We start from the raw sequence: 53,309 nt of genomic DNA on the forward strand, positions 1-53,309 counted from the left end.
GGCGGGCCGGCGGGAACGTCTTCCGTGTGGTGGCCGAAGTACCGGTGAGCATGAGAGAGGTCACCGCATGACCGGCGTCGTACGCCTGCTGCTCGCCGACGACGAGCACCTCATCCGGGGCGCTCTCGCCGCACTGCTCGCGCTGGAGGACGACCTGGTGATCGTCGCCGAGGCGGCGAGCGGGCCGGAGGCGCTGGCCATGGCGCGGGCGCACCGGCCGGACGTGGCCGTGCTCGATCTGCAGATGCCGGGCGCCGACGGTGTGAAGGTCGCCACATCCCTGCGGTCCGAACTGCCGGACTGCCGGGTGCTGATCGTCACCAGCCACGGGCGGCCCGGGCACCTCAAGCGGGCGCTCGCGGCGGGGGTGCGCGGGTTCGTCCCGAAGACGGTGAGCGCGCAGCGGCTCGCGGAGATCATCCGCACGGTGCACGCCGGGAACCGTTACGTCGACCCCGAGTTGGCCGCCGACGCCATCGCCTCCGGCGACTCCCCGCTGACCGCGCGGGAGGCCGAGGTGCTGGAACTCGCCGCCGACGGGGCGCCCGTCGCGGAGATCGCCGAGCGGGCCGCGCTGTCGCAGGGGACCGTACGCAACTATCTGTCGTCGGCCGTCTCGAAACTCGGGGCGGAGAACCGGCACGCGGCGGTGCGGCTCGCACGGGAGCGAGGTTGGGTATAGTTGGCGTCGCGCCACGGCGCACTGCGGACGTAGCTCAGTTGGTAGAGCGCAACCTTGCCAAGGTTGAGGTCGCGAGTTCGAGCCTCGTCGTCCGCTCCACGGAAGAAGGCCCCGGTCCTCGAGGACCGGGGCCTTCTTCGTGTCGTTTAGCTCCAGGGCGTGCCCGTCAGACGCTCGTACGCCTCCACGTACTTGGCGCGCGTCGCCTCCACGATCTCCTGGGGGAGCTCCGGCGGCGGCTGCTCGCTCCTGCGGTCCCAGCCGGAGGCCGCCGAGGTCAGCCAGTCCCGCACGAACTGCTTGTCGTACGACGGCTGCGGGCGGCCCGGCGACCACTGGTCGGCCGGCCAGAAGCGGGAGGAGTCCGGGGTGAGGACCTCGTCGGCGAGGACGAGGCTCTCGCCCTCGAAGCCGAACTCGAACTTGGTGTCCGCGAGGACGATGCCGCGGTCGCGGGCGATGTCGCGGGCCCGGGTGTAGACGGCGAGGGTCGCCTGCCGCAGCTGGGCGGCGGTGTCGGCGCCGACCTGGCGGGCGACCTCCTCGTAGGAGACGTTCTCGTCGTGCTCGCCGACCGCGGCCTTGGTGGCCGGGGTGAAGATCGGCGCGGGGAGCTCGCTGCCGTCGACCAGGCCCTCGGGCAGGGCGAGGCCGCAGACCGTGCGGGAGGCGTCGTACTCGACCAGGCCGGAGCCGGTGAGGTAGCCGCGGGCCACGCACTCGACCGGGACCATCTGGAGCGACTTGCAGACGGTGGTGCGGCCCGCCCAGTCCTCGGGGGCGCCGGCCGGCAGCTCGGTGCTCAGGACGTGGTTGGGCGCCAGGTCGGCGAGCTGGTCGAACCACCACAGGGAGAGCTGGGTGAGGATGCGGCCCTTGTCCGGGATCTCGGTGGGCAGCACCCAGTCGTACGCGGACATGCGGTCACTGGCGACCATCACGAGGTCGCCGGCCTCGTTCTGGTACAGCTCGCGCACCTTGCCGGTGTGCAGGTGCACCAGGCCCGGAACCTGAATCGGCTCGGGCTTTTCTACGAATCCGGACACGGTTCCTCCCCGTGGTTCTGTCTAGTGGCTCGATTCTCCCTTATGCCGGAGATCGGTCTGGGCGCGGGGTGGCTGGGATCGGGGCGGTGACGTGGGCCTACGGGCTCAGTCACGTTTGCAGATGCGGTCCAGCAGGTTCGCGGTGGCGCGCTGGACGCGCGCGTCGACGTGGCCCGGGCGGTCCAGGGACGGGGACCAGGCGAACGTCCCGGAGGCGAAGACCAGGGCGCCGGAGGGCGCTCGGTACAGCGACGTCTCCTGGTGGCGCGGGACGCCCTCGGCGTCCGTGTACGGCGAGTGGGCGAGCAGGATGCGCTCCTCGTGCTCGGGCAGTGGGGCGCGCGGGAAGTAACGGTCCGCCTCGCCCGCGACCAGGCCCTCGATCCGGTCGCCCTCGCGGGCGCCGGTCGCCTCCCACAGCCAGTGCCCGGCGTTGCGGACGATCAGGGGGTGCGGCTCGGGGACCCGGCCCGCGTACTGGATGCCGATCAACTGCTGCTCGGGGCGGTCGACTTCGCGCCACAGGACGGGCTTGCCGGGGCCCCTGCGCTTGCGGCAGGTCAGCAGGCGGTCGGGGACGCCGGACGGGGACGGGCCCAACTCGACCTGCCAGTACATGGCGTTGGCGGACAGGAAGACGAGCGAGGTGCCGTGTTCGCGGGCGAGCTCCACGGTGCGTCGCATGTTCACCGACCAGTACTCGTCGTGGCCGGGGAACACCAGGCCGCGGTAGCGCGTGGGGTCCACGTGACCGCCGTGCAGGTCGCGGGCGTCGGCGTAGGCGATGTCGTAGCCGTAGCGCTCGGCCCAGCGGATGAAGTCGTAGGCGTGGCCCACGTGGAGGGGGAGGCCGGCGCCGGCGTACGGGCGGTCGAAGGAGACCGTCGTCGCCGCCTCGGACTCGCCCAGGAGGCGGCCCTGCCGGTCCCAGGCGTGGTAGAGGCTCGCGCCCGTGCGGCCGTCCTCCGGGTAGAGGTTGTAGGCCTGCCAGGTGACGTCGGGCAGCAGCAGGAGCAGGTCCGCGGGGTGGTCGTCGCGGACCGTGAAGGGGATGTGGGAGCGGTAGCCGTCGGCGGTGGTCAGGACGGCGACATACGCTCCGATGCTCCAGTACGACGGGATCTGCAGCCGCCAGGACAGCCACCAGTGGTGGCAGGAGACCGTACGGTCCGCCGTGAGCGGCGGGGGCTGGACGATGCCGGACAGGCGCGGGCTGGTGGTGATCTTCGAGGCGCCGTCGCCGCCGTAGTGGCCGATGCGGTAGACGTCGACGCCGAACTCCTGCGGCGGGTCGACCGTGATGTGGAAGTCGACGGCCTCACCCGGAGCGACCGCGCCGGTGGAGATGAAGCCCTTGATCTGGCGGCGGACGTCGTCCGCGGAGCGCGGGCCGCCGCCGGCCCGCGGGGAGGGGACACGGGGGGTGTACGGGGCGTCGGGCGCGGACGGCTGGGGCGGGTCCACGTACCAGGGAACCATCTGGCCGGTGTCGTCGAAGTACGTCTCACTGCCGCGCAGCCAGGGGAGGGGGCCCTGGCCGAAGGGGTCGGTCACCGCGTGCGCGAGCGCCCCGGATTCCCAGCGACGGATCTGCTCCGGCCCCATGGTCGCTCCCCTCCCTGGATCCCCCGTGGTCGCGTGTCGTGTGCCTGTCGCGTGCGGGTCGTGTGCCGCAAGCCTTTGCCATGTGCCCGATCGGTCCAAGCACATCACATTGCGCACCCATGCGGTCACTATTCGTTGCGAATTGGCCGAAAGTGGAACGCGGCCTTCCGTTACGGTCACACCAGCCGGACGGGCTTCTCGGGCCGTATGCCGGACTCCCGCAGCCAGGACCGCAGGGGTGCCGGATCTCCGTCCTCCACGAGGCTGAGGACGCGGGAGGCCAGATCCGTGGCGCGTTCGCCGTTGACGAGGAGCGACGGGCCGTCGAGCCAGTCGAGGCCGGGGGCGGCGTCCGCGGTGTCCATGGCGGCGCAGCAGACCATCGCCGTGACGTGGTCGGTCAGCAACTCGCGGGAGCTGCGGGGTGGTTGGAGCGGGAAGAGGGGGAAGGTCCCGTCGTCCCAGATGGCGGGGGCCTCCGGCGGTTCGGCAGGGGCGGGCGTCTTCTCGCGAGCCAGCTCTGCGGTGAGGCCCGCGGCGAGGGGGGCGAAGTGGGGGTTCCTGGGCGCGGGTTCGTCTTCCTCGGGTTCGTCGTCCTTGGCTTCGCCGTCGTCCGGACTGCCGGCGGCTACAGGTTCATGCGGCGCGTGCGGGTCGCGCGGTGCGGACGGGCCCTGCGTGGACAGGTGGTCCAGGATGCGGGAGAGGGTCGGGCCGTCGGGGGTGCGGCTCACGCCCACGGTGTCCAGGACCCGGTGGAGGCGGGCGGCGTCGGTGCGCCATTTGCGGTCCACGATCTCGTCCGGGTACTCGTCCCAGTTCACCGGGGACCAGTCGGGGCCGGGGGCGGCGGGGCCGCCGTGGAAGAGGCGGGCGGCGAGGAGGGAGGCCGCCTCGTCCACCGTGCCGGGCTCCTCGAGCAGGTCGCAGGCGGGGCGCTCGCCGAGGCGGGAGGTGAAGCCCTCGGCCAGGCGGTCCCGGCGGGAGAGTTCCGTGAGCGCGGCCACGACGCCGGCGTCCAGCCGGGCGGGCCACCGGCCCATCCGCCAGGCGGGCAGCGCGACGCGGGTGAGCAGACGGTCCCAGCCCGCGTAGGCCAGCCCCACCTGTTCCTGCGCGACGATCCTGAGGCCGTAGTCCACAGCCTGGGCACGCTCGGAGGCGGCGGCCGCGACGCCCCGCTCCATCAGGGTCGCGTGCTCCTGGCAGCTGTACAGCAGCAGCCGGGCCACCCGGCCGACGCCCGCGCACACCAGGCGGGTCATGGGGCAGCGGCCGGGTGTCGAGGCGACGGCCACCGCGGCGTCCAGGCCCCGCACGAAGCGGCGGGCCGCGGCTATGTCCGGGTGCGCGGAGGGGCCCGTACCGGCGACGACCGGGGCGAGGACCGCGCGCAGCTCGCCGACGCGCATCCACCACAGGAAGGGCGAGCCGATGACCAGGACCGGGGCGGCGGTGCCGCGGCGGCGCGGGGTGTGCGCGCCCGCGAGCTCGTCGTGGCGGTTCTCGGACGGGGGCGGGCCGTGGGCCGGGTGCGTGCGGTCCTCCAGCCAGCTGTCGCAGTCCGGGGTGAGCGCTATGGCGGAGGGCGCGGGAACGTCGAGCCGGTCGGCGAGGTCGCGCACCATCCGGTACAGGTCCGGGGCGGACTCCTCGGCGATCGCGACCGTCGGGCTCACGGCCGGGCGGGCACGGGCGACGATCAGGGCTATCGCGCAGGCCGCGAGCAGCACGAGCACGGCGACGGGCGTCACCACCCAGCGGGCCACGTGCCAGGCGGGCCCCACCAGATGGCCCGTGGACGCGCCGGCCAGCAGCACCACGGCGAGAGCCGCGGGCAGCAGGGCGACGGCAAGCGCCCGGCTGCGGATGCGCAGCACGGCGAGAGCCCTGGAGCGCGCTGCCTGCGCACCCGCCTCCACACCCATTCCGCTACCGGTCACGACCGGACCTCACCCCCTCCCCCGCTGTACTGGATCCCCTGCAGTCCTGGCGTTGCTCACTCCCCCACTGTGGCACCCGCCCCTGACATCGCAATGCCGGTGGGCCAAGTGCCGGACTGCTTGCGCCGCACCATAGTTGGGGGTCCGGGCCCCGTCAGCCGGTTGGACCACCGGTCACTCGATGGAATGGCTTTGGTCAGAGGTGGGTGACGGACAGCAAAGATCAGGCCCGCGTTCTTGACTTGAATTCGAACTCGGGCCCCCGAGGACCGGGACGGCAGCAGGCCCCTGATCCCAAGACGGATCAGGGGCCTGCGCGGTTCAGCGGGCGGGGTGCCGTCAGGCGCCCGCCGCCTTCGCGGCGATGTCCGTACGGTGCTGGGATCCGTCGAGCCGGACGCGGGAGACGGCCTTGTAGGCACGGTCGCGGGCCTCGGTGAGGTCCTTGCCGGTCGCCGTGACGGACAGCACGCGGCCGCCCGCGCTGACGACCGCGTCACGGTCGCGCCTGGTGCCGGCGTGCAGCACGTACGCGTGCGGGGCGTCCTCGGCGGCCACCTCGTCGAGGCCGGTGATCGGGTCCCCGGTGCGCGGAGTGGCGGGGTAGTTGTGCGAGGCGACGACCACGGTGACCGCGGCGTCGTCGCTCCAGCGCAGGGGCTCCAGGTCGGCCAGGGTGCCGTTCGCGGCGGCGAGCAGGACGCCGGCCAGCGGGGTCTTCAGGCGGGCGAGGACCACCTGGGTCTCGGGGTCGCCGAAGCGGGCGTTGAACTCGATGACCCGTACACCGCGCGAGGTGATCGCGAGACCGGCGTAGAGCAGGCCGGAGAACGGGGTGCCCCGGCGGCGCATCTCGTCGACGGTCGGCTGCAGGACGGTCTGCAGGACCTCCTCGACCAGCTTCGGGTCGGCCCACGGAAGCGGGGAGTACGCGCCCATGCCGCCGGTGTTGGGGCCCTCGTCGCCGTCCAGGGCACGCTTGAAGTCCTGGGCGGGCTGGAGCGGGACCACGGTCTGGCCGTCGGTGATGGCGAAGAGCGAGACCTCGGGGCCGTCGAGGAACTCCTCGATGACCACGCGGTCGCAGGAGTTGGCGTGCGCCTTCGCCGCCTCGATGTCGTCGGTGACGACGACGCCCTTGCCGGCGGCGAGACCGTCGTCCTTGACCACGTAGGGGGCTCCGAAGGCGTCGAGGGCCGCGTCGACCTCGTCCGGGGTCGTGCAGACGTAGGAGCGTGCGGTGGGGACCCCCGCTCCCGCCATGACGTCCTTCGCGAAGGCCTTGGATCCCTCGATCTGCGCGGCCTCCTTGGCGGGGCCGAACACGGGGATGCCCTGCTCGCGCACGGCGTCGGCGACCCCGGCGACGAGCGGGGCCTCCGGGCCCACCACCACCAGGTCGGCGCCGAGCCCGGTGGCCAGCGCGGCGACGGCGGCGCCGTCCATGGCGTCGACCTGGTGCAGCTCGGCGAGCTCGGCGATGCCGGCGTTGCCGGGGGCGCAGTGCAGCGCGCTGACGTCGGGGTCGAGGGACAGGGAGCGGCACAGGGCGTGTTCGCGGGCGCCGTTACCGATGACGAGGACCTTCACGGGGGTCAGCCTAGCTGGCGTTCCCGCCGAGAACCGGGGGGTGGGTCGGCTGTACGTTCCTCCAAGCGGTGCCCGGCGGCGGGCACCGCTTGCCGTGCGGAGCCCCTGTGCTCGCCCTGCTCGGATCGCCCTACTCGTTCGTGAACTCCTCGACCACCGTGGCCCCCAGCTCCCGCACGATCAGCTCGTGACCGGAGAGGGCCGACTCGTTGAGGTCGGGGTCGTCGTCCTCGGGGATGTCGTCCTCGATGGAGACCGGCGGGGGTTCCGGGGCCGCCGGACGCGGGGCGGAAGCGGGCGCGGCCGGCGCCGGGGACGGTGACGCCGGTGCGGGGGAGGAGGCGGGCGACGGGGCGGCGGGGCGCTGCGCGGGCGCACCGCCGTAGCCACCTGACGTGCCGCCGTCGTAGCCGCCGTTGGCAGGGGCGGACGGCGCGGGGACGGAGCCGCCGGACGGGTCGACGAGGGCCTCGATCTTCCACTGCACGTTGAACTGCTCGGACAGGCACTGGCGCAGTACGTCCTCGCTGCCGCTGCTCGCGAAGTTGTCGCGGGCACCGGCGTTGACGAAGGCGAGCTGGAGGGTCGTGCCGTCGAAGCCGGCCACCTGGGCGTTCTGGCTGAGCAGGATCCAGGTGAAGCGGCGGCGGTTCTTGACCGCCTCCAGGATGTTCGGCCAGAGCATGCGGGGGTCCAGGCCGCCGCTCGGAGGCGGGGCGGACGCGGGCGCGGGCGCCGCCGCCCGGGGGGCGGGCGTCGCGGGCGCGGGCGCGGCGGCAGCGGGCCGGGCGGTGCCCGCGGGGGCCGCCGTGGGCCAGCCGCCGGGACGCCGGCCGCCGCCGGCCGGGGCGGCGGTGGGCCAGGCGCCGGGGGCGGACGGCGCGGGTGCGGGCGCGGAGGACGGCGGGGAGGCAGGCGGGGCCGCGGGCGCGGGCGCCGTCACCGGCGGAGCGGCGGGCTCGGCGGGTGCGGGGGCGGATGCGGCGGGTGCGGTGGCCGCGGGCGGTTCGCCGGTCCGCGTGGCCGTGCCGGGGGCGGGTGCGGCGGGCATCGGCGGACCGCCGGCCGGTGCCCCCGCGGTCCGTACCGCCGCGCGGGCCGCGGCGGGCCCGCCGCCCGGCGGGACCGGCTCGGCGGCCGGGCCGGGAGCGGGCACCGCCGCCCCGTGACCCTCGGGTCCGGGCACGTATCCCATCGCGGGCGCGGCGGCGCCGGAGAAGTTCACGCCCCGCTCCAGGCGGTCGAGGCGGGCCATCACGGCACGCTCGTCGCCGTAGGCGGCGGGCAGCAGGACGCGGGCGCAGATCAGCTCGAGCTGGAGGCGGGGCGAGTTGGCGCCGCGCATCTCGGTCAGGCCCTCGTTGACCAGGTCGGCGGCGCGGCTGAGCTCGGCGGCACCGAAGGTGCCCGCCTGGGCCTGCATGCGCTCGATGACGTCGGCGGGGGCGTCGATGAGCCCCTTCTCCGCGGCGTCCGGCACGGCGGCGAGGATCACCAGGTCACGCAGCCGCTCCAACAGGTCGGTGACGAAGCGGCGCGGGTCGTTGCCGCCCTCGATGATGCGGTCGACGACCTCGAAGGCGGCGGCGCCGTCCCCGGTCGCGAAGGCCTCGACGACGGAGTCGAGCAGCGAGCCGTCGGTGTAGCCGAGGAGGGAGGTGGCCATGGCATACGTCACACCGGCCTCCCCCGCGCCGGCGAGCAGCTGGTCCATGACGGACATGGAGTCACGCACGGAGCCCGCGCCGGCGCGGACGACGAGGGGCAGCACACCGTCCTCGACCGGGATGTCCTCCCGCCCGCACACCTCTCCCAGGTAGTCCCGCAGGGTCCCGGGCGGGACCAGCCGGAACGGGTAGTGGTGCGTACGCGATCGGATCGTCCCGATGACCTTCTCGGGCTCGGTGGTCGCGAAGATGAACTTGAGGTGCTCCGGCGGCTCCTCGACGACCTTCAGCAGCGCGTTGAAGCCGGCCGACGTGACCATGTGGGCCTCGTCGATGATGTAGATCTTGTAGCGGCTGGCGGCGGGGCCGAAGAAGGCCTTCTCGCGCAGCTCACGGGCGTCGTCCACACCGCCGTGCGAGGCCGCGTCGATCTCGATGACGTCGATGGAACCCGGCCCGTTCCTGGCCAGGTCCTGGCAGGACCGGCACTCGCCGCAGGGGGTCGGCGTCGGGCCCTTCTCGCAGTTCAGGCAGCGCGCCAGGATCCGGGCAGAGGTCGTCTTGCCGCAGCCGCGCGGACCGCTGAACAGGTACGCGTGGTTGACCCGGTTGTTCCGCAGCGCCTGCTGCAGCGGGTCGGTTACATGCTCCTGCCCGATGACCTCGGCGAACGACTCCGGGCGATAGCGGCGGTACAACGCGAGAGACGACACGCATACGAGGTTATAGGCGCGCACTGACATCCAGCCCCGGCCGAACCTGCCCCGGGAACGCAGACGCCCCCCACGCACCCGCCAGAGCCGACCTACCCTTGCTGCCTTCCGGCCCTGGGGGAGTTCAGTCAGATAGCGCCGCGTGAGGGGCTCCGCACAGAGTACCTGATCGCGGCAGGTCGGAACGAGTTCGCTAGCACTCCTCTCGGTCATGTAATGTTTCCGGCGGAGGATTCGCCTAGAGGCCTAGGGCGCACGCTTGGAAAGCGTGTTGGGGGCAACCCCTCACGAGTTCGAATCTCGTATCCTCCGCCAGTGCCTCACCGGGCACGATGTCGAAGGGCCCCACCGTTCGCGGTGGGGCCCTTCGTCGTGCGTGGTCTCAGTTTTGGTCTCATTCGACGCCGGACGGCCCCCACAGCTTCTCGCCGACCTGATCCGCGACCTTCCGGAGCATGAGCCCTGTCACATGCATGTAGCGCGCCCGCATCCGTGCGGCGCCGCCCGGCTCCCATCCCATGATCGCGTCCACGATGACGTCCGGGACGCCGAGCACGAGAAGCACCGTGGCCGCAGTGTGGCGAGCGTCATGCAGGCGCCCATCCCGCACACCCGCGTCCCGGAGAAGCCTCTTCCACACGTGATAGTCGGTGTTCGGGCTCAGCGGGCCACCGGTCGGCGAGGTGAAGACGTAGCCCTTGTCTTCCCAGTCGGCTCCGGCCACCGCCCGTTCCCGGTCCTGCTCGTCCTTGTGTTTGCGGAGCAGCTTGATCAGCGGGTCCGGCAGGCCGACCGTCCGGCGGCCGGAGCGTGACTTGGTGCTCTTGTGCTCGCGCCGGATCTGCTTGCGCTGGGGGCAGTACCCCGGCTTCCTGCCGCACGAGTCGTTCTCACAGCCATGCCGGTATCGCGGCCGAAGCCGGTTTCGCCGGATGCGCAGGTACCCGGCGTCCAGGTCCATGTCATCCCACTGGAGCGCGAGTGCTTCCCCCTGCCGGAGGCCGAGCGCGAGGGCCACGACCCAGCGTGCGCTGTTGCGGAGCTTGGAAGCCTCCAGGAGCAGGCTCTGTACCTCCTCGATGGTGTACGGCTCGACCTCCTGCTCCTCAATTCGGGGAGCCCGGGCGATCTCGGCGACGTTGCGGGAGACGTGCCCGCGCCGCCTGGCCTCGGCAAGCGCCACCCGCACAGTGCGGTGCACGTGATGGGCCGTGCCTGCCTTGCTGCCCTCCTGCTGCATCCTGGCGTAGAAAGCCTCCAGGTGCTCCGGCTCCAGGCGGTCGAGGCGGTGAGCGCCGATGCCCGGGACGAGGTGCACTCGGACGTCCACCTCGTATCCCGCGTACGTGTTCTCAGCGGCGTACTTCTTGGCGATCTCGTACACCCAGTGCTCCAGCCAGCTCCTGAGAGTCCAGCTCTCCCCGGGCTTGGGAAGGTTTCCCGCGTCCCGCTTCCGCTCGATCTCACGAACGGCTTTGACGACTTCAGCCTTGGTCTTGCGGCCGACATGCCGCCTGTCTGGCGTGCCATCTGGCCGGACGCCAACGGTTACGCGGCCGTGCCAGCGGCCATCTGCCCCCTTGTAGATCGAGGCAGCCCCGTTCGGCTCACGGCTTCGCTTTGCCATCACGCATCCCCCATCGGGGAAGCGGACCCGCCGCGCAAGCGGGCCACGTAGGTGGCGAGAGCGTCGACGGGGACGCGCCTCAGTGTGCCGATCTTGATCGACTCCAGTTCGGCCGAGGCAATGAGCCCGAAGCACGTTGTCCGGCCGATACGCAGACGGCGGGCCGCTTCCTCGACTGTGAGGAGAAGGAGCGTCGGGTCATCGGTCGGCGGGGCGAGTACGGCTCCAGCTATGGTCACTTCTCCTCCTCAGGATTCAGACCGAGCAAGATCAAAACGTCACGGGCCGGCACGAGCTTGGAGCCGCCACAGACGGGGCACGGGAAGCGCGGTTCAGTCGAGTGGCGGCCATCGCCGCCGCACTCCAGACAAGCCGTCCACTCGTTGGCCACGAAGGCCGCCCAGCAAGCGGCACAGTCCGCACAAGGCAGTTCGCGGCACACCGGGCAGTCCGATCCCTGCACCCGGTAAAGGCGTTCACGCATGGTCGGCTCCCCCTAGGCTGGCCAGTTCCTCGCGGGCGGTTTCACGGTTGAGCTGGAGGTCGCGGGCGATCGAAGCGGCGAGGGCGGATTCGCCGGGGGTGTGACCGTGTCCGGCGTACTGCCAGTCGGCGAGGACGAGGACGGTGTCCGGCTCGACGTCGTCGAGGCCGAGGGATTCGCGTTCCTGGGCGGCGCGGTAGTCGGCGCGTGCCCGGCGGAGCTCCCCGAGGGTGGTGGAGTAGCGGCGGGACTTGGAGGAGAAGTGGCCGCGGAAGCCGAGCATGTGCGCCCAGGCCCACAGCCGCCGGTCCGGGTACAGCCTGTCGAGATCGCGGCATGCGGTGATCAGACGGCGGGCGTGGTCGGGGACGCCGTGACGGTCGAGTTCGGCGAGTTCACCGATGCGGCGGTCAAGCGTGCCGGTGTTCTCCGCCGCTTTGGTGGCGTACTTGGCGACGTAGGAGGCGACCGCCTGCTCGGTCAGGTCGGAGCCATCCCCGAATGCCTTCACGGGGCGCACGTCGAGCTGCTTGCCCCAGCGGAAGGTCCGGGCCGGTTGGTCGGCGGAGGCCGGGACGCTGACGCTGGTGTACGAGTGCGCGGTGGCGGCGCGGATGGCGTCGGTGAGTAGGCCGGTACTGGCCCAAGAGGGCGGCGCGGAGTCCGGGCCGTCCGGACCGTCGAGACGGATCACCGCGTGGAAGTGGACGGCGCCGCGCTTCTGGAACTCGGCGACCTTGCCGTAGGAGACGCGGCAGAGTTCTTTCAGTTCTCGTTGGGCGAGTCCGGCGCGGGCGGCGATCTCGCGGCGGAGCCGGTTGGCGAAGCGCACCCACAGCTCGCCCGCGTGGTTGTTGAACAGCACGGCGCCCGCGTAGTCGTAGGTCGCCGTGTCGAGCGCGGTGCCGAGGTCGGGATCGTCCTCGTGGTGGCGTGCCCCACAGCGGCAGGCGCCACGGTCGGGCCGGTTGTGGACCGGGCCGAACGACGGGGCCGTGAAGGTGGCGAACACCCGGGGGTGATCCCGGACGGTGGCCGGGATGCCCTTGCCCTCGTCTCCGGCAAGTCCAGCGCGCATCAGGTGGTAGGTGTCTCCGGCGTAGGTCCAGGCGCAGGCCGGGCAGCGGGAGGCTCGTCGGTTGCCGCAGGCGACCCGGAGACGTCCGCCAGGCTCACCGTCGGTGCTGTAGTGGTGCAGCAGTTCCCCGGTGGTCTTGTCCTTGCGCAGGACCCAGCCGGTCAGGTGGATGGGGTCGGCGCAGCCCCCGGTGCGGCGGATCTGGTCCTGCCAGCGGTCGAAGCCGTCAGACCCGGCCACCCGCAGCGCGTCGCCGAGGGTGATCGGGTTCAGGCCCGCGAAGGTCGCGGTGTCGGTCATGCGCGGCCCCCGGTGAGCTGAACGATGGGGGCGAGAACGGTGCCGTGACCGTCGCAGACCGGGCAGTCGACGGTGAGCGTGTGCAGGTGTCCGCAGGCGTCACGGCCGCCGGACGATATCGCGGCGGAGGCGAAGCCGTCGCAGTTTGGGCAGATCCGCACGCTGATGGTGGTGGCCGGGGTCGGGCCGGTCATGATGGAGGTTCCTTCCGGTTGAAAGATCGGGGAGGGACGGCGCCCGGAGCGGACGAGACTTGGCGGTTGACGCCGCTCCGGGGGCCGGTCAGCGTCGCTTGGCCTCGGAGGCCAGCAGGGAGCGCAGGACGACCGCGACCACGGCCACGGACATGCCGGTGATGGCGACCGCGAGAAGCAGCGAGACGAGTACGGCGCCGACGACCAGGACCACGGCCGTGCCGCCACCGACGAGGGCGAGCACGGTGCCGGGGGTTAGCCGCACGACGGGCCGGGACGGCGCCGCGGGCATCCGGGCGGGCGGCGGGGGCGAGGTCGGCGTGCCGGGGGCGATGGCGGTCGGCTCGACGACGGCGGGCGGGGAGACGACGCCGGTGGGCGCGGGCATGCTCGGGATCTTCGGGCGGAACATCGTTGAACTCCCTTCCAGAGTCAGCTACTTGACGAACGGGTTGAGGAGCGGGGCAAGCAGGCTGTCGGCGAGGAGGTAGCCGCCGATCAGCAGGACGACGACCAGCCACAAGGGCGGGCGGAGGGTCTTAACGCCGACCACGGCCAGGCAGGCGATGAAGAACCACAGCGGCACCGACATCGCGCTACCGTCCCCGGTTCTCGTACTTGCTCTTGATCTGGCAGCGGTGGCCCTTGGCCGCCATACAGGCGGGGCCGTAGTTGGCGTATTCGGCGGACCAGCCGCACTGATCGGCGGTGCAGGAGGCGATGTAGCCCTTCTCGCCGTTCCTGGTGAGGGCGCGGCCGATCTCGACGGGGCCGTAGCGCTGGAGGCGTTCGAAGAGGAAGAAGCGGTGTCCCATGGCGTGAAGTCCCTTCTGTGTTAGGCGAGTTGGGTTGCGATGGCATCGGCCATGGCGGGCGGGACGCCGAGGCGAGCGCGCAGCGCGTCGGGGGCGATATCCGTTCCGGTGCGGGCGCGGTGTTCGTCGGCGACCTTGCGGGCGTGAGCGATCAAGGCAGGCGGTACAGCCGGAGCGGGGTCGGCACCCGGAAGAGCCGAGGGCTCATCAGCAACCGGGACCGGTCGCGGAATGGGCGCGGATTCAGGCTCGGTATCTGGTGCGGAGACCGGGCCTGCGGACGTCGGCGGTACCGGCACCCGTTCCGCGGCCGGTGTCGGCGAGTGGGCGAGGAGTGTGCCGCCGAGGAAGGCGAGGGCTGGCCATCCAGCGACGCCGAGGCGGAGCAGGGCGGGTGGGTTAGCCAGATCGAGAAATCCTGCGGTGACGATGTTGGCGCCGAGGGATGCGATCAGCGCGACCAGGAACCACCACCAGGCCAGCCGGGACGGGCCGTCGGAGCGCAACCTTCGCCAGGCGGCGACCAGCAGCAGGTCAACTGAGACCGGGTAGGCCCAGGCCTTCCAGCCGGACTGCCCGGAGGCGGCGGCAAGGTCGTGCAGGTGGGCGAAGGACAGGGCTCCGGCGATCACGGCCTGTACGAGCACGGCATCGAGGCGGAGGCGTCCAGAGGGCCGGGTCATGCCTGCCTCCGGGGTGTCCGGCCCAGCGCACGGGCCACGGCCTCGCAGTCGGCTGGGGTGTAGGCGGTTCGAACGCCGGAGATGGACAGTCCGGCCGCTTCAGCCAGCGAGGCCAGCGTGTACGGGCGAGGGCTGGTGAACTCCCGCGCGTAGGCCAGGCGGGCGCGGATGTGCCGGTCGATCCGTTCCCGCTGATCTCGCAGAGCGGCGAGCTGACGCAGGAAGTCATCTGCGGTGAGATCGTCCAGGGTCGTCAGCGGCTTAGACATGGTGAGCGTCTCCTTTCTCATGATCGGGCCGGGGCGGGGCGGCGATCAGGTGTCCGGCCCCGGCCCGACGGGTTCAGTCGGTGACGGCGTGGCCAGTGCCGAGGCAGGACAGGCACAGGCCGGTCTGCCGGTGGCCGGTGATCCGGCCTTTGCGGGCGCCGACCTTGACGGCTTCAGTGATCTCGCCGTAGCCGTCGCAGTCCGGGCACTTCACCGGCTCTGGCTTCGGCGGGGCCGTCTTGCGGCGGGTGGCGGTCTTCTTCGCGACGGTCACAGCGCCCACCCCTCACCCGGGTACTCCGGGCCGTCAGTGGGGTCGTAGCCGGGCGGGAGCAGCCCCGGCGGAGGCTCCGGCAGCGATGCCGCCAGGCACGGGCCGACCGTGTCGACGAAGTCCTGATCGGCGCCGAACATGTCTGCGTAGAGGGCGAGTTGGCCGAGCATCACCACGGTGCGGGCGAAGTCCTCGCATTGGGGGCACATGGCGGGTGATCTCCTTTCGGGCATGGCTCGGGTAGGGACCTGGCGCGAAGGCGGTCGCGCCGACCGTGGAGCGGGGTGGGGTCAGGCGGCTTCGACTACCGCGGGCGTCTCGAAGGGCGCGAGGTCGACCAGTGGGCGGAAGCGGGCCAGCTCGGGAAGGTCCGGAGTCAGGTGCGCGTGCTTGTTGCAGGCGGTGACGGCTTCCCGCATCGAGGTGTAGGCGGAGCGGATGCGGGTCCACTCGCCGTTGGAGTAGCCGACCACGGCCATGCCGGGCCGGTCGTTGCGGATCTGCGTGGCGGCGAACACGGCATGCGGGGACACGTCGCCGAAGGCCATCTTCGAGCTGGACTCGTCGTTGACCCGGTGCGACATCCGCCCGGTGAGCTGAGCGCGCAGCATGGTGATGCCGTCACCCAGTTCGGAGCCGAAGCGCTGGCCGTAGATGTCCACGAAGATGCCGGCGGCACGGCCGAGCTGAGCCAGCCGGACCAGGGCGACCACGGCCCGTTCACGGCGCTTCTTCTCCACCGCCGTAGTGAACAGAGCCAGTTCGGCGATCTCGTCGATGGTCAGCACGACCGGTACCGGGCGGAGATGCTCGGGCAGGCCCCAGATGTCGGCGGTGATCTCCGCATCGGGGGTGTCCGCGCTGACTCGCTGCTCACGCCGGATCGTCTGGTAGATGCCTTCCATGCGGGCCACCAGGGCTTCGAGGAGGTCGGCGGCATCGTCGGCGTTGTCGGCCAGGCCCGAGAACCGACGTGCCAGCGGGGCGAGTTCCACCCCGTTCTTGCAGTCGATCCCGACCAATGCCACGCGCTGGCCAGCGAGTTCCTTGATGACCCGGCGCTGCGTGACGGACTTGCCGGAGCCGACCGCGCCCAGGGTGACCGAGTGCGGCACCTGCCGGTAGTCGCGGTAGTGGACCGAGCCGTCCTCACACAGGGCGATCGGGATGCGCAGCGTGCCGCGCTCGACGCGGACCGGCATCTGCACCCGCTTGAGGACGTCGTAGCCGGTCACGGAGATCTCGACAGTGCCCGGCTTGATCTCGCGGGAGGTGACCTGGTGGACGCCGAAGGCGTGCCGCAGCCGGTCCACCGCGGCCGAGTAGTCGAAGGCATCCTGACCGGGCCGCATCCGAACCCGCAGCCGCAGGCCCGTGCGTGTGGGCCTGATCCACAGCAGGCGGGGCACCCGCTGGCGCGGTGTCTCCCAGTTAAACCAGCGGGCCAGCGTGAGCCGGAACCGCGAGGCTGCGACCGTCAGGTCACAGGCGTCCATGACGGACGCGTAGCGGAGCCGGATTTTGATCGTGGCGTAGACGACACCGAAGGTCATCCAGTACCAGGCAGGGCGCCGCCACCGCAGCAGCAGCGCCAGCCCAGCCACGACTACCACGGCGGCGATCAGTAACCGCCCCATGGTCAGGCCGCCTTCGGCTTCGACGCAGCGGCGGCGAGCGAGGTGACCGCGATGGCACGGAAGGCGATGCCATGTCGCTTCTGGCCGTTGAACTCGTTCTCCCACGGCCGCGCGATCAGGCCGGTAAGGGCGACCTGGGTACCCATGGCCAGCTCGCCGGAGATGCCGGTCTCCGGGACGGTGACGTTCAGGATTTCAACCTCACCGTTGGCCGCGAACATCACGTTCACGGTCATCAGCGTGGCGCCGGTCTCGGCATCGGTGGCGACCTCACCGGTACGGCGGTCCTTGACCTTGGGCTCCGGGGCCTGCGCGACCATCACAGTGGCAGTGGAGGTGTCGACGGGGATCTGACGCATGATGGAGTCTCCCTGCTGGGACAAGCCCCGGGCTGCGTCGTGATCTTGGCGGATGGCACACAGCCCGGGGCGGCTTGTTGTTGCGACACCATCGAAGCTACTCGCAGAAAAACTGCGAGTCAACAGAAAAACTGCGACTAGTAGAGGAACTCCGAGTCTGAGAGACTGAATGCGACAAGGAAGGTGATGAAATGGCCACCTATGGGCTTTTTGTTCGATTCACGCTTCGCGATGGTGCGGGCCAAGCGTTCGACGAGCTGATCCAAGAGACCACCGCGGGGATCCGGGCGCACGAGCCCGGCACTCTCGTCTACGCATGCCATGAGGTCGAGGGCTCACCCAATGAGCGGATCTTCTTCGAGCTGTATGCCGATCACGCCGCCTTCGAGGAGCACGAGCGTCAGCCCCACACGCGCCACTTCCTGACCGAGCGAGCCAAATACGTAGAGAAGACCGAGGTCGACCGCCTACAGCCGTATGCCGGCAAGTACCCCGCCGGAGCCGAGAAGTGACCGGTTCAGACGCCAAGACTGTCGGGCAGAGAGTCAAGGAGCTGCGTCGCGCCGCGGGCATGTCTCAGAGCGACCTTGCCTCCGCAATGGGACGCTCGGAGAGCTGGGTGTCGCAGGTCGAAAGAGGTGTGCAGCCCGTTGAGCGGCTGTCGGTCCTTCAAGCTCTCGCCGATGCGCTCAACGTGACTGTGCGCGACCTACGACTAGACGCTGCCCCGGCCGAGGAAGCCGAGCCAGAGGAGCAGACGAAGAGCAACGACCTTGACGGTCTACGGGTGGCCCTCACCGGTCACCCCGCGCTTGGCAGCCTCTTCAATCAGTCCCCGACCGAACCGGCTCCCTCGCTTGCCGACTTCCGTCAGCAGGTCGACGAGGCGTGGACTCTCGTGCACGCGTCGAGCTACGCGGCGCTGAGCGATCACCTCGCCAAGCTGCTCCCCAGCATCGAGGCTGCAGTACGCCACGCACCAGCAGGCGAACGAGCAGAACTCCATGCCCTACGCGCCAAGGCGTACCAGGTAGCCGCGTCAAGTTTCACCCGTCAAGACCAGGCGGATGCGGCGTGGGTTGCAGCCGACCGAGCACTTCAGGCGGCCGAACTTGCCGGACAGCCGTTGGAGGTCGTTGCCAGTCTGTTCCGTATGGCGCACGCCTTCATGCGGCAGCAGCACATGGACCAAGCCGAGCAAGCAGCGCAATCCGCCGCGGCTGTCATGGGTCCGAGGACAGAGGCTCCCGCATGCCCGCCGGAAGAGCTGTCGCTGTTCGGCGCAATGAACCTTGTCCTTGCAGTGATCAACGCGAGGGAAGGTAACCGAGGACTGACGCACGAGCACATCGACCGAGCACGCGGCATCGCAGCGCGATTGGGCGGGGACCGCAATGACTTCGATACGGAGTTCGGCCCAACGAACGTCGAGATCCACGCCGTGAGCACCGCAGTGGAGTTGGGCGACGCAGGGCTTGCCCTAGAGGTAGCCGAGCACGTCGACGCATCAGGTCTCTCGCCTGAGCGGCAGTCACGTTTCCTGCTTGACGTGGCGCGGGCACACGCGCAGCGGCGACACGTCGGCGAGGCCACAGCCGCACTCATGGAGGCCGAGGCCCTGGCGCCCGAACAGATTCACGACCACCACTTGGCCCGCGAGGTCATCCGCGACTTGATCCAGCTCTCGGACCCTCGCATCCCCGAGTCCTTGCGCAACTTGGCCGAGCGAAGTGCTGTGATCTAGCCGCCTGAAGCCCCGTGCGGTGGGAGTTTCCCTACATCATCAAGGCTCGCTGCGCTCGCTCGTCCGGCGGCCGACGGCGCTTGTCGATCATCGCCAACCCGACCGCCGCACACTCCGCCCAGACGTATCAACGGCCGCTCCCGACCCGCATGCCAGCGCCACCACGATCCGGCCTCAGGAAGGGAAAGACGCAACAGCAGCTCGACCCCAACGCCCCGCCTCGGGGGCCACGTCGCCCCCCTGTGCACCCGGTTGCCTACACCAGTAGGTCGGATCAAACCGAGGGCCGCGCCAAGCGCGGCGGCGCCGGTCGGCCGCCGCCGCGCCGCCTCCATGTCTTCGCCACCGGCGCACGTCGCCGCCCGCCCGTCGCCGCCCGCAGCGGCCACATTCCAACACGGGCACGGGGGACGAACGATGATCCCCAACGGTGCAGGTCAAAGACGCTTTGTGTTACCGCAAGAGGCCGGATCGTGGTGGCGCTGGCATGCAGGCCGACACAGCCAGATACGCGGGCGTACGTACGACCCGCTGATCCCGCACCAGGCAGCCGACAGGACGGCGGACGCGGCCGTGAGTGGCGGGAGAACCCCGCTGTGGCTGGGGCGGTCGGCTCCGCGACTTTAGCCAGCCACTTTGGCGCGAGCCTCGAAGATCATGGCCCCAACGTCGTGCTTTAGCGGGCAGGTCCACAGACTGCCCGACGCGCCGGAAGCTTACGGGGCCATGATCACTCGCGCCAAAGCAGCTCCCGGACAAAGTCGCTACGCCGACCTCCTGTTCCGTCTAACGTTCACTCTCGCCTAGTGCTTGAACCCAATAGCCCCGCCGTCAACCATCACCCGCCGAACTCGGCGCCATGTGCGGCGAGTCGGCCGTTGGGATCTTTCGCCCATGGTAGGAGCCAAGCTACTCCGGCTTCGACTTGACCTTGTGGAACGTCAAGCCGACACGACTCCCATCGAGCCTCCGGAGACCGATCTACCGGAGCGTTGGCTGTGATCCAGTCACGGGGGACCGTGGCAAGTCCAACGAGGGCTAGCTCCGGTGATAGCCGTACCAAGACGAGTCTCCATTGCGGATCTCGGCGCATCGTCTCGTATTCGTTTCGCGATAGGTAGACCGTAACTCGGCTGCGTCGTGTAGTTGTCTTTACTTCGATATGGAATGAGGCGTCCGCCCCGTGGACAGCCAGGTCGTAACCGTAGCCATCAGCGACGGCTGCGAGGTGTTCGATACGGGCATTGAGCGAGGCAGCCAGCAGTTCCACCAGGGCCTCCTCGCCGGCCGCACCCACCCGTTCGCGTTCCGAGGTGTCGACTTTCCCCCAGGCAGCCAGGGTTTCCGCGAACGCCTGGTCCATCGGTACCTCAAGAATCTCAGCCGCATGGAGCGCATCCTCAGGAAGCTCCATAGGACTGCGCACCAGGCAGTCGGCGTCTGGAAACCAAGGAAGGTCGCTTGCGGCGACGGCAGCCGTGAATACCTTCGCCTTGGAGGATCTGTGGTCATCGATCGCCTGGGTGAGACCGACCATTTCCAGCCAGCTAAGTGCGGTGTCGTATTGCGTGGGCGTTAGATCGCTGAATTCAGGATGGTTGGTAAACAGGGCGCGGCACCGGGCTCGCCCGCTACCAGGAAGCCGGTCAAGCCATCGGACGGCGGCACGCAATACAGGTTCAGGCGGTATGGGCACTCAGGTGTCCCATGAGTGCTTGCAGGTCGCGGTGATCGAGGCCACCGCCGATAGCCGGTTCCTCTTCCAGGTCAGCGAGCTCCCGAACCGTCGGATCATTGAGGATTCCGCCCATGAAGAGCAGTTTGTCGGCAAGCCGCTGCTCGACCACCTCATCGATGGTGCCCGCAGAAGCGAGTACGGTGACCCGCGTTTCGGTGTCGGGAGACAGTCCGAGGCGGTGGATGCGATCGAGACTCTGCAGGAAGCGGCCTGCTGCGAAGTCTCGGTCGACATAGACGGCGTCATGGCAGTTCCAGTGGAGGTTGATGCCTTCACCCAGAGTCGCTGGATTGGAAAGCAAGACCATGCAGCCCGGATCGTTCCGGAACCGGTCAATCTCTGCTTCACGATCTTCGGTGCCACCGTGGACCATGGCTGGCTTGAACTCCCGCAAGACAGATTGGAGGGTGTTCAGACTGCGAATGAAGGTCGACCAGACCAGCGTCTTCCTACCCTGGGCAGCGTTAGCTGCAACGATCGCAAGGGTTTCCTGGTATTTAGGCGACATCTCATACCTAGGCAAGTCCCGCATAAGATCAAAAAGAGCGGTTCCCTCAGGTACTGAAAGAGGGGGGACCTGATAGGACAACGGTTCGTGCCGCGTCGTACCGACCGACAAGAGCGCAGGGCTGGTGGCAGCCATCAGCATATAGACAATGATTTTTCCGAGCGCCTGGAAGTCGCCCTCGAACCCCGTAGCGCGCGTGGAAAAACGGCCGATCAACGCATCATAGATTTCGCGATGCAGTGCCGGCAACAGAAGAGGGCGCACGGTGGTGGTGACGGGAGGCAGACCTAGTTCCTTCTTCGTCGTCCTCGTAAACAAGGGACGGAGAGCTCGGCTTGCCGCCGCCAAGTCTCCACCACCTACAGCTTGAACCACCTTTTGGCGGCCGCTGCCTGGCCAGACAAAGCTGAACAGGTTCTCCAGATCTTTTACGCCATTCGGTGCCGGAGTTCCTGTGAGAATGAGCCGACGCCGCGCCCGCGGGCCAAGGGCAAGACACGCGGCACCATAGACCCCATTAGCGCCTAGCTTCATCCGGTGGGCTTCGTCTAGCACGATCATCGAAGGGCGCGCGCTTAGCCACTCGCTGAGGTGGTACGCAGCCCCGGCCAAGCGCTCGTAGTTGACGATGACAGCCTCCGTGGAGGAGGTGATCCCCTTCTCGTAGACCTCCATCTCCAGTGGCTCGGTGAGGCACTCGGCATTCTCGTACTGCCAGGACTCAAAGCATGACTTCGGCCCAACGATCAGCAGGCGTTCGAAGCTTTCCGATCGTCGCAGCGCGTGAAAGATTGCTAGCCCGACCCGCGTCTTCCCTGCACCTGGAACCGAAAAGTTAGCACCGTGCCGAAGCGTGAGCAGCTTTGCGATGTCCCTGACCTGGAACGATGTCAGCCCAGCGGTCCATCCCGAGCCAAGGTGTTCGAATACCCCCTCGGCGCCAACAAGATCAGTCTCCTGCTTGCCAGATTCCAGGCGGGCGGCAACGGCTTGGGCATCTAGCGTGGAATCTGTTGCAAGGGCCGCGAGCTGAGGATCCCACTCGACGTCCGCCAGCGAAGGCCACGACGCCAAGGCAGCCAAGTTCGTCAGCAGGTCATCGAGTTCAACATCGAAGGCCACAGGGGAGTGGCGGATGGCACTCCGGAATCGCACGGACAGTCGACGGAGCGCGTCCTCGTAGCCCTGTTTCGCTCGAAGCCGGGCACCCCCAACACTGTCGCTGAAGCCAATCTCCAAACTAGGCAGGGCCACTACTGCTCCCCTTCTGCGTGGGCCGCCACGGCATCACTCGTCGCCTGAAGGAGCCAGTTGACCCCATCACCAGGGGAAGTGAAGGATCGACCCGCTTGACGAGCGAGGCGGTCTAGGCTCGCCTTCAGCGTGAGCAGGGCGTCGTCGAACGCGTCCTCGTCGAGGGCGTGCTTGGCCTTGGCGTCGGCGAACTCGGCGGCACACTGGCGGACATAGTCCGCTGCATCCGTCAATCGTTCGGGAACAGCCACCTGCCGCTTTTGGAGTTCGAAGTTTTCACCCGCCAGCTTCACAGCCACGCCGAAGGTTTTTTTCACCGCTCCGTACAAATCCGTAGCTTCGGCCGCAGGCTGTCCCGACTCTTCCCCGGCCTTCATCTGCGCCTTTGCACGGAGAAGGAGGTCCGTCAGTGCCTTTGTGCGCTTCACCTCCACTCCTGTGTCCTGGACCACTACGTTGACCAGGCCAGGGATCGGCACGGCGGAGGATTCCTGTTGAGGGGGTAGGACGTCCGCGGGAAGGCGCTCATCGAGGTAGCGGCGGCGGAAGTCACGCTCAATGAGACGCACAGTTGTCTTCGGGTAGCCAAGGATCGTGGCAGCAAGCCGATTCTCGCGAAGCTCCTCAGCTCCTTCAGGATCCGTCTTGGCGAGTTCCGTGTAGTCCCTGTACAACTCCCGCAGCTTCTCCTGATGTTCCTCGAAGTCCACAAGCCGCAGCTGGGCTCCGTCACTGGCGACACTGCGCTCGATCGCCTCCAGGATCAACGAGTAGATCCAGCGATCCCCGCGGAGGGTCTTAGTCTTGATGTTGAAGTCGCGGGCCACATCCTCTTCGAGGCGACCACTCGCCAATTCGTCCTCGATAGCGATAAGCCTGTTGATGTACGAATAGTCGCGGCGCTTGTCCCTGCGCAGCTGAAGTGACAGCTCGACCTCGTTGATGTCCCGCCGCGAGGTGTCCTGGGGCAGAACGCCAACACGAATATGGGTCTCCCCGAGCTCCCGGAGAGCAGCGCACCGCGTGTTGCCGTCAACGAGGATGCCGTTGGGGCTAATAATGCCGGGCTGTTTCTGCCCGTTCGCTTCCAGCTCTTCGAGCAGGGCAGTGTAGTCAGGATCGATCTGCGTTGGGTTAGAGGGCCTCCGCGTCAACAGATAGCGGAGGTAGTCCTGGGCGGCTTCACTCCAGGGATCCTCTTCGAGGATGGCATTACGAGCAGCATCAAGGGTGCGCTGCGCCCGGATACGGTGGGTGTCCGGGTTGAAATACAGCATTTCGACAGGCATCGGAATCACATACAGGTGCCTCTGCTCGCCGCGCCAGTCGACCGTGACCTTGGCACCCTTCTCCTCCACGGCCTGCTTGAGGCGCCCCTCCACCATGGTGCGGATCTCCTCGCCCTCCGGCGGGGTACCGAAGCTTCCTGACACGGTGTCCTCCTCGCGACGCTCCCTGCCATGCATCATGACAGGGCTCACTGACAACCGGAGGCCTAATCTCCCTGCAAGGCCTCGCCGTTGGTATACAGACACACGAGTCTGCCTCCAGGTTGTCTTCCGTCGCCGGGCCCGTAGCGCGGACTGCCAGGGCGACGAAGGCAATCGGGAAGGCACAAGCAGCCACATGACTGACGGAGGACGGCATGCCCTTGCCCCGGTGGGATGATCAGCAGAAGATGGGCACCATGGTGCGAGGGGCACTGTGGCTGATCCAGGTCGTCGGGGCCGGAAACACGTTCACGAAGGACGAGCTGCGCGAAGCGTTTCCCGGCGTCTCTCAGGCCGATCGGCGGGTTCGAGACCTTCGAGACTACGGCTGGGTGATCTACACCAGCTCGGAAGACGCCTCGCTGTCGGCCGATGCTCAGCGATTCGTTTCTGCCGGTGTCGCCGTCTGGGATCCTGCAGCACGCCGAGCAGCAGCTCCGGACAGAGCGGTATCCAACGTTGAGCGAAAGAGGATCCTGGCCCGCGACGACTACATGTGCACCGTGTGCGGGATCGCGGGTGGAGAAGAGTATGCGGATGGAACTCGCCAAGCCGCAGTACTGTCGGTCAGCCGGAGGGAGACAGTACTGCCGAGCGGTGAGGTAGAGACGCTACTCGTCACCGAGTGCAAGAGGTGCCGCGCCGGCGCCAGGGAAGCACCTGCACGAGCAGACGAGGTGCTCGCCGCTATCCGCGATCTGGATCCCGGGGACCGGCGCCGCTTGGCCTTGTGGGTCAACCGCGGAAGAAGAGGGTCGACGTCGCTTGAACGCGCGTGGAGCGGTTATCGAAGGCTCCCTGCCGACGCTCGCGCCGCGATCACGAATGAACTCAGCAGCTCCGAATAGCTTGCTCAGCGCGGCTAGAACAAACTGTCGATGTCCACGCAGGCAGGCGCCGACGCTGACAGACTGGTATATCCGCAGCGTTAGCTAATTCGTGACCGCATCTCGGCGAATCTTATGTGCCGCTCGTGGCCTTCCTGGCCAACGAAACCTTTGAAGCCCACGAGCCGGTACGCGCGCCCACCAAGCTCGTCATCCTCGTCGATGACAAAGTCCCTTGCCAGCGTGGCCATACGGCGCTCGAAGGTAGCGGAGTCGATCTTCTCTCCTGACAGCTTCACCAGCTCTTTCTCCGTCAGCGCGGCTGGTGCGTTTTTCAGGGCCAGGTAGAGCCGGTCATGCATGACCTCGTCCTCCACCTCGGCCAAGTCCTTAGGCTGTCCCTTGCGGTTCAGCGCATTGGCAATCGAAGTACCCACTGCTCTGGCCACAGGTGGGGGAAAGGCGTTGCCGATCTGTCGATACCTCGTCGTCTTGCGACCGGTAAACTCCCAGGCGTACTCCGGCTCACGCCCCCAGCCTTGCAGGCGCGCAACCATCTCCGTCGTGAGCTTAGGCATGAAGTCAACGGGATCCGACGCTCCCGGCGGGGCATCGGCAACACCCATCGCGTCTACACCAAGTGCGCGCCATGCGGCCTTGGCGCGAGTCGGCCCAAGATCGGCTCCTCCGTGCTTCTTAGAGCCGCCCACAATAGTGGGAGCGATGTCGCTTGCCTTCTTTTTCCACTGCTCAGCGCCCGGCCAGCCATTCGCCTTCATCATGTTAAACAGCGCCTTGCCGACAGTGCCCTTTGTAGGCACTTCTTCAGGCCATGTAAACCAAGGAGCATCTTCGTTGCGCAGCGCGACTAGAACGAATCGGGGACGCAATTGAGGCACGCCGAAATTACTGGCGTGAAGAAGCTTCCAGTCGGACCAGTACCCGAGGTCCTTCAATCGATCCTTCACGTGTTGGCGGTACGCGGAAAAACGGGGCATGGAAAGCCCACGTACGTTCTCCAAGAGGACAGCCCTCGGCTGCATCCTTCCAGCGAGCTCAACGGCCCAAGCGAAGAGATCCCGCTCGTCGGTGGCACCGAGCTGCCTGCCAGCAATAGAGAACGGAGGACAAGGGACCCCGCCTGCGAGCAGGTCAACGTCAGGGAACCTCTTGGGGTTCCAGACCCCTTCGTCCGCTACGTCGCCGTGCCGTACGTCCCAGTGTGGGCGGTTCTTCTTGAGCGTGTTGACCGCGTTCTCATCGAGCTCGACGGCCAACGCGTGGTCGAAACCGGCCAGCTCAAGGCCGAGCGACTGGCCCCCAGCGCCCGCGCAGATTTCCACGGCCGTCAGATCAGCCACGCTCGCACCTCCACATCAGCATTGCTCAGGTCTACCATCCTGACGCATCAAACACCGAGGGTCTGACACTCGCTCTTGGTTACGGTGTAGCCGATGGCCCACGACAGTGACCCCGCATACCCGACGCCGCCAACTCCCGGCCGCTCGCGCAACATGGCGGCGATCAAGCGGCGGGACACCAAGCCTGAACGCACCATCCGGTCCATGCTTCATGCTGCGGGCAAGCGGTATCGCGTTGATCTCCGATTGCAGCTTGAGGGAGCGAAGCCCAGGCCAGACATCGTCTTCACCCGTGCGCGCGTCGCTGTCTTCGTGGACGGGTGCTTCTGGCACTGCTGCCCTGAGCATGGCCGGAAGCCCGGCGTTAACGGCGGCTACTGGGGACCCAAGCTGGAGCGCAACGTAGCGCGGGACAGGGCCGCGAACGAGGCTCTGACAGCTGCGGGGTGGACGGTTGTTCGTGTGTGGGAGCACGAGGTCCCAGAGGAGGCCGTAGAGCGCATCCTCGGCGTACTCGACGCTGCTGCCCCGACTAGTCGAGGCGCCCGAACTCGATGAGGTCCTGTTCCGCGTCCTCTTCCCGGCGCAGCACGATCCGGCCGTCGCCGTTGCTGTAGGCCAGTACGGAGCTCCCGGGCGATAGACCAGCCTCAGCTAGCACTCCGAGAGGAAGGACTACCGAGCCGTCTTCTGCGATCGTCAGCTGACTTGGTTCCCTGAGCACGGAACAGAGCCTCCTATGCCGCTACCTCCGTCGCAAGCAGCGGGCGATTTGGCAACTCATGGCATCAAGCGGCAATGCAGCGCCACTCCCGGCCGCGGTCTCACTTCTGGTCTCATTCGCAGGCGTACCGTCGCGTCCGGACAAGTACCAGCACGGGTCCAGCTTCAAGACGGCGAGCCTGCGCAGATGCATGTGAACGGCTTCGTACGGCCTTCACACGGATACGAGCACCCTTGGAAAGCGTGTTGGGGGCAACCCCTCACGAGTTCGAATCTCGTATCCTCCGCCAGTGCCTCACCGGGCACGATGTCGAAGGGCCCCACCGTTCGCGGTGGGGCCCTTCGTCGTGCGTGGTCTCCGTTCTGGCGTTTTCCCCGCCACAAGGTCACCACAGGGCCGGCGCGGGCAACCGTGAGCGATTTGTTACCAGTTTCAACTGTTCCAGTTGTAGGGGTTCCGTGAAGACTGTGGACGACTGACGGGTCCGGAATATCGCCATCCGGGCCCACCGCGACCTTTGCAACGGGGGGACGAGCCGTGCGTCGTCATGCCGCGCGCCGCGCGCACGCCGCTCCCGAGCAGCCGTACGCCAGACCGAGGCTCGCCGTCCTGATCCCGGCCCACAACGAAGTGGACCGCGTCGCCGACGCGATCCTCGGCCTCTGGGAGCAGAGCCGGCGTCCCGACCTGATCGTCGTCGTCGCCGACAACTGCACCGACGACACCGCCGTCATCGCCGCCGCCCACGGCGCCCAGGTCTTCCACACCCGGGGGAACACCCACAAGAAGGCCGGTGCCCTCAACCAGGCCATCTCCTGGGTGCTGCCGCATCTGGACGACCGGGACCTGGTCCTCGTCCAGGACGCGGACACCGTCCTGCACCCCTCGTTCGTCGAGACCGCGCTCGCCACCTTCAACCGCAAGGTCGGCGCCGTCGGCGGTGTCTTCTACGGCGAGGACGGCGGCGGCATCCTCGGCCTGCTCCAGCGGATGGAGTTCCACCGCTACGCCTGGGAGCTGGAACGCAACGGCGGCAAGGCGCAGGTCCTCACCGGCACCGGCACGATGTTCCGCGCCCGGGTGCTGCGCGAGGTCCGCGCGGCCCGCCGGGCCGGCGAACTCGGCGGCGGCACCGGCTACTACAGCCTCGCCTCGCTCACCGAGGACGACGAGATGACCAAGGCGGTCAAGACCCTCGGCTACCGGACCATGTCCCCGGCCGGCTGCGCGGTCACCACCGAGGTCATGCCGACGCTGCCCAAGCTGTGGCACCAGCGGCTGCGGTGGCAGCGCGGCGCACTGGAGAACCTCCGCGACTACGGCTGGACCCGGGTCACCGCCCGCTACTTCCTCCAGCAGTTCCTGATGGGCTTCGGCGCGCTCTCCTTCCTGGTCTACCTGACCTTCATGGCCACCTACACCTCGCTGTACGGCTGGCCGGGCCTCTCGCCGTTCTGGACGTCGATAGGCCTGATCTTCGTGGTCGAGAAGACCGTCTCCGTACGGCGGGCGGGACCGAAGGCGGTCCTGGTCGCGGGGCTGATGGTCCCGGAGATGCTCTACGACCTCTTCCAGCACGCCGTCTACTTCACCTCGCTGTGGGGCCTGGTGCGCCGCAGCGAGGAGAAGTGGGTGGCGACGTGAGAAACCCTCAACCCTCGTAGGAGAAGAGCGATGTACGGCAGAGTGATAGGCGTGGGCACGACCGGCGCGGGTGGGGCGACCCTGGCCGCCACCGGACTGTGGCTCAACAGCATGGCGATGATGGTCGCGGCGACGACCCTGGTGGCGGCGGGGGTCGCCCTGTTCAAGCTGGTTCCGCGCAGGCGGTGACCTCGCGCGGCCGCCGACCGCCCGGTGCGCCGGGTGCGGTCAGGCGGTACGGGCCAGCCGCTCGACGCGGTCGTGCAGACACCGCACGTGGTCCTCGGACTCCGGCTTCATGAGGACGCTGCGCAGGACGCGGGCCGCGTCGGCGTCCGCGGTGACCTTCGGGTGGCGGGCCGCGAACGCCTCGCGGCCCGCCTTGAAGGTGCTGAGGAAGACGGGGTCGGGGCCGGTCATGCCGTCCGCCAGGATGCGCGCGGAGGCCGCGTCGACGCCGGTGAGGGTCGCGGGGTCGACGGCCGGGAAGCAGGTGACGATGTCCAGCTGGGGCCGCTGGTAGAGCTCCAGGACGTCGGACGCCTCGATCAGGTCCGCCCAGCCGAGGGCGGCCCGGCGGCCCGCCGCGAGGACGCGGCCGAGTCCGTCCGGGGTGGGCGGCAGGAGCCGGAAGGTCAGCCACAGGGCGGCCGCCGACGCCCCGGCACGCGAGCACTCCAGGCTGATCTCGCCGAGGTGGAGCTCGGTGGAGGTGAAGTAGGTGTACGGCGAGTCGTGGAGGTAGAAGCGGCCCACCTCGGGGTCGCGGAACAGGACGGCTCCGCAGCCGTAGGGCTGGAGGCCGTGCTTGTGCGGGTCGACGACGATCGAGTCGGCCCGCGCGACCGCCCGCCAGGGCTCCGGCGGCAGTCCCTCGGGCCCCTCGGCGCCGGCGAGCAGGGTGAAGAAACCCCCGTAGGCGGCGTCGACATGAACCCGCACGCCGTGGCGCGCGGCCAGCGGCAGTACCTCGTGGACGGGGTCGACCGCGCCGAGTCCCGTGGTGCCGGTGGTGACCACGACCGTGCCGACCCGGCCCGTCCGCAGCACCTCCTCCAGCGCGTCCAGATCCATGCGGCCCTGGTCGTCGGTGCGTACGGGGTGGCTGCTCATGCCGAGGACGTGGCACATGCGGGCGTGGGTGTAGTGGGCGTCGGCGCTGTGCGCCACGCCGCGGCCGGGGTGGAGTTCGCGGGCGACGAAGAGCGCCTCGAGGTTGGCGATCGTGCCGCTGGTGGTGAGGTGGCCGAGGTGGGTGTCGTAGCCGAACATCGCGGCGAGCCGGGCGACCGCCTCGCGTTCCATCGCGGCGGTGGCCGGGCCGCCGTCCAGGGCGTGGTTGTTGGGGTTGATCAGCATCGCCGTGAGGTAGCCGACCACCGCGGCGGGGTGCGGCGGCTTGAGCATCTGGCCCGCGTAGTGCGGGTGGAAGAAGGGGTAGTTGTCCGCGAGCCGCCCGGTGAACTCCTCGAAGGCCGACGCGAAGCGGGCGTCGTCCACCTCCAGGGACGGGTGGGTCCGGTAGGAGCCGAAGGCGGCGGCCCAGTCCTGTACCGCGTCGGTGGCCCGGCCGAGCCAGTGCTGCAGATCCATGGCGTCTCCCTCTCGCCTCGCGGGTGTGGCGCCCACCATAGGATTTCATTGACTAGTCAGCAATTGACTGCTCAGCAATTGAGACGGCAGTGGGTGAAGTAGGGTCGCCGCGATGAACGACACTCCCCGGCACCACGACGATGCCGCCGTCCGGGCCGCCAACAGCCCGCTCGTGCGGGACTTCGGCCTGCTGATCAAGTCCGCGACCCGTCTGGAACAGCGCATCGACAGTGCGCTGCGGCGGGAGTGCGGGATGAGCCACACCATGCTGGAGGTGCTGATACGGCTCTGCCGCCGGCCCGGCGAGGAGGTCTCGCAGCGCCAGCTGGCCGACGACCTCACGCTGACCAGCAGCGGGACCACGCGGCTGATCGACCGCATGGAGGAGGCCGGTCTCGTCCGGCGCGTTCCGTCCCCCGGGGACCGGCGGGTGGCCCTGGTGGAGCCGACCGCCGCGGGACGCACGGCGTTCCTGCGCGCCGCCGCCGTCCACGCCGAGGTCGTGGAGGAGTACTTCGTCAAGCCGCTGGCGGCCGAGGACTACGCCCGCCTCACCGGCGCGCTGGGCCGGATCGACAGGGCACTTCGCGAGGGAGCCTGACGGGCGGCCGTGAAAGACAGGACGCGGTCGTGGAGTCCGACCGCGTCCTCGCCGTATCCGGCCTTCGCCGGACTCAGCCCTTGTTGGCCCCCAGGGTCAGGCCGCTGACGAACTGCCGCTGGAGGACGAAGTACACGATCAGGGTCGGGATCGCGGTGAGCAGGGCGCCGGCGGCGACCAGGTTGGGGTCGGTGAAGTACTGGCCGGAGAGGTTGTTCAGGGCCGAGGTGATCGGCATGTTCTCGCCCGTGGAGATCAGGACGATGGCCCAGAAGAAGTCGTTGTAGATCCAGATGGACAGCAGGGTGGCCAGGGCCGCCATCGCCGGCTTGCACAGCGGCAGCACGATCTGCCAGTACATGCGCCACACCGAGGCACCGTCGACCAGGGCCGCCTCGGTCAGTTCGTCCGGCAGCATGCGCATGTAGTTGCTCAGCACGAAGGCGCAGAAGCCGGACTGGAACGCCACGTGGATGAGCACCAGGCCGAGCGCGGAGTCGTAGAGCTTGCCGCTGGCCGTGACGCCCGGCAGGTCGATCAGCAGGTACATCCGGTACAGCGGGGTGATGATGACCTGCTGCGGCAGCAGGTTGCCGGCCGTGAACACCAGCAGCAGGAAGATGTTGAGCCGGAAGTCGAAACGGCTGACGTAGAACGCGACCATCGACGACAACAGCAGCGTGAGCAGCACGGCCGGGACCGCGATGATCAGCGTGTTGACGAAGTAGTGCATCATGTCCGACTGCTCGAACGCGTTCTTGAAGTTGTCGAAGTTCAGCTTGTCCGGCCAGGAGACGTAGCCCTTGCTGCTGGTCTCCGAGTACGGGCGCAGCGCCGCGAAGACCGCCCACAGCAGCGGGGCGAGCCAGGCCAGCGAGGTGACGACGAGGAACACGTGCAGCAGCACGCGGGCCGGGCGGACCGGGGTGCGCTGCCGGCCGAGCGCGGCGGCGGGTGTGGTCATGCGCGCCGCTCCTTCCGGAAGGTCGCGATCAGGTACGGGATGATGACCGCGAGGGAGATGACCAGCAGGACGACGGCGATCGCGGACCCGTAACCGATCCGGCTGGACTCGCCGATGATGTTGTTGGTGATCAGGATCGACAGCAACTCGGTGCCCTGGGCGCCCTTGTTGAAGACGAAGACCAGGTCGAAGGCGCGCAGCGCCTCGATGATGGTGACCACCAGGACCACGGTGTTGGTGGGCCGCAGCGTCGGGAAGATGACGTTCTTGAACGTCTGCCACTCGTTCGCGCCGTCCAGCGCCGATGCCTCCCGCAGGGACGGGTCGACGCCCTTCAGGCCGGCCAGGTAGAGGATCATCATGTAGCCGGTGTGCCGCCAGGAGGCGGCGACCAGGACGGCCCACAGGTTCAGGTGCGGGTCGCCGATCCAGTCGATGTAGTGGCCGGGCTTGTTGGCCCCGATGATGCTGTTGATCAGGCCGGTGTCGGGGTTGTAGACGAGCTGCCAGACGAAGCCGGTGACCGCCAGCGAGACCACGACCGGCAGGAAGAACGCGGTCTGGTAGACGCGGGTGAAGCGGATCTTCTTGTCCAGCTGGACGGCGAGGAACAGCCCCATCGGCGTCGGGATCAGGATGAGCACGACGAACCAGATGATGTTGTGCTCTACGGCGGGCCAGAACTGCGGGTTGTCGGTGAACAGCTGCTTGAAGTTGTCCAGCCCCACCCACTTGATGGAGTCGAAGCCGATGCCGTCCCAGGTGGTGAAGGCGAGGGCGATCGAGGCGAGGGCGGTGACCCAGACGAGGGCCACGTGCAGGACCGTGGGCACGCCCGCCATGACGGCGAGCGTGATGCGGTCGCGGCGGGTCAGCAGGCGCTTGTGCCCCCGCGCGACCCGCTTCTCAGGCGCACGGCCCGGAGGCGGCACGGGTGCCGCCTCCGGGCTCTTCGTGTTGGTGTCGGTGCTCATTCGGGTGCTCACGACGACGCGAAGATCGTCTTCTTCTGACGCTCGATCGAGGACAGCAGGCTGTCGATGCCCTTCGGGTTCTGCAGGAACTTCTGCAGGCCGGGCTGCATCACCGTGGAGGTGAAGTCCGGGCGGGAGTCGCGGTCCATGAACTGGGTGAGGTTCTTGGCGCCGCTGATCATGGCGTACGCCTTCTTCTGCAGCGGCGTGTACGAGGAGGTGTCGGCCTTGCTGGAGGCGGCCACCACGCTGGAGTCGGCCTTGAGGTAGATCTGCTCGGCCTCCGGCGTGCCCAGGTACTCCATGAGCTTGACGACGCCCGCGTGGTTCTTCGGGGCCTTGCTGACCATGAAGCCGTCGGTGGGCGCCTCGACGGTCTCCTGGCCGTAGGCGGAGTTGATCTCCGGGAAGGCGAAGAAGTCGAGGTCGTCGAGGTCGGCCTTGTTGGTGAACTGCTGGGCCACGAAGGAGCCGAGGACGTACATGCCGGCCTTCTTCGACACCAGGCCCTGCGCGGCGTCCTGCCAGGTGCGGCCCATGAAGCCGTCCTGGTGGTACGGCAGGATCTCGGTCCAGTGGTCGAAGACGGCCTTGACCTTGGCGTCGGTCCAGGCGGCCTTGCCCGCCATCAGCGACTTGTGGAAGTCGTAGCCGTTGAGGCGGAAGTTGATCTGGTCGAAGGTGCCCATCGCCGGCCAGGCGTCCTTGTCGCCGAAGGCGATCGGGACCAGGCCGTCCTTCTTCATCTGCTTGCACAGGGCGACGAACTTGTCCCAGGTGGTGGGGACTTCGTACCCGTGCTGCTTGAACACGCTCTTGCGGTAGAAGATCGCCCACGGGTACGTGTACAGCGGCACGAAGTAGTACTTGCCGTCCTCGCCCTTGCTGAGCTGCTTCATCGCGTCGGGGAAGTTGCCCCCGATCTTCTGCCACACGTCGTCGATCGGCGAGGCGAGCTTCTTGGCCGCGAAGAACTGCATGCGGTAGCCGGCGAACCACGTGAACACGTCGTCCGGTGTGCCCTGGAGGTAGGAGTTGATCTGCTCCTGGAAGGTGTTGTGGTCCTTGGTGTTCACGTCGACCGTGACGCCGGACTGCTTCTTGAAGGCCGCGTAGATCTCCGCGAAGGCCTTCTTCGGCACCGCGTCCGAGGCGTTGGAGCCGAGGCTGACGGTCTTGGGGTCGGATGAGCTGCCACTGCCGCCGCAGGCGCTCAACAGGGGTATGCCGGCACCTGCGAGCAGGGCGGCGCCACCCGCGCCGCGCAGCAGGCTGCGGCGGCTGGGCGAGGGGAGCTCACGGCTGGAACGAGAGAGACCCGAGGGGAAGAGGTCTGACATAACGGCTCCTGAGGGCAGGGATTCGGTCACGGCTGCGCCACGTCGAAAGCATTCGAAACCGACCAGAAATCAACTCGACCGAACATCGTGGCGGTAATAACAGCCCCATATCCGGTCATCGGTCAATAGCTGCCCATGAGCTTTGTGGAAACGTAACCGACACACATGTGATCGTTGTGTTCGAGGACCCGAACATACGGCTACGTAAGGTGCCTTACTGGATACGCACGGCCTTGGTCACCGTCACCTGGTCGATCTCCGTCGTGCGGACGGTGACGTGCATGGTCCAGGTGCCGGCGAGGGGCAGGGTGAGGTCGCTGGTGCCCCAATAGCCGCCCAGGTTCCGCAACTTGGCGTCGAGCGGACCGATCTTCCGGGCCGGGAGGCTGAGGGAGAGGCGGACCTCCGGGAGGGCGACGACGCCACCGTCGGGGCCGAAGACCACCGCCTGCACGGAGTTGTCGCCCACGCGGCCGGGGTCGAGGGTGATCTGCACCTTGCCGTGGCCGTTCGGGGTGCCGACGTCGAAGGGCACGTTCGTGACGGACGCGACCGGCAGCCCGCCCGCCGCCGCGGGCCGAGCGGCGGCCTCGGCGGCGGCACGGCCCGGGAGCGTGCCCGTGAGGACCGTCGTGAGCACCAGGACCACGACGCCGACGGCGACTTCGGCGAGGACGGAGCGGCGCAGACCGCGGCGGCCGGTGCCGGCGCCCGGGGGCCCGGCGGGTTCCCCCGCGGCGGCCGGCGGCGGCCCGCCCACCGGCTCGGGCACCCGCTCCCGTACGGCCGCCTCCGCGCGGTCCGGCACCAGCCGTGCCGTCCAGCGCCGCGAGAGCCCCGCGGCCGCCAGCAGCAGCACCACGGCCGCCAGTTTGGCGAGCAGCAGCCGGCCGTACGTCGTGCCGGTGAACGCGCCGAAGGAGCCGAGGCCCCGCCAGGACTGGTAGACGCCGGTGACGACCAGGACGGTCACGGAGACGAAGGCGACGCGGGAGAAGCGGGCCACGACGGCAGCGGGCGGCTCGGTGCGGTGGAGCAGGACGAGCAGGGCCGTCAGACCGCCCAGCCAGACCGCCATCGCCAGCAGGTGCAGCACCGAGGACGCCATCGCCACCGGCACCTGGATGCCCGCCGAGGCGTGCTCGGCGGCGGCCCAGGTGAGGGCCAGCGCCACGGCCAGGACGGCACCGGCCGCCGGCAGCGGGCGGGACAGGGCTTCACGTTTGCGCAGTCGTACGGCGAGGACGGCGGCGACGAGCAGCAGGGCGAGCCGTGCCAGCAGGACGAGACCGGGGCGGCTCGTGAGGGTGCGGGTGAAGGCGGAGGCGTCGAAGGCGGAGGCGGGGCCCGTCCCGTTCTCGTACGGGGCGCGCAGCACCAGCAGCGCCACGGTCGTCCCCGCCAGGGTCCACCAGCCCGCCACCAGCGGCCTTCGCAGCGGCGCCCGGTCCGCCGGTCGGCACAGGGCCACGAAGGCGGCCGTGCCGATCAGCAGGGCCGCGGCGAGGTAGGCCAGATAGCGGGCGATGTTGTAGAGACTGGCGGTCGCCGGGTTCTCGGTCGGGCCGGTGCCCGCCGCGGCGACCGTCGCGGAGGGTTTGCCGACGGAGAAGGTGAACGCGCCGCCCACCGGGTGGCTGTCCGCCGAGACGACCCGCCAGGCGACCACGTACGTGCCCTCGGCGAGCTTCGCCGGCAGGGTCACGGAGGCGGTGTCGGAGCGGCCCTGGGCGTGCTGCGCGGCGCCGATGCGGACGCGCCGGTTCTGGGGGTCGAGCACGCGGAAGGAGTCGTCGAGCAGGCCGACGGACTCGGTGAAGGTCAGGGTGAGGTGGCGGGGAGCCGACCTGAGGACGGCTCCGTCGTCGGGATCGGTGCCCTTGAGGGCCGCGTGGGCCGACGCGGGCCCCGCGCCGCCGAGGACGAGCAGGACCAGCACGGCGCCCAGCAGCACCAGCCCTTGAACTCCCCGGCGCCGGGCGGGTCCGCGGACCTCCCGCCGCCCTCGCCGTCCACCGTCCGCACGCTCACACCCCACGCAGTTCTCCGTCGTCCCACTCGCCGCCTTCCGGATACGTACGGATACGGGCCGCCGTGTGCTCATCACGTGGGCCGGGCGGTCACCCCGCCGTCCACCACCAGGTCGTGCCCGGTCACCCAGGACGCGAGCCGCGAGGCCAGGAACACGCAGGCGTCCCCGACGTCCTCCGCCCGCCCGAGCCGCCCGAGCGGGGCCGCCTGCCGCCACCTCCGCACCCCTTCCGGCAAGTCCTCCTCCAGCCCGTCGCGCCGGATCAGGCCGGGCGGGACGGAGTTGACACGGATGCCGGACCCGCCGTACTCCAGGGCCGCCGCCCGGGCGTGCGTCACGACGGCCGCCTTGGACGCGCCGTAGTGCGCGTGCAGGGCCGCCGACCGCCGCCCCTCGATGGAGGCGATGTGCGTCACGCTGCCGCCGCCGCGTTCCCGCATGACCTGGGCGACCTGCCCGTCGAGAAGTCTCAGGGCCGGGACAGTTCCAGGATCCGGGCGGCCCGGTCCGGATACCGCGCCGTGAGCCGGGCCGCGTCCCCGTGCTCGTAACCCCCGAAGGTGAATCCGGGCGCCATGGTGCAGCCGAAGAACGTCCACGCTCCGCCCTCGGCGACGCGCCCGCCCATCCAGGTCCCGGCGGGCACGGTGAACTGCGGGTGCTGGCCGCCGAGGACGTCCGGGCCGAGCACGGCCGTGGCGGACGTGCCGTCGGGGGCGAGGAGCAGGAGCTCCAGCGGGTCGCCGAGGTAGTGGTGCCAGATCTCGTCGGTGGGCAGACGGTGCAGCGCGGAGAAGTCGGCGGCGGTCAGCAGGGCGACGATCGCCGACCCCTCGGGCCGTCCGTCGGGCCGTTCGGGGCCCGCCCACGTCTGGTGGTACAGGCCGCCCTCGCGGGGCAGGGGCTCGAGTCCGTAGTGGGCGACGAGGTCTTCGGGCGTCACCCGGGGAAGGCTACCTCCCGCCGCGGGAACGCCAGTTGAGCGTGGTTCCCCGGCCCGGTCCCCGTCCTCGTACGTCCACGGGGAGCAGGACGTCCCCCGGCGCGGATCGATGCCCTGGGGTACCGGCGGGCGGCCCGAGCGCGCGCACGGCATGATCGGAGGCATGGACGTCACCCTTCACCTCGCCCAGGACTCCGCGGCCGACGAGCTCCTCGGGCGCTCTGCGCTGGCCGCGCTCACCGGGATGCTGCTGGACCAGCAGGTCCCGATGGAGTGGGCGTTCAAGGGCCCGCGCACGATCGCGGACCGGCTCGGCGCCGAGGACCTGGACGCGCACGACATCGCCGTCATGGACCCCGAGGCCTTCGGCGCGCTGCTGTCCGAGAAGCCGGCCGTGCACCGCTACCCGGGCTCCATGGCCAAGCGGGTCCAGCAGCTGTGCCAGTACCTCGTGGAGCACTACGACGGGAACGCCGAACTCGTCTGGAAGGGCGTGGACGACGGCCGCGAGCTGCTGAAGCGGCTCCAGGAACTGCCCGGCTTCGGCAAGCAGAAGGCGCAGATCTTCCTGGCGCTGCTCGGCAAGCAGTTGGGCGTGCGGCCCGAGGGCTGGCGCGAGGCGGCCGGTTCGTACGGCGACGCCGGCTCCTTCCGCTCGGTCGCCGACATCACCGGGCCGGAGTCACTGACCAAGGTGCGGGCGTTCAAGCAGGAGACGAAGGCCGCCGCCAAGGCCGCGAAGGCCACCGGGAAATAGGGCGTCAGCCGACCGGCCCCCCGGGGTGGCGCGGCGTGCGCGGCCGGTCGGAGCATGGAGCATGACAGACCCACCGAACTCCTGGAGTCCGGAGTACGACGACCGCAAGGTCCACGCCGGAGCCGCACCAGGCGCGCACGCACCGGAACCGCCCTTCGAGGGTCCCCTGCACGCGCTGTCGAAGGCCGCCTGGCAGGTCGTCCTGCTCACCGGCGTGGCCTCGCTGATCCTCGGCGTCCTGGTCCTCGTCTGGCCGGGAGCGTCCCTGTTCGCGGCCGGCGTCCTGTTCGGCCTCTACCTCCTGTGCAGCGGCGTCTTCCAGCTGGTCGCCGCCTTCGGCACGCACCGGACGACCTCGCTGCGCGTGCTGGCCTTCGTCAGCGGCGCCCTGTCGATCATGCTGGGACTGTTCTGCTTCCGCGGACCGATGCAGTCGATCCTGCTGCTCGGGCTGTGGATCGGCATCGGCTGGCTCATCCGCGGGATCACCCAGACCCTGGCCGCCCTCCACGACCCGTCCATGCCGGCCCGCGGCTGGCAGATCTTCCTCGGGATCGTCACGTTCATCGCCGGCATCGTCCTGATCGACTCGCCCTTCCGGTCCGTCGCCGTCCTCACCCTGGTCGGCGGCATCTGGCTGGTCGCGGTCGGTGTCGTCGAGATCGTCACGGCGATCCGCGTGCGCGGCCGCGCCCGGCAGGTGCCGCGCGAGGTATAGCCGTACGCAATACGGGCGTATCTCGCCTCCTGCGTGCTGAACACCGGGTGCGCCGTGGGCAGACGACCTCCCGTGAGCACCGCACGCAGCCTGCCCCGCAGCCGCACCTGGCTGCGGGCGCTCGTGCTGCTGTGCGCCCTGCTGGTGCCGGGCGCACACTCCCAGGTGCACGCGACGCCCGCCGTGTCCGCGGAGATCGTCGAGTACGACGTCCTGGACGCGGCCGTGCGACCGCCGGCCGGCACCGTCCTCCGGGCCGCCGCACCCCTGCGCCTCGCACTCCGCACCGACCCGGCGCCCGCCGCCCCGCGGATCCGGACCCTGCCCGCCCCGCCGCGGCCGCCGCACTCCCTGCCCGCCCTGCGCACCGTGGTCCTGCGCTGCTGACAGGGCCCCGCTCCCCGGGAACAGTCAGCACTACGCGAGGAACACAGCCATGCCCACCGACCCGTACGCGGTCCTGCGCGCCCTGCTGCGCGCGGAGGCCGCTCGCAGCGCGCCCCGGCACCGGGATACGCAGAAACCGCAACCCCAGCAGCCCGCGCGGAAGCAGGGCCGCTGATCTCCCCCGGCGGGGGCGGGCCTACCGCCTCCGCCGGGCCGTCCCGAACAGCGAGCGGGTGATCTCCCGCCCGATCTGCGTGCCCACCGACCGCGCCAGGGACTTGAACATGCCGCTGCCGACGACCTGTTCGACGACGGAGGGCTCCTGTCCGGCCTTCGGGGCGGCCGTGGGCCGGGTCTGTTCCTTCATCTCCTCGGGTCCCTTGGCGCCGGTCGCCTTCGCGGCCTCGAGCTTCTCGTACGCCGACTCCCCGTCCACAGCCTGTGCGTAACGTCCGTACAGCGGCGAGGCCCGCACCGCCCCGCCGAGGGCGCCCGGGTCGACGGGCCCCATCAGGGACTCGGGGGCACGCAGCCGGGTCGCCGCGACCGGGGTCGGGGCCCCCTTCTCGCTCAGCACCGTCACCACGGCCTCCCCCGTCCCCAGACCGGTGAGCAGCTCCTCCAGGTCGTAGGCGGAGTTCGGGAAGGTCTTCACCGTCGCCTTCAGCGCCTTCTGGTCGTCGGGCGTGAAGGCACGCAGCGCGTGCTGGACGCGGTTGCCGAGCTGTGCGAGGACATCGGACGGTACGTCCTTCGGAGTCTGCGTGACGAAGAAGACGCCGACCCCTTTCGAGCGAATGAGCCGCACGGTCCGGGTGATCGAGTCCAGGAAGGCCTTCGAGGCGTCGTCGAACAGCAGATGCGCCTCGTCGAAGAAGAAGACGAGCCCGGGTTTGTCGGCGTCGCCGACCTCGGGAAGGTCGTGGAAGAGGTCGGCGAGCAGCCACATCAGGAAGGTCGAGAACAGCTGCGGCTTGTCCTGCACGGCGGGCAGTTCGAGGACGGACACCGTGCCGCGCCCGTCCTCGGCCGTCCGCAGGAACTCGCCGGTGTCGAACTCCGGCTCCCCGAAGAAGCCGGCCATGCCCTGCGCCTCGAAGGCGGTGAGGGAGCGCAGGATCACCCCGGCCGTGGCGGTCGACAGCCCGCCGATGTCCTTCAGCTCCGCCCTGCCCTCGTCCGAGGTCAGGAAGGCGACGACCGCCCTCAGGTCTTTGAGGTCGATCAGCTCAAGGCCCTTGGTGTCGGCGTAGTGGAAGATCAGGCCGAGGGACTGCTCCTGGGTCTGGTTCAGCCCGAGCACCTTGGACAGCAGGACCGGCCCGAAGCTGGTGACGGTGGCCCGTACGGGGACGCCGTGCCCGAGGCCGCCGAGCGCGTAGAACTGCGCCGGAAAGCCGGCCGGCGTCCATTCCTGGTGGACCTCGGCGGCCCGCCCCCGCACCTTGTCGTTCGGCTGCCCGGGTGCCGAGATCCCGGACAGGTCGCCCTTGACGTCGGCGAGGAAGACCGGCACGCCGTGCGCCGACAGCTGTTCCGCGACGAGTTGGAGCGTCTTGGTCTTGCCGGTGCCGGTGGCGCCCGCGACCAGGCCGTGGCGGTTGAGCATGGGCAGCGGGATGCGGATCTTCGCGTCCGGCAGGCACGTCCCGTCCCACAGCAGGGCTCCGAGGTCGAGCGCCGGCCCGGTGAAGGCGTATCCGGAGGCGATCTCCAGGGCCGCGCCGGGGAGGGCGGGAGCACTTCCGGGTGCCTCGGCAGCAGTGGCCGGACGCATGGTCTCGCTGTCACTCATATCGGGCCCCTGTTGCTGTTTGCCCCGTTTTGAAACGTCTTTTCCAGCGTCGCACTCCGTCTCCATGGCTGCGCCCGGAAGGTCTTGACCGGTAGGCTTTCCGTGTGATCTTCAAGCGCATCGGAAACGGCCGGCCGTACCCCGACCACGGCCGGGAAAGCACCCGGCAGTGGGCGGACGTCGCGCCGCGCCCGGTCCGCCTCGATCAGCTCGTCACCACCAAGGGACAGCTCGACCTGGAGACCCTCCTGGCCGAGGACTCGACCTTCTACGGCGACCTGTTCGCACACGTGGTCAAGTGGCAGGGCGATCTGTATCTCGAGGACGGTCTCCACCGTGCGGTGCGGGCCGCCCTGCAGCAGCGCCAGGTGCTGCACGCGCGCGTGCTCGAACTGGACTGACCCGCAGCTGAGCCCGGCCTGCCGGTAAAGGCTTGACCCTTTTGGGTTCACCTGCGCGGACTGCAATGATCATCTAGTAGGCATTGCCGCCCAGGCGCACTACGCTGCGCCCATGAGCATGCTGACTCCCCCGGGCATGGGCGGCAAGTACAAGATCACGGGGGACAAATACCCCCGGATGCGCCAGCGCCGTCGGCGTGGCAGGCTCGTCGCCGCGGTCGTGGCCTCCGTCGCCGCGCTCGCGGTCATCGCCTGGGGCACCCTGCAGCTCATCGACGTCTTCACCGGCGGCGGCAAGAAGGCTTCGGCGGCCGGCACCAAGGCGGACTGCGGATCCGGGGTGAGCCCGTCGGCCGGCCCCTCCGCCGGCGCCAAGGGTGCCGCCGCCCCCAAGCCCGGCCAGATCACGGTGAACGTCTACAACGCCACCACGCGCAGCGGCCTGGCCAAGAGCACGGCGGACGAACTGAAGAAGCGCGGCTTCAAGATCGGCGACGTGGGCAACGCGGCCAAGGCGTTCGACAAGAAGGTCAAGGGCACGGGGGTCCTGCTGGGCCCCGCGTCCTCCCTGAACAGCTCGCTGCCCGTGCTCGCCACGCAGCTCTCCACCGCCGAGCGCCGCACGGACGCGGCCCGCAAGGGCGCCGACCTCGATCTGATCATCGGCGACGGCTTCAAGACCCTGACGACCAAGCCGGCCTCGGACAAGGCGCTGGCAGCCCTGGCCGACCCGAAGCCGACGCCGACGTCGAAGAAGAGCTGCTGAGCAACACCCTGAAGGGGCGCGGGGAACTGCGCGACAAGCCACCACGAACGCACAGCCGGCAACACACCCGCACCCCGACGGCAAAATCGGCGAACGCTACTCCGCCGAGCCGTAGAGGCGGTCGCCCGCGTCCCCCAGCCCCGGCACGATGTACCCGTGCTCGTTGAGCCGCTCGTCGACCGCGGCCGTCACCACGGTCACCGGCGTGCCCGCCAGCTCCCGCTCCATCAGCTCGACGCCCTCCGGCGTGGCGAGGAGCACCACGGCCGTCACATCGTCCGCGCCGCGCTTGATCAGCTCCTGGATCGCCGCGACCAGCGTGCCGCCCGTGGCCAGCATCGGGTCGAGGACGTACACCTGGCGCCCGGAGAGGTCCTCGGGCATGCGGGAGGCGTACGTGGACGCCTTGAGCGTCTCCTCGTCGCGGATCATGCCCAGGAAGCCCACCTCGGCGGTCGGCAGCAGCCGCACCATGCCGTCCAGCATGCCGAGACCGGCCCGCAGGATCGGCACGACCAGCGGGCGCGGATAGGAGAGCTTCACGCCGGTCGTCGCGGCGACCGGAGTGACGATGTCGACCTGCTCGGTGCGCACGTCGCGCGTGGCCTCGTAGGCGAGCAGGGTGACGAGTTCGTCGGCGAGCCGGCGGAAGGTCGCGGAGTCGGTGCGCCGGTCGCGCAGGGTGGTGAGCTTGTGGGCGACCAGCGGATGGTCGACGACGTGGAGACGCATGCCCTAACAGTAACCGCGCCCCCACAACCCTTGCGCTGGCATCAAACCGCCCATCAGAGGGAAAGTGGGAGGGACGGACCGGGGGGTGGTGAGCCTATGCCTGACCTGCCTGAGAGCGAAGCCGGGAAGGACGCGTCGCCGGACGAGAGCGACGCGGAGCGCCGTCGGCGCAGGGCCCAGTTCCTGCGTGACCTCGCCGAGGCGCGCGAACTGCGCGACCGTGTCCAGCCGCGCCGCGCCAAGACCGCCCGCCTGCGCCACGCCATGCGCATGCGCACCTTCCGCTGGTAACTCCGGCCGGACTCACCGCACGTGGAAGGGCAGCCCTTTGCGTGCCGACAGGGATCGCCGCGTACGATCCCGCTCGTGGCCGATCAAAACGGGCGGACACAGGGAGCCGAAGACGTCCCCTGAACGCCTTGTTTCTGCCACGATTCCGAGTGGGTGGGGCTCGGAGCACAGCTCTCCCCGCCCTGAACCTCCGCCGGGGGGACCCCCAACCGGCACGTCTATGACCAGTGGGAGAGTCACGGTGTACTTCGCCGCACTGCTCGCGCGCACCGAAGACGGGTGGGAAGCGAGCGACACAGAGCTCGACGATGTGGAGACCCTGTCGGATCTGGCCGACCTCGCCCGGGAAGCCTCGACCGAGGACGACACGGTGCTCGTACTGATCGAGCAGGAAGACGCGTGGTTCGGCGTCGTCCGCGTCGACGGCGAGGACGACCCTCGTATCTACGTCTCGGACGCCGCCGCCGCTGCCCGCAGCAGCTACGGCGAGATCCTGCTCACCGACGAACTGCTCGGAAGGGAGCCCGGCGACGACGGCGCCGACCTGGACTCCCTCGACCTCGACGGGACCGAGGACGGTGAGGACGAGGACGGCGACGGCGACGGCGACGAGGACACGCCGTCCGCCGAGGCCGTGCCGCACAGCCCCGTCGGCGACGTCGAGATCCTCGACGACCTGGGTGTCACCGCCAAGGAGCTGCGCATCCTGGACGACGACGCCCTGAGCGCCATCGCCGAGGCGCTGGGCGCCTCGGAGGTCCTGGAGACCGTCCGCTGAGCGCTGCAGCGACCGCAGAAGGCACCCCGGACCCGGTGCGCGACCCGTGGCGGGCCGCGATGCGGCACGCGCTGGACGAGGCCGTACGGGCCGGCGGGGACGTCCCCGTCGGCGCCGTCGTGCTGGCCCCGGACGGCACGACCGTGCTCGCGGCCGGGCACAACGAGCGCGAGGCCACCGGCGATCCGACCGCGCACGCCGAGATCCTCGCGATCCGCCGGGCGGCGGCCGGGCTCGGCGAGTGGCGGCTCTCCGGCTGCACGCTCGTCGTCACCCTGGAGCCCTGCACGATGTGCGCGGGCGCGATCGTCCAGTCCCGGGTGGACCGGGTCGTCTACGGCGCCCGCGACGAGAAGGCCGGAGCGGCCGGCTCCCTCTGGGACGTCGTACGCGACCGGCGGCTCAACCACCGCCCCGAAGTGATCGAAGGCGTGCTCGCCGAGGAGTGCGCCCGCCTGCTCACCGACTTCTTCCGGTCCCGCTGATCCCTGTCCCGCGGGCCGCTGAATACCGATTTCGGAGCACCGCCCGGCGTGCTGTAAGGTCTCCCTCGGTAGCGTGTCCGAGCGGCCGAAGGAGCTCGCCTCGAAAGCGAGTGTGGCGCAAGTCACCGAGGGTTCAAATCCCTCCGCTACCGCTCGAAAAAGGGCCCCGTCGAAAGACGGGGCCCTTCGTGCGATCATGTGCGGTCGTTGGGCAACTTGTGACTCGGGAGGCCGCGGTGGCGGTGAATGCGAAGAAGATCGCCGTCTATGCGCTCGCGGTCTTCGCCCTGTACGTGATCATCACAGACCCTGCCAAGGCGGCGGACTACGTCCAGATAGGGTTCGAGGGCATCTCGGACGCCGCGAAGGCCATCGGCGACTTCTTCACCTGGCTGGCCAACGGGGCCCATTAACCAGGAGCGCGCATGATCCGGCATCTCGTCCTGTTCAAGCTCAACGAGGGCGTCCTGCGCGACGATCCGCGTGTCACGGCGGGCGAGGAGGCGTTCCGGTCGCTGGACGGGAAGATCCCCGAGATCCGCTACTGGGAACTGGGCTGGAACCTCAGCGACCGCCCCATCGCCTACGACTTCGCCATCAACTCCGGCTTCGAGGACGCGGCCTCGCTGCGGCGCTACGTCGAGCACCCCGAGCACCAGGCGGGCGTGGCGCTCTGGAAGGAGTTCGCCACCTGGGTGATCGCCGACTACGAGTACTGAGCCGGCCCCCGATGGGCCCTGCACCGGAGCCGGTGCAGGGCTCTTTTGCATGGTTTGCCCCAACTTGCTATCAACACGGCGTAATGCGGTGCTTGCACACAGTCCACATCTCTTGTGATGCTATGACCACTTTTGACGGATGAGTTGATCGATTGCGAGGCGGAGTTGACCGTGCCGGCCAGTACTGCGCCTCAAGCACCACCCCGGGAAACCGTGCCGGAGGTCGCGACGGAGGTCGCGACGGAGGTCGCGACGGCCCCGACCGAAGCCGCAGCCCCGCGCAGCCGCGGCGCCGACACCCGGGCTCTCACCCAGGTGCTCTTCGGCGAGCTCAAGACGCTCATTCCGGGCAGCCCGGAACACATCCGGGTGCGCGGGGCGCTGATCGAGGCCAACCTCCCGCTCGTGCGTTACGCGGCGGCCCGCTTCCGCTCCCGCAACGAGCCGATGGAGGACGTGATCCAGGTCGGCACCATCGGGCTGATCAACGCGATCGACCGCTTCGACCCGGACCGGGGCGTGCAGTTCCCGACCTTCGCGATGCCGACCGTGGTCGGCGAGATCAAGCGGTACTTCCGCGACAACGTCCGCACGGTCCACGTCCCTCGCCGCCTCCACGAGTTGTGGGTCCAGGTCAACAGCGCCACCGAGGACCTGACGACCGCCTTCGGGCGCACCCCGACGACCGCCGAGATCGCCGAACGGCTGCGCATCACCGAGGAAGAGGTCCTGTCCTGCATCGAGGCCGGCCGCTCGTACCACGCGACCTCCCTGGAGGCCGCCCAGGAGGGCGACGGACTGCCGGGGCTCCTCGACCGGCTCGGCTACGAGGACCCCGCCCTGGACGGCGTGGAACACCGGGATCTCGTGCGCCATCTCCTCGTACAACTGCCGGAGCGGGAACAGAGAATCCTTCTGCTGCGCTACTACAGCAACCTCACCCAGTCACAAATCAGCGCGGAACTCGGCGTCTCCCAGATGCATGTGTCGCGGCTACTCGCGCGTAGCTTCCAGCGGCTGCGATCCGCCAATCGGATCGAGGCATAAGAGGCGCACAGGCGCACGCTCCGGAACACCGCAGATCGCAAACAGGATCGACGCGTAACCTGCGAGAGCGAATCGCTCACCAGGGATGTTCCTGACAGTTCTGCGCCGAAAAAGCCTCAGACCCCCTCTTTCCAGGGCCGATTCGCATCTCACGTGTCGACATGTCACTACAGCGTGTTGCCGACATGTGACATTCTTCCCCAAGCGCGTTTGCCGGGGCTTCGGCTCCGGTATTCAGGTGAAGGCTGAACTCCTCGCCGAGGGGACTTCGGCCGCGACCGTCCCGCGACCCAGAGGGGGTGGCATGTCCGCAGATCAGGGCAGCTCGAAGGTGCTCACGCTCACGAAGAGCGATTCCGCGCCCGCCGACGCCGTGCTCGACGAAGCTCCGTTGGTGCAGGCGCCCGACGCCCCGACCATCCCGGCCCCGGGGAACATCGACACCCGCACCCTGTCCCGCTCCCTTTTCCTGCGGCTCGCCGCTCTCGACGAGAACAGCCCCGAGCGTGCGTACGTGCGGGACACCCTCATCGAGCTCAACCTCCCGCTGGTGCGCTACGCCGCGGCCCGCTTCCGCTCGCGCAACGAGCCGATGGAGGACATCGTCCAGGTCGGCACGATCGGCCTGATCAAGGCGATCGACCGGTTCGACTGCGAGCGGGGCGTGGAGTTCCCGACCTTCGCGATGCCGACGGTCGTCGGTGAGATCAAGCGGTTCTTCCGCGACACCTCGTGGTCGGTGCGCGTGCCGCGCCGGCTCCAGGAGCTGCGCCTGGCCCTGACGAAGGCCAGTGACGAGCTCTCCCAGAAGCTCGACCGCTCCCCGACCGTCCCCGAACTCGCCGCCGTGCTCGGCGTCTCCGAGGAGGACGTGGTCGACGGCCTCGCGGTCGGCAACGCCTACACGGCCTCCTCGCTGGACTCCCCGGCCCCCGAGGACGACGGCGGCGAGGGCTCCCTCGCGGACCGCCTCGGCTACGAGGACACCGCCCTGGAGGGCGTCGAGTACCGCGAGTCCCTGAAGCCGCTGCTGGCCAAGCTCCCGCCCCGCGAGCGGCAGATCATCATGCTCCGCTTCTTCGCCAACATGACCCAGTCGCAGATCGGCGAGGAGGTCGGCATCTCACAGATGCACGTCTCCCGTCTGCTGACCCGCACACTGGCACAGCTGCGCGAGGGGCTCATCTCGGACTAGGCGGTTTCCGGCGGCCCGGGGGTTCCTATTTGACGGGGCGTCAGCCACCATGGCGCGATGCTGCGTGGAACTCCTCGGACGACATGGACACATGGCCGTCGAGGCGCCCTGATCGGCGCGTCGGCGGCCGTCGTCTGTCTGGGCGCCGCACTGGCGGCGTGCGGGGGCGGCGGTCCTGGCGGGGGCTACGTCGCCACCGGCGCGGCCGGCGGCGCACCCCGGGACTCGGGCACGGTGGCGGCTCCGACGGGCGGCGTGACACTCGTGCCGCTGGACGGCGGCCCGGAGCGGAGCGACTCCCCCGCGGCGGGCGGCAGTTCCAGCGGCGTACCGGACGGCCTGCCGACGGGGACGGCACCGGCACCCGCCGCCGGGACCACGTCGGCGGACGGCGGCGGCCGTGCCAAGTCCGCGCCCGCGAGCCCGTCTTCACCGTCGCCGACGGCAACTCCCGTCCCTACGGCGACCGCTGGGCCCGGCGACCTGAGCTGGAGCGATCCGAAGCGGAAGGCCACGGACCGGCGCTGGTGCGAGGACGTGACGCTGACCTTCACCAACGCCGGCGGCACGGCGGTCCGTTCCGGCACCGTCACCTTCGGCACGCACATCATCGGCGCGCTCGGCATCGACTGGGCGACGATGACGTCGGACGTGCGGCTCCCGGCGCCGATCGACGCCGGGGCACGCAGGAAGAAGACCTGGACGGTGTGCGTCGACGCCTGGCGCGTGCCGCTCGGCATGCACATCGAGACGCGGGACGTCACCGTCCGGTGGAAGTGACCTGAGCTCCCGCTACATCATCGCGAGCCAGGCGACGGCCGCGACCACCGCCACGGCGACGACGATGCCGACGATCAGGCCGATCCGGGGACCGGACGCCGCCGGAGCCTGCTGACGGCTCTGCCGGCCCTGCGGGCCCTCGTCGACGAACGCGCGGAACATCTGGGTGCTGCCTGCGGGGTCGTGGTTGCCCTGGGGGCCCTGGGGGTTAGCCATGGCAGCAGACCCTAGCGAATCACCGGGTGTGGCCCAAGTGGGGGGAGGGCGACCTCTACAGCCTCTCGACAATCAGTCTCACCTGCGCGTTTACGTTCGCAATACTTGCCTTTGCCAAGTTTTTGTTCCGCGCCCGCCCATTTTGTTTGCCTGCAGCAACCAACAACTCTTATGGTTGCCCTAAGCAACGAATGCGGGAGGTGGGATGGCCGAGCAGGCGCAGTACGAGGAGCTGATCAGGCAGTTCAGCGCCTTCGGTGCCGTGAAGCGGGAACTCGGCCGGATCCTGCCGTCCGACTGCCCGAGCGGCAGCGCCGCCGTACTGACCCTTCTGGGCCGCTACGGCGACATGCGCATGAGCAAGCTCGCGGAGCTGCTCGCCGTGGACATGTCGGTCACCAGCCGCCATGTGGCGCACCTCGCCGAGCGCGGCTGGATCGACCGCTCTCCCGACCCGGCGGACAAACGGTCCCGGATCGTGCACCTCACACCTGCGGGCCTGGCCTGCCTGGAGGAGCTGTCCGAGCGGACCACGCTGTTGCTCGCCGAGCGGCTCGCCGACTGGAGCGACGAGGAGGTCGCCCAGCTCACCCGGCTCATGACCCGGCTGCGGGCGAGCTTCGACGACTGCCGCCCCGCGCCGCCCCGGCTGCCGCCGCCGGCCGTCGCACTCGAACCGACCACCCGTACACCCGCAAGCACTTGAGAAAAGGAAGCCCATGGCTACGACCACACCAGCCGGTGTGCGGGCTCATGCCAAGCACGGGGGAGGCTCCGCCGAGCACGCCCCGATGACGCACCGGCAGATCATGGAGGCGCTGTCCGGGCTGCTGCTCGGCATGTTCGTGGCGATCCTGTCGTCCACGATCGTCACCAACGCCCTGCCGCACATCATCAGCGACCTCGGGGGCGGGCAGTCGGCCTACACCTGGGTCGTCACCGCCTCGCTGCTGGCGATGACCGCGACCACGCCCCTGTGGGGCAAGCTCGCGGACCTGTACAGCAAGAAGGCGCTCGTCCAGATAGCGCTGATCATCTACGTGCTGGGCTCGATGGCCGCCGGTCTGTCGCAGAACCCGGGCATGCTGATCGCCTGCCGTGTCTTCCAGGGCATCGGCGTCGGCGGACTGTCCGCCCTCGCCCAGATCGTGATGGCCGCGATGATCTCCCCGCGCGAGCGCGGGCGCTACTCCGGCTACCTCGGCGCCACCTTCGCCGTCGCCACCGTCGGCGGCCCGCTGCTCGGCGGTGTCATCACCGACACCTCGTGGCTGGGCTGGCGCTGGTGCTTCTACGTCGGTGTCCCCTTCGCCGTCATCGCCCTGATCGTGCTGCAGAAGACGCTGCACCTGCCGGTCGTGAAGCGGGACGTCAAGGTCGACTGGGGCGGTGCCACCTTCGTCGCCGCCGCCGTCTCGCTGCTGCTGGTCTGGGTCACCTTCGCCGGCGACAAGTACGACTGGCTGTCCTGGCAGACGTACAGCATGGTCGGCGGTTCGATCGTGCTCGGCGCGCTCTTCATCCTGGTCGAGTCCAAGGCGAGCGAGCCGATCATCCCGCTGCGCCTGTTCCGCAACCGCACCATCACGCTCGCGTCGCTGGCCTCGCTGTTCGTCGGTGTCGCGATGTTCACCGGCACGGTCTTCTTCAGCCAGTACTTCCAGCTGGCCCGTGACAAGTCCCCCACGATGTCCGGTGTCATGACGATCCCGATGATCGGCGGCCTGTTCATCTCCTCCACCGTCTCGGGGCAGTTCATCACCCGTACCGGCCGCTGGAAGGCGTGGCTGGTCAGCGGTGGCGTGCTGGTCTCGGCCGGCCTGGGCCTGCTCGGCACCATCCGGTACGACACGGACTACTGGAAGATGGCCGTCTTCATGGCCCTCATGGGTCTCGGCATCGGCATGATGATGCAGAACCTGGTGCTGTGCACGCAGAACCAGGTCGAACCGGGCGACCTCGGCTCGGCCAGCTCCACGGTCACCTTCTTCCGTTCCCTCGGTGGTGCGGTCGGCGTCTCGGCGCTGGGCGCGGTGATGTCCCACCGGATCACGCACTACGTCACCGACGGCATCGCCTCCCTCGACCCGAAGTACCGTGCCGCGCTGGCCGGTTCGAGCTCGTCGGGCGACAGCATCCCGGACCTGGGCAAGCTGCCGGTGCCGCTGCGCACGCTGCTGGAGAGCGCCTACGGTCACGGCATCGCCGACGTCTTCATGATCGCCGGTGGTCTCGCGGTCCTCGCGTTCCTGATCAGCCTGTTCATCAAGGAGGTCCCGCTGCGGACCAAGGGCGGGCTGGCACAGGCCGCCGCCGCGGAGGAGGCCCCGGACGCCGAGGCCGCCACCGAGGCGGCACCGGCCGCCGCCGAGGCCGCCGCCCCGGTCACGGAGAAGCTCCCGAGCTGGGCGATCTCGGAGACGGCCGCCGCCGCCGACGGCACCCAGCGGCTGGCCGCCGTGGCGACCATCGCGCGGCCCGAGGAGTCCGCCCCCTCCGGCGGCACCCCGGTGCGCGGCTTCGTGCGCGGCAACGAGAGCGCGCCCGTGCCGCAGGCCGCCGTCACGCTGATCTCGCTCGCGGGACGGCAGCTGGGCCGGTCGGTCGCGCAGGCGGACGGCTCGTACACGCTTCAGGCGCCGGGCACCGGCTCGTACGTCCTGATCGCCTCCGCCGACGGCTTCCAGCCGCAGGCGTCCACGGTCGTGGTGAACGGCGAGCCGGTCTCGTACGACATCCTGCTCAGCGGCACCAGCGGGCTGACCGGTGTGGTGCGGGCCGCCGCGACGGCGCTGCCCGTCAAGGACGCGATGGTCATCGTGACCGATGTCCGCGGTGATCTGCTGGCCACCCAGGCCACCGGTGAGCAGGGCGAGTTCTCCTTCGCGGAGCTGGTGCCGGGTGCCGTGACCGTCGCGGTCAACGCCGCCGGGTTCCGGCCGCGGGCGCTGCCCGTCGAGGTGGGCGGCACCGGTGTCACCCGGATCGAGGTCGACCTCGACTCGGGCGCGCAGCTCCAGGGCGTCGTCCGGGCGCCGCACGGTCCGCTGGCCGACGCACGGGTGACGCTCGTGGACGCGGCGGGCAACGTGGTCGGCACCGCCACCACGGGCACGGACGGCGCGTACGCCTTCACGGACCTGAACAGCGGCGAGTACACCGTCATCGCGACGGGCTACGCGCCGGTGGCGACGGCCCTGACGGTGAACGGCCGCGGCGTCGACGACCACGACATCGAACTGGCCCACCCGGCCGAGTAGTTCGACCTCCGGCCCGTGGTGGGTGTGCCCTGAGCGGCGGTACACCTGCCACGGGCCGGATTCTTTACGACCAGAAACACTTGCAGGGAGAAACGGGATGGGACTGACCGCGAAGATCCGTACGCGGGACGGATGGGCCGTGTCGCACGCGGTCGTCACGGTGACCGACATGACCGGCACGCAGGTGCTGCGCGCGGAGGCGGACTCCGAGGGCGCCGTGCGGGACGCGACCGAGCTCACCCCGGGGGCGTACACCGTCATCGTCACGGCCGTCGGGTACGCGCCCGTCGCCTCCAGCGCCCTCGTCACGGCGAGCGGGCGCGCCGAGCTCGGGGCGGTGACACTGTCCCGGCAGGGCGGCACCGAGCTGCCGCCGCCCGGGCCGTGGACCGTCGACCCGGCGCACTCGTCCGTGGGCGCGGTCGCCCAGCACCTGGGCATCTCCAGCGTGCACGGCCGCTTCACCGACTTCGCCGGGCGCATCGAGATCGCCCCGGACGAGGTGGAGAAGTCCCGTGTGGAGGCGGTCATCCAGGCCGCCTCCATCGACACGGGCAACGGCATGCGCGACGGCCACTTGCGCTCGCCGGACTTCCTCGACGTCGAGAAGTACCCCGAGATCACCTACCGGTCCACGGGTCTGACGACGGCCGGCTCCGACCGCTGGACGGTGCACGGCGAACTGACCCTGCACGGGGTCGTACGCCCGGTCGACCTGGACCTGGCCTACCTGGGCACGGGCCCGGACCCGTGGGGCGGCACGCGCGCCGCCTTCCGCGCGACGACCGAGCTGCGCCGCGAGGACTTCGCCATGAACTACAACCAGGTGCTCCAGGCCGGCATCGCCGCGATCGGCACCACCCTGAGGGTGGAGCTGGACGTCCAGGCGGTGCAGGGCGAATCCCTGCCCCAGGCGTAGGCACGGCAGGAACAGGCTGAGCGGGGGCCGGGCGCCTACGCTGGCGGCATGGCACCCAACATCGCTACGAACACGACCGTCTCCCGCGACGACCTGCTCGACTTCGTACGGCCCCGGCACCGCGCCATCCTGCTGACCCGGCGCGCCGACGGCAGCCCGCAGGCCTCGCCGCTGACCTGCGGCGTGGACGACTCGGGGCGGATCGTCGTCTCGACCTACCCGGAGCGCGCCAAGACCCGCAACGCCAAGCGGGACGAGCGGGTCAGCCTCGTCGTGCTGAGCGACGAGTGGAACGGCCCGTGGGTCCAGATCGACGGCACCGCCGAGGTGATCGACTCCCCGGAGTCCGTGGAGCCGCTGGTGGAGTACTTCCGCAACATCTCCGGTGAGCACCCGGACTGGGACGAGTACCGCGAGGCGATGGTGAAGCAGGGCAAGTCGATCATCCGCGTCACGCCCGTGAAGTGGGGACCGGTCGCCACGGGCGGCTTCCCGGCGCGGCTGGCGCCCGAGCAGTAGCCGGCTCGCGTCGGGCAGTGATCAGCTGCGGGCCACCATCGCCTCGATGCCCGCCACCAGCAGGTCCAGGGCGAAGGCGAAGTCCCGCTCCCGCATCTCCTCCACCGTGTCTCCGCCGCGGGCCGCCATGATGTCGGCGTTCTGCTGGACGATCGCGGCGGCCCCGGGGGCCTGGTTCACCGCGCTCATGGCGTGCTGGAAGTACTCGTCCTGGGTCATTCCGGCGGCGGCGCAGCGGGCGATGAAGTGGCCCTCGATCGTGCCGAAGCCGTAGACGAACTGGAAGACGGCCGACAGGGCGCCGGACAGACCGTGCACGGGCAGGCCCGTCTTGCGGACGATGTGCTGGACGACCTGGGAGAAGGCCAGCGAGTTCGGGCCGATGTTCAGGAAGGTGCCGGCCAGCGGGGACAGCCACGGGTGGCGGACCAGCAGGGAGCGGTACTCGCGCGTCAGCGCGCGCAGTTGGTCGCGCCAGTCCTCGTCGGCCTCCGGATCGGGCAGGGTCAGCTCGCCGAACGCCGCGTCCAGTGCGAGTTCGAGAAGGTCGTCCTTGGTGTCGACGTACCAGTAGACGGACATCGCGGTGACGTTCAGCTCGCCGGCCAGCCGACGCATCGAGAACTTGGCCAGCCCCTCGGCGTCCAGGAGCCGGACGGTCACCTCGGTGATCCGGTCCCGGTCCAGCCCCGACGGCTGACCGCCGCGACCGCTCCGGCGGACCTTGCCCTCCAGCCACACACTGGTCCGCGCCGCACGCTCGGCTGCCCTCACCATTGGCGCACCTTCCTAGACTTTCCGACCTGACTGATCAAGATGCTAGGCGGCAGCCGGCCTCGAG

Annotated in this window: 61 protein-coding genes, 3 tRNA genes, 1 other RNA gene and 1 pseudogene (1 of these 66 only partly in view); 31 read left to right on the top strand and 35 right to left on the bottom strand. The window is 69.4% G+C overall.

The genetic code is table 11. The features are described 5' to 3' along the window. The 3 genes from ACIBN2_RS42075 to ACIBN2_RS42085 all read left to right on the top strand — a co-directional run. Window positions 1-71 carry the final stretch of a sensor histidine kinase gene (locus ACIBN2_RS42075; RefSeq protein WP_399143032.1) on the top strand. Its footprint begins 1,201 nt before the window's first position, so 71 of the gene's 1,272 nt are visible here — the last part of the coding sequence; its start codon lies beyond the left edge, outside the window; the stop codon is at window positions 69-71. After that, window positions 68-682 carry a response regulator gene (locus ACIBN2_RS42080; protein WP_399142834.1) on the top strand — a complete coding sequence of 205 codons (615 nt, stop codon included), beginning with the start codon at window positions 68-70 and terminating at the stop codon, window positions 680-682. The genes ACIBN2_RS42075 and ACIBN2_RS42080 overlap by 4 nt, the downstream gene beginning before the upstream one ends. 23 nt (window positions 683-705) lie before the next feature. Continuing rightward, window positions 706-781: transfer RNA gene (locus tag ACIBN2_RS42085), tRNA-Gly, on the top strand. A gap of 47 nt (window positions 782-828) precedes the next feature. Here the strand turns inward: ACIBN2_RS42085 and ACIBN2_RS42090 are convergent. The 6 genes from ACIBN2_RS42090 to ffs all read right to left on the bottom strand — a co-directional run bounded on the left by ACIBN2_RS42090 (window position 829) and on the right by ffs (window position 9,400). After that, entirely contained in the window at window positions 829-1,728 is a 900-nt protein-coding gene (locus ACIBN2_RS42090) for a phosphoribosylaminoimidazolesuccinocarboxamide synthase (protein WP_399142836.1), read from the bottom strand. Between the two features lie 105 nt (window positions 1,729-1,833). Further along, window positions 1,834-3,333 carry a N,N-dimethylformamidase beta subunit family domain-containing protein gene (locus ACIBN2_RS42095; protein ID WP_399142838.1) on the bottom strand — a complete coding sequence of 500 codons (1,500 nt, stop codon included), beginning with the start codon at window positions 3,331-3,333 and terminating at the stop codon, window positions 1,834-1,836. A gap of 176 nt (window positions 3,334-3,509) precedes the next feature. Beyond that, window positions 3,510-5,261: a hypothetical protein gene (locus ACIBN2_RS42100; RefSeq protein WP_399143034.1), complete on the bottom strand. Its 1,752-nt coding sequence runs from the start codon at window positions 5,259-5,261 to the stop codon at window positions 3,510-3,512. A gap of 354 nt (window positions 5,262-5,615) precedes the next feature. After that, entirely contained in the window at window positions 5,616-6,866 is a 1,251-nt protein-coding gene (purD, locus tag ACIBN2_RS42105) for a phosphoribosylamine--glycine ligase (protein ID WP_399142840.1), read from the bottom strand. A 130-nt stretch (window positions 6,867-6,996) separates the two neighbouring features. Beyond that, complete coding sequence (locus tag ACIBN2_RS42110) at window positions 6,997-9,246, bottom strand: DNA polymerase III subunit gamma and tau (protein ID WP_399142842.1); 2,250 nt, start codon at window positions 9,244-9,246, stop codon at window positions 6,997-6,999. Between the two features lie 59 nt (window positions 9,247-9,305). Then, an RNA gene (gene ffs, locus ACIBN2_RS42115) (signal recognition particle sRNA small type) lies at window positions 9,306-9,400 on the bottom strand. A 73-nt stretch (window positions 9,401-9,473) separates the two neighbouring features. On the opposite strand from ffs, the gene ACIBN2_RS42120 reads away from it, so the two are divergent. Further along, window positions 9,474-9,561: transfer RNA gene (locus ACIBN2_RS42120), tRNA-Ser, on the top strand. A 79-nt stretch (window positions 9,562-9,640) separates the two neighbouring features. Here the strand turns inward: ACIBN2_RS42120 and ACIBN2_RS42125 are convergent. The 13 genes from ACIBN2_RS42125 to ACIBN2_RS42185 form a co-directional block, all read right to left on the bottom strand. Continuing rightward, window positions 9,641-10,873, bottom strand: a complete 1,233-nt coding sequence (locus ACIBN2_RS42125; RefSeq protein ID WP_399142844.1) for a tyrosine-type recombinase/integrase — start codon at window positions 10,871-10,873, stop codon at window positions 9,641-9,643. Further along, window positions 10,873-11,112, bottom strand: a complete 240-nt coding sequence (locus ACIBN2_RS42130) for an excisionase family DNA-binding protein (protein WP_399142846.1) — start codon at window positions 11,110-11,112, stop codon at window positions 10,873-10,875. The genes ACIBN2_RS42125 and ACIBN2_RS42130 overlap by 1 nt, the downstream gene beginning before the upstream one ends. 237 nt (window positions 11,113-11,349) lie before the next feature. After that, window positions 11,350-12,735 (bottom strand): replication initiator protein RepSA, encoded by a 1,386-nt coding sequence (gene repSA, locus ACIBN2_RS42135; RefSeq protein WP_399142848.1) that lies wholly within the window; start codon window positions 12,733-12,735, stop codon window positions 11,350-11,352. Further along, window positions 12,732-12,929 carry a hypothetical protein gene (locus ACIBN2_RS42140; RefSeq protein ID WP_399142850.1) on the bottom strand — a complete coding sequence of 66 codons (198 nt, stop codon included), beginning with the start codon at window positions 12,927-12,929 and terminating at the stop codon, window positions 12,732-12,734. Before ACIBN2_RS42140 ends, repSA begins: the two co-directional genes overlap by 4 nt. An 88-nt stretch (window positions 12,930-13,017) precedes the next feature. After that, window positions 13,018-13,341 carry a SpdD-like protein gene (locus ACIBN2_RS42145; RefSeq protein ID WP_399142852.1) on the bottom strand — a complete coding sequence of 108 codons (324 nt, stop codon included), beginning with the start codon at window positions 13,339-13,341 and terminating at the stop codon, window positions 13,018-13,020. A 24-nt stretch (window positions 13,342-13,365) separates the two neighbouring features. Next, window positions 13,366-13,521, bottom strand: coding sequence for a hypothetical protein (locus tag ACIBN2_RS42150; protein ID WP_399142853.1), 156 nt, complete (start codon window positions 13,519-13,521; stop codon window positions 13,366-13,368). A 4-nt stretch (window positions 13,522-13,525) separates the two neighbouring features. Further along, window positions 13,526-13,744 (bottom strand): mobile element transfer protein, encoded by a 219-nt coding sequence (locus ACIBN2_RS42155; protein WP_399142855.1) that lies wholly within the window; start codon window positions 13,742-13,744, stop codon window positions 13,526-13,528. Window positions 13,745-13,764: 20 nt separating this feature from the next. Next, window positions 13,765-14,427: a DUF2637 domain-containing protein gene (locus tag ACIBN2_RS42160; protein ID WP_399142857.1), complete on the bottom strand. Its 663-nt coding sequence runs from the start codon at window positions 14,425-14,427 to the stop codon at window positions 13,765-13,767. Continuing rightward, complete coding sequence (locus ACIBN2_RS42165) at window positions 14,424-14,696, bottom strand: hypothetical protein (protein ID WP_399142859.1); 273 nt, start codon at window positions 14,694-14,696, stop codon at window positions 14,424-14,426. The genes ACIBN2_RS42160 and ACIBN2_RS42165 overlap by 4 nt, the downstream gene beginning before the upstream one ends. Before the next feature lie 73 nt (window positions 14,697-14,769). Further along, window positions 14,770-14,970, bottom strand: coding sequence for a hypothetical protein (locus tag ACIBN2_RS42170; RefSeq protein ID WP_399142861.1), 201 nt, complete (start codon window positions 14,968-14,970; stop codon window positions 14,770-14,772). Beyond that, window positions 14,967-15,179, bottom strand: a complete 213-nt coding sequence (locus ACIBN2_RS42175; protein WP_399142862.1) for a hypothetical protein — start codon at window positions 15,177-15,179, stop codon at window positions 14,967-14,969. Before ACIBN2_RS42175 ends, ACIBN2_RS42170 begins: the two co-directional genes overlap by 4 nt. An 81-nt stretch (window positions 15,180-15,260) precedes the next feature. Beyond that, window positions 15,261-16,607: an FtsK/SpoIIIE domain-containing protein gene (locus ACIBN2_RS42180; protein WP_399142864.1), complete on the bottom strand. Its 1,347-nt coding sequence runs from the start codon at window positions 16,605-16,607 to the stop codon at window positions 15,261-15,263. A gap of 2 nt (window positions 16,608-16,609) precedes the next feature. After that, window positions 16,610-16,966, bottom strand: coding sequence for a hypothetical protein (locus tag ACIBN2_RS42185; protein WP_399142866.1), 357 nt, complete (start codon window positions 16,964-16,966; stop codon window positions 16,610-16,612). Between the two features lie 191 nt (window positions 16,967-17,157). Here ACIBN2_RS42185 and ACIBN2_RS42190 point away from each other — a divergent pair, with 191 nt between their 5' ends. After that, window positions 17,158-17,478 (top strand): putative quinol monooxygenase, encoded by a 321-nt coding sequence (locus ACIBN2_RS42190; RefSeq protein WP_399142868.1) that lies wholly within the window; start codon window positions 17,158-17,160, stop codon window positions 17,476-17,478. Beyond that, on the top strand, window positions 17,475-18,710 hold the full coding sequence (locus ACIBN2_RS42195) for a helix-turn-helix domain-containing protein (protein WP_399142870.1): 1,236 nt from the start codon (window positions 17,475-17,477) through the stop codon (window positions 18,708-18,710). The genes ACIBN2_RS42190 and ACIBN2_RS42195 overlap by 4 nt, the downstream gene beginning before the upstream one ends. 838 nt (window positions 18,711-19,548) lie before the next feature. On the opposite strand, the gene ACIBN2_RS42200 is transcribed toward ACIBN2_RS42195, so the two are convergent. Beyond that, window positions 19,549-20,007, bottom strand: a complete 459-nt coding sequence (locus tag ACIBN2_RS42200) for a DUF3883 domain-containing protein (protein ID WP_399143036.1) — start codon at window positions 20,005-20,007, stop codon at window positions 19,549-19,551. On the opposite strand from ACIBN2_RS42200, the gene ACIBN2_RS42205 reads away from it, so the two are divergent. Beyond that, the gene (locus tag ACIBN2_RS42205) at window positions 19,894-20,289 is read left to right on the top strand and encodes a hypothetical protein (protein ID WP_399143041.1); all 396 of its coding nucleotides are present in this window, start codon (window positions 19,894-19,896) and stop codon (window positions 20,287-20,289) included. The genes ACIBN2_RS42200 and ACIBN2_RS42205 overlap by 114 nt on opposite strands. Before the next feature lie 100 nt (window positions 20,290-20,389). Here the strand turns inward: ACIBN2_RS42205 and ACIBN2_RS42210 are convergent, their stop codons facing one another. Together ACIBN2_RS42210 and ACIBN2_RS42215 are read right to left on the bottom strand one after the other, a co-directional pair. Then, a complete protein-coding gene (locus ACIBN2_RS42210; RefSeq protein WP_399142872.1) occupies window positions 20,390-22,210 on the bottom strand; it encodes a DEAD/DEAH box helicase in 1,821 nt (606 codons plus the stop codon). Beyond that, entirely contained in the window at window positions 22,210-23,643 is a 1,434-nt protein-coding gene (locus ACIBN2_RS42215) for a transcriptional regulator (protein ID WP_399142873.1), read from the bottom strand. Before ACIBN2_RS42215 ends, ACIBN2_RS42210 begins: the two co-directional genes overlap by 1 nt. Window positions 23,644-23,855: 212 nt before the next feature. Here ACIBN2_RS42215 and ACIBN2_RS42220 point away from each other — a divergent pair, with 212 nt between their 5' ends. Further along, window positions 23,856-24,548 carry a hypothetical protein gene (locus tag ACIBN2_RS42220; protein ID WP_399142874.1) on the top strand — a complete coding sequence of 231 codons (693 nt, stop codon included), beginning with the start codon at window positions 23,856-23,858 and terminating at the stop codon, window positions 24,546-24,548. A gap of 80 nt (window positions 24,549-24,628) precedes the next feature. Here the strand turns inward: ACIBN2_RS42220 and ACIBN2_RS42225 are convergent, their stop codons facing one another. Continuing rightward, window positions 24,629-25,888 carry a DNA cytosine methyltransferase gene (locus ACIBN2_RS42225; RefSeq protein ID WP_399142876.1) on the bottom strand — a complete coding sequence of 420 codons (1,260 nt, stop codon included), beginning with the start codon at window positions 25,886-25,888 and terminating at the stop codon, window positions 24,629-24,631. Window positions 25,889-25,981: 93 nt separating this feature from the next. Here ACIBN2_RS42225 and ACIBN2_RS42230 point away from each other — a divergent pair, with 93 nt between their 5' ends. Then, window positions 25,982-26,446 carry a very short patch repair endonuclease gene (locus ACIBN2_RS42230; RefSeq protein WP_399142878.1) on the top strand — a complete coding sequence of 155 codons (465 nt, stop codon included), beginning with the start codon at window positions 25,982-25,984 and terminating at the stop codon, window positions 26,444-26,446. Here the strand turns inward: ACIBN2_RS42230 and ACIBN2_RS42235 are convergent. Further along, the gene (locus tag ACIBN2_RS42235) at window positions 26,421-26,612 is read right to left on the bottom strand and encodes an AbrB/MazE/SpoVT family DNA-binding domain-containing protein (protein WP_399142879.1); all 192 of its coding nucleotides are present in this window, start codon (window positions 26,610-26,612) and stop codon (window positions 26,421-26,423) included. The genes ACIBN2_RS42230 and ACIBN2_RS42235 overlap by 26 nt on opposite strands. Window positions 26,613-27,149: 537 nt before the next feature. Between ACIBN2_RS42235 and ACIBN2_RS42240 the strand changes: the two genes are divergently transcribed. Continuing rightward, entirely contained in the window at window positions 27,150-28,256 is a 1,107-nt protein-coding gene (locus ACIBN2_RS42240; RefSeq protein ID WP_399142880.1) for a glycosyltransferase family 2 protein, read from the top strand. A 30-nt stretch (window positions 28,257-28,286) separates the two neighbouring features. Beyond that, a complete protein-coding gene (locus ACIBN2_RS42245; RefSeq protein WP_399142882.1) occupies window positions 28,287-28,445 on the top strand; it encodes a hypothetical protein in 159 nt (52 codons plus the stop codon). A 39-nt stretch (window positions 28,446-28,484) separates the two neighbouring features. On the opposite strand, the gene ACIBN2_RS42250 is transcribed toward ACIBN2_RS42245, so the two are convergent. Next, complete coding sequence (locus ACIBN2_RS42250) at window positions 28,485-29,849, bottom strand: pyridoxal phosphate-dependent decarboxylase family protein (protein WP_399142884.1); 1,365 nt, start codon at window positions 29,847-29,849, stop codon at window positions 28,485-28,487. Between the two features lie 112 nt (window positions 29,850-29,961). Here ACIBN2_RS42250 and ACIBN2_RS42255 point away from each other — a divergent pair, with 112 nt between their 5' ends. After that, window positions 29,962-30,450: a MarR family winged helix-turn-helix transcriptional regulator gene (locus ACIBN2_RS42255; protein WP_399142886.1), complete on the top strand. Its 489-nt coding sequence runs from the start codon at window positions 29,962-29,964 to the stop codon at window positions 30,448-30,450. 73 nt (window positions 30,451-30,523) lie between these two features. Here ACIBN2_RS42255 and ACIBN2_RS42260 read toward each other — a convergent pair whose 3' ends face one another. The 6 genes and pseudogenes from ACIBN2_RS42260 to ACIBN2_RS42285 all read right to left on the bottom strand — a co-directional run bounded on the left by ACIBN2_RS42260 (window position 30,524) and on the right by ACIBN2_RS42285 (window position 36,703). After that, window positions 30,524-31,414, bottom strand: a complete 891-nt coding sequence (locus ACIBN2_RS42260; RefSeq protein ID WP_399142888.1) for a carbohydrate ABC transporter permease — start codon at window positions 31,412-31,414, stop codon at window positions 30,524-30,526. Then, entirely contained in the window at window positions 31,411-32,388 is a 978-nt protein-coding gene (locus ACIBN2_RS42265) for a carbohydrate ABC transporter permease (RefSeq protein ID WP_399142890.1), read from the bottom strand. Before ACIBN2_RS42265 ends, ACIBN2_RS42260 begins: the two co-directional genes overlap by 4 nt. Before the next feature lie 8 nt (window positions 32,389-32,396). Further along, entirely contained in the window at window positions 32,397-33,728 is a 1,332-nt protein-coding gene (locus tag ACIBN2_RS42270) for an ABC transporter substrate-binding protein (protein WP_399142892.1), read from the bottom strand. 214 nt (window positions 33,729-33,942) lie between these two features. Beyond that, window positions 33,943-35,682 carry a copper resistance CopC/CopD family protein gene (locus ACIBN2_RS42275; RefSeq protein ID WP_399142894.1) on the bottom strand — a complete coding sequence of 580 codons (1,740 nt, stop codon included), beginning with the start codon at window positions 35,680-35,682 and terminating at the stop codon, window positions 33,943-33,945. A gap of 149 nt (window positions 35,683-35,831) precedes the next feature. Then, window positions 35,832-36,209 (bottom strand): annotated as a pseudogene (locus ACIBN2_RS42280) (SDR family NAD(P)-dependent oxidoreductase); the annotation flags it as partial. Window positions 36,210-36,229: 20 nt separating this feature from the next. Next, a complete protein-coding gene (locus tag ACIBN2_RS42285) occupies window positions 36,230-36,703 on the bottom strand; it encodes a cupin domain-containing protein (protein WP_399142896.1) in 474 nt (157 codons plus the stop codon). 163 nt (window positions 36,704-36,866) lie between these two features. On the opposite strand from ACIBN2_RS42285, the gene ACIBN2_RS42290 reads away from it, so the two are divergent. The 4 genes from ACIBN2_RS42290 (at window position 36,867) to ACIBN2_RS42305 (ending at window position 38,740) form a co-directional block, all read left to right on the top strand. Then, window positions 36,867-37,460 carry an HhH-GPD-type base excision DNA repair protein gene (locus tag ACIBN2_RS42290; RefSeq protein ID WP_399142898.1) on the top strand — a complete coding sequence of 198 codons (594 nt, stop codon included), beginning with the start codon at window positions 36,867-36,869 and terminating at the stop codon, window positions 37,458-37,460. A 61-nt stretch (window positions 37,461-37,521) separates the two neighbouring features. Beyond that, entirely contained in the window at window positions 37,522-38,178 is a 657-nt protein-coding gene (locus ACIBN2_RS42295) for an HdeD family acid-resistance protein (RefSeq protein ID WP_399142900.1), read from the top strand. Window positions 38,179-38,250: 72 nt separating this feature from the next. Then, window positions 38,251-38,565 (top strand): hypothetical protein, encoded by a 315-nt coding sequence (locus ACIBN2_RS42300; protein WP_399142902.1) that lies wholly within the window; start codon window positions 38,251-38,253, stop codon window positions 38,563-38,565. 49 nt (window positions 38,566-38,614) lie between these two features. Beyond that, window positions 38,615-38,740, top strand: coding sequence for a hypothetical protein (locus ACIBN2_RS42305; protein WP_399142903.1), 126 nt, complete (start codon window positions 38,615-38,617; stop codon window positions 38,738-38,740). Between the two features lie 21 nt (window positions 38,741-38,761). On the opposite strand, the gene ACIBN2_RS42310 is transcribed toward ACIBN2_RS42305, so the two are convergent. After that, window positions 38,762-40,360 carry a helicase HerA-like domain-containing protein gene (locus ACIBN2_RS42310; protein WP_399142905.1) on the bottom strand — a complete coding sequence of 533 codons (1,599 nt, stop codon included), beginning with the start codon at window positions 40,358-40,360 and terminating at the stop codon, window positions 38,762-38,764. A gap of 104 nt (window positions 40,361-40,464) precedes the next feature. Between ACIBN2_RS42310 and ACIBN2_RS42315 the strand changes: the two genes are divergently transcribed. Further along, entirely contained in the window at window positions 40,465-40,761 is a 297-nt protein-coding gene (locus tag ACIBN2_RS42315; protein WP_003999914.1) for a type II toxin-antitoxin system VapB family antitoxin, read from the top strand. A 112-nt stretch (window positions 40,762-40,873) separates the two neighbouring features. After that, entirely contained in the window at window positions 40,874-41,527 is a 654-nt protein-coding gene (locus ACIBN2_RS42320; protein ID WP_399142907.1) for a LytR C-terminal domain-containing protein, read from the top strand. Between the two features lie 96 nt (window positions 41,528-41,623). Here ACIBN2_RS42320 and upp read toward each other — a convergent pair whose 3' ends face one another. Further along, entirely contained in the window at window positions 41,624-42,259 is a 636-nt protein-coding gene (upp, locus tag ACIBN2_RS42325; protein WP_399142909.1) for a uracil phosphoribosyltransferase, read from the bottom strand. A 96-nt stretch (window positions 42,260-42,355) separates the two neighbouring features. Here upp and ACIBN2_RS42330 point away from each other — a divergent pair, with 96 nt between their 5' ends. From ACIBN2_RS42330 to ACIBN2_RS42370, 9 genes are all read left to right on the top strand, one after another. After that, window positions 42,356-42,550 carry a hypothetical protein gene (locus ACIBN2_RS42330; protein WP_399142910.1) on the top strand — a complete coding sequence of 65 codons (195 nt, stop codon included), beginning with the start codon at window positions 42,356-42,358 and terminating at the stop codon, window positions 42,548-42,550. A gap of 241 nt (window positions 42,551-42,791) precedes the next feature. After that, window positions 42,792-43,328 carry a hypothetical protein gene (locus ACIBN2_RS42335; RefSeq protein ID WP_399143037.1) on the top strand — a complete coding sequence of 179 codons (537 nt, stop codon included), beginning with the start codon at window positions 42,792-42,794 and terminating at the stop codon, window positions 43,326-43,328. Window positions 43,329-43,387: 59 nt separating this feature from the next. Continuing rightward, on the top strand, window positions 43,388-43,813 hold the full coding sequence (gene tadA, locus ACIBN2_RS42340; protein ID WP_399143038.1) for a tRNA adenosine(34) deaminase TadA: 426 nt from the start codon (window positions 43,388-43,390) through the stop codon (window positions 43,811-43,813). A 67-nt stretch (window positions 43,814-43,880) separates the two neighbouring features. Then, window positions 43,881-43,965: transfer RNA gene (locus ACIBN2_RS42345), tRNA-Ser, on the top strand. 84 nt (window positions 43,966-44,049) lie between these two features. Further along, a complete protein-coding gene (locus ACIBN2_RS42350) occupies window positions 44,050-44,226 on the top strand; it encodes a hypothetical protein (RefSeq protein WP_399142912.1) in 177 nt (58 codons plus the stop codon). 12 nt (window positions 44,227-44,238) lie between these two features. Further along, on the top strand, window positions 44,239-44,532 hold the full coding sequence (locus ACIBN2_RS42355) for a Dabb family protein (protein ID WP_399142914.1): 294 nt from the start codon (window positions 44,239-44,241) through the stop codon (window positions 44,530-44,532). A 171-nt stretch (window positions 44,533-44,703) separates the two neighbouring features. Then, entirely contained in the window at window positions 44,704-45,579 is an 876-nt protein-coding gene (locus ACIBN2_RS42360; RefSeq protein ID WP_399142916.1) for an RNA polymerase sigma factor SigF, read from the top strand. Between the two features lie 304 nt (window positions 45,580-45,883). Beyond that, complete coding sequence (locus tag ACIBN2_RS42365; protein ID WP_399142918.1) at window positions 45,884-46,774, top strand: RNA polymerase sigma factor SigF; 891 nt, start codon at window positions 45,884-45,886, stop codon at window positions 46,772-46,774. A 57-nt stretch (window positions 46,775-46,831) separates the two neighbouring features. After that, window positions 46,832-47,554 (top strand): hypothetical protein, encoded by a 723-nt coding sequence (locus ACIBN2_RS42370; RefSeq protein WP_399142920.1) that lies wholly within the window; start codon window positions 46,832-46,834, stop codon window positions 47,552-47,554. A gap of 12 nt (window positions 47,555-47,566) precedes the next feature. Here the strand turns inward: ACIBN2_RS42370 and ACIBN2_RS42375 are convergent, their stop codons facing one another. Next, entirely contained in the window at window positions 47,567-47,770 is a 204-nt protein-coding gene (locus tag ACIBN2_RS42375) for a hypothetical protein (RefSeq protein ID WP_399142921.1), read from the bottom strand. A gap of 205 nt (window positions 47,771-47,975) precedes the next feature. On the opposite strand from ACIBN2_RS42375, the gene ACIBN2_RS42380 reads away from it, so the two are divergent. The 4 genes from ACIBN2_RS42380 to ACIBN2_RS42395 all read left to right on the top strand — a co-directional run bounded on the left by ACIBN2_RS42380 (window position 47,976) and on the right by ACIBN2_RS42395 (window position 52,468). Then, window positions 47,976-48,476 (top strand): MarR family winged helix-turn-helix transcriptional regulator, encoded by a 501-nt coding sequence (locus tag ACIBN2_RS42380; protein WP_399142923.1) that lies wholly within the window; start codon window positions 47,976-47,978, stop codon window positions 48,474-48,476. Window positions 48,477-48,489: 13 nt separating this feature from the next. Next, window positions 48,490-51,030, top strand: coding sequence for an MFS transporter (locus tag ACIBN2_RS42385; protein ID WP_399142925.1), 2,541 nt, complete (start codon window positions 48,490-48,492; stop codon window positions 51,028-51,030). A 97-nt stretch (window positions 51,031-51,127) separates the two neighbouring features. Further along, window positions 51,128-51,949 carry a YceI family protein gene (locus tag ACIBN2_RS42390; protein WP_399142926.1) on the top strand — a complete coding sequence of 274 codons (822 nt, stop codon included), beginning with the start codon at window positions 51,128-51,130 and terminating at the stop codon, window positions 51,947-51,949. Between the two features lie 48 nt (window positions 51,950-51,997). Continuing rightward, window positions 51,998-52,468, top strand: coding sequence for a PPOX class F420-dependent oxidoreductase (locus tag ACIBN2_RS42395; protein WP_399142928.1), 471 nt, complete (start codon window positions 51,998-52,000; stop codon window positions 52,466-52,468). Window positions 52,469-52,489: 21 nt separating this feature from the next. Here the strand turns inward: ACIBN2_RS42395 and ACIBN2_RS42400 are convergent, their stop codons facing one another. Then, window positions 52,490-53,245 (bottom strand): TetR/AcrR family transcriptional regulator, encoded by a 756-nt coding sequence (locus ACIBN2_RS42400; RefSeq protein ID WP_399142930.1) that lies wholly within the window; start codon window positions 53,243-53,245, stop codon window positions 52,490-52,492. Window positions 53,246-53,309: the final 64 nt, after the last annotated feature.

It is taken from the genome of Streptomyces sp. NPDC050534, assembly GCF_044457745.1.
Taxonomy (GTDB): Bacteria; Actinomycetota; Actinomycetes; order Streptomycetales; family Streptomycetaceae; genus Streptomyces.

What these genes read in the sequence shown, in the direction of transcription:
- ACIBN2_RS42080 (WP_399142834.1), top strand. Translation starts at nt 68, where the DNA reads ATGACCGGCGTCGTACGCCTGCTGCTCGCCGACGACGAGCACCTCATC.
- ACIBN2_RS42095 (WP_399142838.1), bottom strand. Translation starts at nt 3,333, where the DNA reads ATGGGGCCGGAGCAGATCCGTCGCTGGGAATCCGGGGCGCTCGCGCAC.
- ACIBN2_RS42100 (WP_399143034.1), bottom strand. Translation starts at nt 5,261, where the DNA reads ATGGGTGTGGAGGCGGGTGCGCAGGCAGCGCGCTCCAGGGCTCTCGCC.
- ACIBN2_RS42125 (WP_399142844.1), bottom strand. Translation starts at nt 10,873, where the DNA reads ATGGCAAAGCGAAGCCGTGAGCCGAACGGGGCTGCCTCGATCTACAAG.
- repSA (WP_399142848.1), bottom strand. Translation starts at nt 12,735, where the DNA reads ATGACCGACACCGCGACCTTCGCGGGCCTGAACCCGATCACCCTCGGC.
- ACIBN2_RS42140 (WP_399142850.1), bottom strand. Translation starts at nt 12,929, where the DNA reads ATGACCGGCCCGACCCCGGCCACCACCATCAGCGTGCGGATCTGCCCA.
- ACIBN2_RS42145 (WP_399142852.1), bottom strand. Translation starts at nt 13,341, where the DNA reads ATGTTCCGCCCGAAGATCCCGAGCATGCCCGCGCCCACCGGCGTCGTC.
- ACIBN2_RS42150 (WP_399142853.1), bottom strand. Translation starts at nt 13,521, where the DNA reads ATGTCGGTGCCGCTGTGGTTCTTCATCGCCTGCCTGGCCGTGGTCGGC.
- ACIBN2_RS42155 (WP_399142855.1), bottom strand. Translation starts at nt 13,744, where the DNA reads ATGGGACACCGCTTCTTCCTCTTCGAACGCCTCCAGCGCTACGGCCCC.
- ACIBN2_RS42160 (WP_399142857.1), bottom strand. Translation starts at nt 14,427, where the DNA reads ATGACCCGGCCCTCTGGACGCCTCCGCCTCGATGCCGTGCTCGTACAG.
- ACIBN2_RS42165 (WP_399142859.1), bottom strand. Translation starts at nt 14,696, where the DNA reads ATGTCTAAGCCGCTGACGACCCTGGACGATCTCACCGCAGATGACTTC.
- ACIBN2_RS42175 (WP_399142862.1), bottom strand. Translation starts at nt 15,179, where the DNA reads ATGTGCCCCCAATGCGAGGACTTCGCCCGCACCGTGGTGATGCTCGGC.
- ACIBN2_RS42180 (WP_399142864.1), bottom strand. Translation starts at nt 16,607, where the DNA reads ATGGGGCGGTTACTGATCGCCGCCGTGGTAGTCGTGGCTGGGCTGGCG.
- ACIBN2_RS42185 (WP_399142866.1), bottom strand. Translation starts at nt 16,966, where the DNA reads ATGCGTCAGATCCCCGTCGACACCTCCACTGCCACTGTGATGGTCGCG.
- ACIBN2_RS42190 (WP_399142868.1), top strand. Translation starts at nt 17,158, where the DNA reads ATGGCCACCTATGGGCTTTTTGTTCGATTCACGCTTCGCGATGGTGCG.
- ACIBN2_RS42220 (WP_399142874.1), top strand. Translation starts at nt 23,856, where the DNA reads ATGCCCTTGCCCCGGTGGGATGATCAGCAGAAGATGGGCACCATGGTG.
- ACIBN2_RS42230 (WP_399142878.1), top strand. Translation starts at nt 25,982, where the DNA reads ATGGCCCACGACAGTGACCCCGCATACCCGACGCCGCCAACTCCCGGC.
- ACIBN2_RS42245 (WP_399142882.1), top strand. Translation starts at nt 28,287, where the DNA reads ATGTACGGCAGAGTGATAGGCGTGGGCACGACCGGCGCGGGTGGGGCG.
- ACIBN2_RS42250 (WP_399142884.1), bottom strand. Translation starts at nt 29,849, where the DNA reads ATGGATCTGCAGCACTGGCTCGGCCGGGCCACCGACGCGGTACAGGAC.
- ACIBN2_RS42255 (WP_399142886.1), top strand. Translation starts at nt 29,962, where the DNA reads ATGAACGACACTCCCCGGCACCACGACGATGCCGCCGTCCGGGCCGCC.
- ACIBN2_RS42260 (WP_399142888.1), bottom strand. Translation starts at nt 31,414, where the DNA reads ATGACCACACCCGCCGCCGCGCTCGGCCGGCAGCGCACCCCGGTCCGC.
- ACIBN2_RS42265 (WP_399142890.1), bottom strand. Translation starts at nt 32,388, where the DNA reads ATGAGCACCGACACCAACACGAAGAGCCCGGAGGCGGCACCCGTGCCG.
- ACIBN2_RS42270 (WP_399142892.1), bottom strand. Translation starts at nt 33,728, where the DNA reads ATGTCAGACCTCTTCCCCTCGGGTCTCTCTCGTTCCAGCCGTGAGCTC.
- ACIBN2_RS42290 (WP_399142898.1), top strand. Translation starts at nt 36,867, where the DNA reads ATGGACGTCACCCTTCACCTCGCCCAGGACTCCGCGGCCGACGAGCTC.
- ACIBN2_RS42295 (WP_399142900.1), top strand. Translation starts at nt 37,522, where the DNA reads ATGACAGACCCACCGAACTCCTGGAGTCCGGAGTACGACGACCGCAAG.
- ACIBN2_RS42305 (WP_399142903.1), top strand. Translation starts at nt 38,615, where the DNA reads ATGCCCACCGACCCGTACGCGGTCCTGCGCGCCCTGCTGCGCGCGGAG.
- ACIBN2_RS42310 (WP_399142905.1), bottom strand. Translation starts at nt 40,360, where the DNA reads ATGAGTGACAGCGAGACCATGCGTCCGGCCACTGCTGCCGAGGCACCC.
- ACIBN2_RS42320 (WP_399142907.1), top strand. Translation starts at nt 40,874, where the DNA reads ATGAGCATGCTGACTCCCCCGGGCATGGGCGGCAAGTACAAGATCACG.
- upp (WP_399142909.1), bottom strand. Translation starts at nt 42,259, where the DNA reads ATGCGTCTCCACGTCGTCGACCATCCGCTGGTCGCCCACAAGCTCACC.
- ACIBN2_RS42330 (WP_399142910.1), top strand. Translation starts at nt 42,356, where the DNA reads ATGCCTGACCTGCCTGAGAGCGAAGCCGGGAAGGACGCGTCGCCGGAC.
- tadA (WP_399143038.1), top strand. Translation starts at nt 43,388, where the DNA reads ATGCGGCACGCGCTGGACGAGGCCGTACGGGCCGGCGGGGACGTCCCC.
- ACIBN2_RS42355 (WP_399142914.1), top strand. Translation starts at nt 44,239, where the DNA reads ATGATCCGGCATCTCGTCCTGTTCAAGCTCAACGAGGGCGTCCTGCGC.
- ACIBN2_RS42365 (WP_399142918.1), top strand. Translation starts at nt 45,884, where the DNA reads ATGTCCGCAGATCAGGGCAGCTCGAAGGTGCTCACGCTCACGAAGAGC.
- ACIBN2_RS42370 (WP_399142920.1), top strand. Translation starts at nt 46,832, where the DNA reads ATGCTGCGTGGAACTCCTCGGACGACATGGACACATGGCCGTCGAGGC.
- ACIBN2_RS42375 (WP_399142921.1), bottom strand. Translation starts at nt 47,770, where the DNA reads ATGGCTAACCCCCAGGGCCCCCAGGGCAACCACGACCCCGCAGGCAGC.
- ACIBN2_RS42380 (WP_399142923.1), top strand. Translation starts at nt 47,976, where the DNA reads ATGGCCGAGCAGGCGCAGTACGAGGAGCTGATCAGGCAGTTCAGCGCC.
- ACIBN2_RS42385 (WP_399142925.1), top strand. Translation starts at nt 48,490, where the DNA reads ATGGCTACGACCACACCAGCCGGTGTGCGGGCTCATGCCAAGCACGGG.
- ACIBN2_RS42390 (WP_399142926.1), top strand. Translation starts at nt 51,128, where the DNA reads ATGGGACTGACCGCGAAGATCCGTACGCGGGACGGATGGGCCGTGTCG.
- ACIBN2_RS42395 (WP_399142928.1), top strand. Translation starts at nt 51,998, where the DNA reads ATGGCACCCAACATCGCTACGAACACGACCGTCTCCCGCGACGACCTG.
- ACIBN2_RS42400 (WP_399142930.1), bottom strand. Translation starts at nt 53,245, where the DNA reads ATGGTGAGGGCAGCCGAGCGTGCGGCGCGGACCAGTGTGTGGCTGGAG.